This is a genomic window from Agrobacterium sp. CCNWLW32, assembly GCF_037083425.1.
Lineage (GTDB): Bacteria > Pseudomonadota > Alphaproteobacteria > Rhizobiales > Rhizobiaceae > Agrobacterium > Agrobacterium radiobacter.
This window is the reverse complement of the sequence record NZ_JBAOJM010000005.1, coordinates 228,351-284,267: the sequence shown is the minus strand read 5'-3', so window position 1 is coordinate 284,267 and position 55,917 is coordinate 228,351. Positions and strand designations below refer to the sequence as shown.

Annotated in this window: 55 protein-coding genes (1 of these 55 cut by a window edge); 18 read left to right on the top strand and 37 right to left on the bottom strand. The window is 59.4% G+C overall.

Annotation, left to right across the window (positions count from 1 at the left end; genetic code table 11):
* The 14 genes from lpdA to sdhC all read right to left on the bottom strand — a co-directional run.
* Positions 1–1,026, bottom strand: partial view of a dihydrolipoyl dehydrogenase gene (lpdA, locus tag V6R85_RS14100; protein ID WP_060727375.1) — the 5' portion only. It extends 381 nt beyond the left edge of the window; 1,026 of the gene's 1,407 nt are visible here — the first part of the coding sequence; it begins with the start codon at positions 1,024–1,026; its stop codon lies beyond the left edge, outside the window.
* 66 nt (positions 1,027–1,092) lie between these two features.
* On the bottom strand, positions 1,093–1,734 hold the full coding sequence (locus tag V6R85_RS14095) for a LysE family translocator (RefSeq protein WP_111834659.1): 642 nt from the start codon (positions 1,732–1,734) through the stop codon (positions 1,093–1,095).
* A 10-nt stretch (positions 1,735–1,744) separates the two neighbouring features.
* Entirely contained in the window at positions 1,745–2,155 is a 411-nt protein-coding gene (locus V6R85_RS14090) for an MAPEG family protein (protein WP_111792867.1), read from the bottom strand.
* 22 nt (positions 2,156–2,177) lie between these two features.
* Complete coding sequence (gene odhB, locus V6R85_RS14085; RefSeq protein WP_060725403.1) at positions 2,178–3,401, bottom strand: 2-oxoglutarate dehydrogenase complex dihydrolipoyllysine-residue succinyltransferase; 1,224 nt, start codon at positions 3,399–3,401, stop codon at positions 2,178–2,180.
* Between the two features lie 53 nt (positions 3,402–3,454).
* Positions 3,455–6,451 carry a 2-oxoglutarate dehydrogenase E1 component gene (locus V6R85_RS14080; RefSeq protein ID WP_003504981.1) on the bottom strand — a complete coding sequence of 999 codons (2,997 nt, stop codon included), beginning with the start codon at positions 6,449–6,451 and terminating at the stop codon, positions 3,455–3,457.
* Between the two features lie 174 nt (positions 6,452–6,625).
* The gene (gene sucD, locus V6R85_RS14075; RefSeq protein WP_003504982.1) at positions 6,626–7,528 is read right to left on the bottom strand and encodes a succinate--CoA ligase subunit alpha; all 903 of its coding nucleotides are present in this window, start codon (positions 7,526–7,528) and stop codon (positions 6,626–6,628) included.
* A gap of 18 nt (positions 7,529–7,546) precedes the next feature.
* Positions 7,547–8,740: an ADP-forming succinate--CoA ligase subunit beta gene (gene sucC / locus V6R85_RS14070; protein WP_060727373.1), complete on the bottom strand. Its 1,194-nt coding sequence runs from the start codon at positions 8,738–8,740 to the stop codon at positions 7,547–7,549.
* A 31-nt stretch (positions 8,741–8,771) separates the two neighbouring features.
* Positions 8,772–9,734, bottom strand: a complete 963-nt coding sequence (gene mdh, locus V6R85_RS14065) for a malate dehydrogenase (protein WP_003504984.1) — start codon at positions 9,732–9,734, stop codon at positions 8,772–8,774.
* 178 nt (positions 9,735–9,912) lie between these two features.
* Positions 9,913–11,076, bottom strand: a complete 1,164-nt coding sequence (zapE, locus tag V6R85_RS14060) for a cell division protein ZapE (RefSeq protein ID WP_111834658.1) — start codon at positions 11,074–11,076, stop codon at positions 9,913–9,915.
* A 92-nt stretch (positions 11,077–11,168) separates the two neighbouring features.
* Positions 11,169–11,711 (bottom strand): protease inhibitor Inh/omp19 family protein, encoded by a 543-nt coding sequence (locus V6R85_RS14055; protein WP_003504986.1) that lies wholly within the window; start codon positions 11,709–11,711, stop codon positions 11,169–11,171.
* Positions 11,712–11,916: 205 nt separating this feature from the next.
* A complete protein-coding gene (locus tag V6R85_RS14050; RefSeq protein ID WP_003504987.1) occupies positions 11,917–12,696 on the bottom strand; it encodes a succinate dehydrogenase iron-sulfur subunit in 780 nt (259 codons plus the stop codon).
* Positions 12,697–12,711: 15 nt separating this feature from the next.
* Positions 12,712–14,553: a succinate dehydrogenase flavoprotein subunit gene (sdhA, locus tag V6R85_RS14045; protein WP_111834657.1), complete on the bottom strand. Its 1,842-nt coding sequence runs from the start codon at positions 14,551–14,553 to the stop codon at positions 12,712–12,714.
* A 7-nt stretch (positions 14,554–14,560) separates the two neighbouring features.
* Positions 14,561–14,941 (bottom strand): succinate dehydrogenase, hydrophobic membrane anchor protein, encoded by a 381-nt coding sequence (gene sdhD / locus V6R85_RS14040; RefSeq protein ID WP_003504989.1) that lies wholly within the window; start codon positions 14,939–14,941, stop codon positions 14,561–14,563.
* Between the two features lie 11 nt (positions 14,942–14,952).
* Positions 14,953–15,345, bottom strand: a complete 393-nt coding sequence (gene sdhC, locus V6R85_RS14035) for a succinate dehydrogenase, cytochrome b556 subunit (protein ID WP_003504990.1) — start codon at positions 15,343–15,345, stop codon at positions 14,953–14,955.
* A gap of 306 nt (positions 15,346–15,651) precedes the next feature.
* Here sdhC and V6R85_RS14030 point away from each other — a divergent pair, with 306 nt between their 5' ends.
* Positions 15,652–16,032, top strand: coding sequence for a hypothetical protein (locus tag V6R85_RS14030; protein ID WP_060725400.1), 381 nt, complete (start codon positions 15,652–15,654; stop codon positions 16,030–16,032).
* Between the two features lie 54 nt (positions 16,033–16,086).
* On the opposite strand, the gene V6R85_RS14025 is transcribed toward V6R85_RS14030, so the two are convergent.
* From V6R85_RS14025 to tsaD, 5 genes are all read right to left on the bottom strand, one after another.
* Complete coding sequence (locus V6R85_RS14025; RefSeq protein WP_111834656.1) at positions 16,087–16,731, bottom strand: class I SAM-dependent methyltransferase; 645 nt, start codon at positions 16,729–16,731, stop codon at positions 16,087–16,089.
* Positions 16,732–16,738: 7 nt separating this feature from the next.
* Complete coding sequence (locus V6R85_RS14020) at positions 16,739–17,182, bottom strand: EVE domain-containing protein (RefSeq protein WP_003504993.1); 444 nt, start codon at positions 17,180–17,182, stop codon at positions 16,739–16,741.
* Positions 17,183–17,188: 6 nt separating this feature from the next.
* Positions 17,189–17,482 (bottom strand): YciI-like protein, encoded by a 294-nt coding sequence (locus tag V6R85_RS14015; RefSeq protein WP_003504994.1) that lies wholly within the window; start codon positions 17,480–17,482, stop codon positions 17,189–17,191.
* Between the two features lie 89 nt (positions 17,483–17,571).
* Complete coding sequence (locus V6R85_RS14010; protein ID WP_003504996.1) at positions 17,572–18,555, bottom strand: NAD(P)H-dependent glycerol-3-phosphate dehydrogenase; 984 nt, start codon at positions 18,553–18,555, stop codon at positions 17,572–17,574.
* On the bottom strand, positions 18,555–19,652 hold the full coding sequence (gene tsaD, locus V6R85_RS14005; RefSeq protein ID WP_087745112.1) for a tRNA (adenosine(37)-N6)-threonylcarbamoyltransferase complex transferase subunit TsaD: 1,098 nt from the start codon (positions 19,650–19,652) through the stop codon (positions 18,555–18,557). The genes V6R85_RS14010 and tsaD overlap by 1 nt, the downstream gene beginning before the upstream one ends.
* Positions 19,653–19,725: 73 nt before the next feature.
* Between tsaD and hemC the strand changes: the two genes are divergently transcribed.
* From hemC to V6R85_RS13975, 6 genes are all read left to right on the top strand, one after another.
* Complete coding sequence (gene hemC, locus V6R85_RS14000; RefSeq protein ID WP_060727369.1) at positions 19,726–20,655, top strand: hydroxymethylbilane synthase; 930 nt, start codon at positions 19,726–19,728, stop codon at positions 20,653–20,655.
* Positions 20,656–20,659: 4 nt separating this feature from the next.
* Complete coding sequence (locus V6R85_RS13995; protein ID WP_111834655.1) at positions 20,660–21,400, top strand: uroporphyrinogen-III synthase; 741 nt, start codon at positions 20,660–20,662, stop codon at positions 21,398–21,400.
* A 73-nt stretch (positions 21,401–21,473) separates the two neighbouring features.
* The gene (locus V6R85_RS13990) at positions 21,474–22,940 is read left to right on the top strand and encodes a COG4223 family protein (RefSeq protein WP_111834654.1); all 1,467 of its coding nucleotides are present in this window, start codon (positions 21,474–21,476) and stop codon (positions 22,938–22,940) included.
* Positions 22,941–22,944: 4 nt separating this feature from the next.
* On the top strand, positions 22,945–24,564 hold the full coding sequence (locus V6R85_RS13985) for a heme biosynthesis protein HemY (protein WP_080866474.1): 1,620 nt from the start codon (positions 22,945–22,947) through the stop codon (positions 24,562–24,564).
* Between the two features lie 14 nt (positions 24,565–24,578).
* The gene (locus V6R85_RS13980; RefSeq protein WP_020813315.1) at positions 24,579–25,067 is read left to right on the top strand and encodes a tellurite resistance TerB family protein; all 489 of its coding nucleotides are present in this window, start codon (positions 24,579–24,581) and stop codon (positions 25,065–25,067) included.
* Complete coding sequence (locus V6R85_RS13975; RefSeq protein WP_020813316.1) at positions 25,057–25,788, top strand: glutamine amidotransferase; 732 nt, start codon at positions 25,057–25,059, stop codon at positions 25,786–25,788. The genes V6R85_RS13980 and V6R85_RS13975 overlap by 11 nt, the downstream gene beginning before the upstream one ends.
* A gap of 12 nt (positions 25,789–25,800) precedes the next feature.
* Here V6R85_RS13975 and V6R85_RS13970 read toward each other — a convergent pair whose 3' ends face one another.
* Positions 25,801–27,033, bottom strand: coding sequence for an MFS transporter (locus V6R85_RS13970; RefSeq protein ID WP_003505017.1), 1,233 nt, complete (start codon positions 27,031–27,033; stop codon positions 25,801–25,803).
* A 249-nt stretch (positions 27,034–27,282) separates the two neighbouring features.
* Between V6R85_RS13970 and V6R85_RS13965 the strand changes: the two genes are divergently transcribed.
* Together V6R85_RS13965 and V6R85_RS13960 are read left to right on the top strand one after the other, a co-directional pair.
* Positions 27,283–27,573, top strand: coding sequence for a YggT family protein (locus V6R85_RS13965; RefSeq protein ID WP_003492418.1), 291 nt, complete (start codon positions 27,283–27,285; stop codon positions 27,571–27,573).
* On the top strand, positions 27,570–27,881 hold the full coding sequence (locus V6R85_RS13960; protein WP_060725390.1) for a DUF167 domain-containing protein: 312 nt from the start codon (positions 27,570–27,572) through the stop codon (positions 27,879–27,881). Before V6R85_RS13965 ends, V6R85_RS13960 begins: the two co-directional genes overlap by 4 nt.
* A gap of 5 nt (positions 27,882–27,886) precedes the next feature.
* On the opposite strand, the gene ppa is transcribed toward V6R85_RS13960, so the two are convergent.
* The 4 genes from ppa to V6R85_RS13940 all read right to left on the bottom strand — a co-directional run bounded on the left by ppa (position 27,887) and on the right by V6R85_RS13940 (position 33,343).
* A complete protein-coding gene (gene ppa / locus V6R85_RS13955; RefSeq protein ID WP_003505020.1) occupies positions 27,887–28,420 on the bottom strand; it encodes an inorganic diphosphatase in 534 nt (177 codons plus the stop codon).
* A 158-nt stretch (positions 28,421–28,578) separates the two neighbouring features.
* A complete protein-coding gene (locus V6R85_RS13950) occupies positions 28,579–29,085 on the bottom strand; it encodes a GNAT family N-acetyltransferase (protein WP_020813320.1) in 507 nt (168 codons plus the stop codon).
* Between the two features lie 213 nt (positions 29,086–29,298).
* A complete protein-coding gene (gene typA, locus V6R85_RS13945) occupies positions 29,299–31,119 on the bottom strand; it encodes a translational GTPase TypA (protein ID WP_003492424.1) in 1,821 nt (606 codons plus the stop codon).
* 163 nt (positions 31,120–31,282) lie between these two features.
* Positions 31,283–33,343 (bottom strand): M3 family metallopeptidase, encoded by a 2,061-nt coding sequence (locus V6R85_RS13940; protein ID WP_111834653.1) that lies wholly within the window; start codon positions 33,341–33,343, stop codon positions 31,283–31,285.
* 266 nt (positions 33,344–33,609) lie between these two features.
* Between V6R85_RS13940 and V6R85_RS13935 the strand changes: the two genes are divergently transcribed.
* Both V6R85_RS13935 and V6R85_RS13930 read left to right on the top strand, forming a co-directional pair.
* Complete coding sequence (locus tag V6R85_RS13935; RefSeq protein WP_020010854.1) at positions 33,610–34,068, top strand: MarR family winged helix-turn-helix transcriptional regulator; 459 nt, start codon at positions 33,610–33,612, stop codon at positions 34,066–34,068.
* Positions 34,069–34,073: 5 nt separating this feature from the next.
* Positions 34,074–35,270 carry a multidrug effflux MFS transporter gene (locus V6R85_RS13930; protein ID WP_174054412.1) on the top strand — a complete coding sequence of 399 codons (1,197 nt, stop codon included), beginning with the start codon at positions 34,074–34,076 and terminating at the stop codon, positions 35,268–35,270.
* A 53-nt stretch (positions 35,271–35,323) separates the two neighbouring features.
* Here V6R85_RS13930 and V6R85_RS13925 read toward each other — a convergent pair whose 3' ends face one another.
* A complete protein-coding gene (locus V6R85_RS13925) occupies positions 35,324–36,547 on the bottom strand; it encodes an argininosuccinate synthase (protein ID WP_003505030.1) in 1,224 nt (407 codons plus the stop codon).
* A gap of 315 nt (positions 36,548–36,862) precedes the next feature.
* Between V6R85_RS13925 and V6R85_RS13920 the strand changes: the two genes are divergently transcribed.
* Both V6R85_RS13920 and V6R85_RS13915 read left to right on the top strand, forming a co-directional pair.
* The gene (locus tag V6R85_RS13920; protein ID WP_060725388.1) at positions 36,863–37,717 is read left to right on the top strand and encodes an SDR family NAD(P)-dependent oxidoreductase; all 855 of its coding nucleotides are present in this window, start codon (positions 36,863–36,865) and stop codon (positions 37,715–37,717) included.
* A gap of 130 nt (positions 37,718–37,847) precedes the next feature.
* Complete coding sequence (locus tag V6R85_RS13915) at positions 37,848–38,495, top strand: LysE family translocator (RefSeq protein ID WP_003505033.1); 648 nt, start codon at positions 37,848–37,850, stop codon at positions 38,493–38,495.
* A gap of 39 nt (positions 38,496–38,534) precedes the next feature.
* On the opposite strand, the gene V6R85_RS13910 is transcribed toward V6R85_RS13915, so the two are convergent.
* The 7 genes from V6R85_RS13910 to V6R85_RS13880 form a co-directional block, all read right to left on the bottom strand.
* Complete coding sequence (locus V6R85_RS13910; RefSeq protein ID WP_003505035.1) at positions 38,535–39,329, bottom strand: ABC transporter ATP-binding protein; 795 nt, start codon at positions 39,327–39,329, stop codon at positions 38,535–38,537.
* Positions 39,326–40,207, bottom strand: coding sequence for an ABC transporter permease (locus V6R85_RS13905; RefSeq protein ID WP_003505036.1), 882 nt, complete (start codon positions 40,205–40,207; stop codon positions 39,326–39,328). The genes V6R85_RS13910 and V6R85_RS13905 overlap by 4 nt, the downstream gene beginning before the upstream one ends.
* A 106-nt stretch (positions 40,208–40,313) precedes the next feature.
* Positions 40,314–41,267: an ABC transporter substrate-binding protein gene (locus V6R85_RS13900; protein WP_111834652.1), complete on the bottom strand. Its 954-nt coding sequence runs from the start codon at positions 41,265–41,267 to the stop codon at positions 40,314–40,316.
* A 108-nt stretch (positions 41,268–41,375) separates the two neighbouring features.
* Complete coding sequence (gene rlmN / locus V6R85_RS13895; RefSeq protein ID WP_077998729.1) at positions 41,376–42,548, bottom strand: 23S rRNA (adenine(2503)-C(2))-methyltransferase RlmN; 1,173 nt, start codon at positions 42,546–42,548, stop codon at positions 41,376–41,378.
* Positions 42,549–42,814: 266 nt separating this feature from the next.
* Complete coding sequence (locus tag V6R85_RS13890) at positions 42,815–43,318, bottom strand: invasion associated locus B family protein (RefSeq protein ID WP_003523183.1); 504 nt, start codon at positions 43,316–43,318, stop codon at positions 42,815–42,817.
* Positions 43,319–43,615: 297 nt separating this feature from the next.
* The gene (locus V6R85_RS13885; RefSeq protein WP_111834651.1) at positions 43,616–43,996 is read right to left on the bottom strand and encodes a YkvA family protein; all 381 of its coding nucleotides are present in this window, start codon (positions 43,994–43,996) and stop codon (positions 43,616–43,618) included.
* Between the two features lie 51 nt (positions 43,997–44,047).
* Positions 44,048–44,353 (bottom strand): 4a-hydroxytetrahydrobiopterin dehydratase, encoded by a 306-nt coding sequence (locus V6R85_RS13880; RefSeq protein WP_111834650.1) that lies wholly within the window; start codon positions 44,351–44,353, stop codon positions 44,048–44,050.
* 58 nt (positions 44,354–44,411) lie between these two features.
* Here V6R85_RS13880 and V6R85_RS13875 point away from each other — a divergent pair, with 58 nt between their 5' ends.
* The gene (locus V6R85_RS13875) at positions 44,412–44,891 is read left to right on the top strand and encodes a low molecular weight protein-tyrosine-phosphatase (protein ID WP_111834649.1); all 480 of its coding nucleotides are present in this window, start codon (positions 44,412–44,414) and stop codon (positions 44,889–44,891) included.
* On the opposite strand, the gene thpR is transcribed toward V6R85_RS13875, so the two are convergent.
* Both thpR and V6R85_RS13865 read right to left on the bottom strand, forming a co-directional pair.
* Entirely contained in the window at positions 44,825–45,418 is a 594-nt protein-coding gene (gene thpR / locus V6R85_RS13870; protein WP_003505049.1) for an RNA 2',3'-cyclic phosphodiesterase, read from the bottom strand. The genes V6R85_RS13875 and thpR overlap by 67 nt on opposite strands.
* 68 nt (positions 45,419–45,486) lie before the next feature.
* On the bottom strand, positions 45,487–46,137 hold the full coding sequence (locus V6R85_RS13865; RefSeq protein WP_020812115.1) for an arylesterase: 651 nt from the start codon (positions 46,135–46,137) through the stop codon (positions 45,487–45,489).
* Positions 46,138–46,228: 91 nt separating this feature from the next.
* Between V6R85_RS13865 and V6R85_RS13860 the strand changes: the two genes are divergently transcribed.
* From V6R85_RS13860 to V6R85_RS13850, 3 genes are all read left to right on the top strand, one after another.
* Entirely contained in the window at positions 46,229–46,939 is a 711-nt protein-coding gene (locus V6R85_RS13860) for an ABC transporter ATP-binding protein (protein ID WP_060725382.1), read from the top strand.
* Positions 46,936–49,497, top strand: a complete 2,562-nt coding sequence (locus tag V6R85_RS13855) for an ABC transporter permease (protein WP_111834648.1) — start codon at positions 46,936–46,938, stop codon at positions 49,495–49,497. The genes V6R85_RS13860 and V6R85_RS13855 overlap by 4 nt, the downstream gene beginning before the upstream one ends.
* A gap of 218 nt (positions 49,498–49,715) precedes the next feature.
* Positions 49,716–50,453: a Bax inhibitor-1/YccA family protein gene (locus tag V6R85_RS13850; RefSeq protein WP_003505056.1), complete on the top strand. Its 738-nt coding sequence runs from the start codon at positions 49,716–49,718 to the stop codon at positions 50,451–50,453.
* 126 nt (positions 50,454–50,579) lie between these two features.
* Here the strand turns inward: V6R85_RS13850 and V6R85_RS13845 are convergent, their stop codons facing one another.
* From V6R85_RS13845 to acnA, 3 genes are all read right to left on the bottom strand, one after another.
* Positions 50,580–50,972: a DUF2794 domain-containing protein gene (locus V6R85_RS13845; protein ID WP_003505057.1), complete on the bottom strand. Its 393-nt coding sequence runs from the start codon at positions 50,970–50,972 to the stop codon at positions 50,580–50,582.
* Positions 50,973–51,371: 399 nt separating this feature from the next.
* Complete coding sequence (locus V6R85_RS13840; protein WP_003505058.1) at positions 51,372–52,112, bottom strand: DUF1223 domain-containing protein; 741 nt, start codon at positions 52,110–52,112, stop codon at positions 51,372–51,374.
* 189 nt (positions 52,113–52,301) lie between these two features.
* A complete protein-coding gene (gene acnA, locus V6R85_RS13835; RefSeq protein ID WP_020810179.1) occupies positions 52,302–54,995 on the bottom strand; it encodes an aconitate hydratase AcnA in 2,694 nt (897 codons plus the stop codon).
* A 268-nt stretch (positions 54,996–55,263) separates the two neighbouring features.
* Here acnA and ccmA point away from each other — a divergent pair, with 268 nt between their 5' ends.
* Positions 55,264–55,905: a heme ABC exporter ATP-binding protein CcmA gene (gene ccmA, locus V6R85_RS13830; protein WP_111793370.1), complete on the top strand. Its 642-nt coding sequence runs from the start codon at positions 55,264–55,266 to the stop codon at positions 55,903–55,905.
* The last annotated feature ends 12 nt before the right edge of the window (positions 55,906–55,917 follow it).

Below are 55,917 nucleotides of genomic sequence, written 5' to 3'. Positions count from 1 at the left end.
GCCACGCTGACCAGCGAGAATTTCCGCGAGCGCAACGCCCTCGTCTTCCGCCTTGTGCGCCAGCATCGGGCCCTTCACCACGTCGCCGATCGCGTAGATGCCGTCGACATTGGTCTTGTAATGGCCGTCGATTTCAACGCGACCGCGGCTGTCCAGCACGACACCGGCTTCGGCAAGGCCGAGACCTTCGGTGTAGGGCTTGCGGCCGGTGGAGATCAGCACGACGTTTGCTTCCAGCGTTTCGGCAGCGCCGCCCTTGACCGGCTCGAACACCACCTTCGCACCGGCGCCCGTCTTTTCAACGGCCGTCACCTTGGCGCCGAGCTTGAAATCGAGACCCTGCTTGGCGAGCAGACGCTGCGCCTGCTTGGAAACTTCGCCATCCATGCCGCCGAGAATATTGTCGAGGTATTCAACAACGGTGACCTTCGCGCCGAGGCGCGACCAGACCGAACCGAGCTCGAGGCCGATCACGCCGCCGCCGACAACGATCAGCTTTTCCGGAACCTTGGAAAGGGCGATCGCGCCGGTGGAGGAAACGATGACGTTTTCATCGATATCGACCTGAACGCCCGGAATGCCGGCAACATCAGAACCCGTGGCGATGACGATGTTCTTGGCTTCGATTTCCTGTGTCTCACCCTTGTCATTGGTGACGGCGACCTTGCCGGCGGAAACCACCTTGCCGGTGCCTTGGAAGGCATCGATCTTGTTCTTCTTGAACAGGAAGGAAACGCCATCGACATTGGCCTTCACCACGCCGTCCTTGTGGCCCATCATCTTTTCAAGGTTCAGCTTCGGAGCAGCAACTTCGATACCGAGCGTATCGACGCCATGGGCAACATGCGCAAAGGTTTCGGACGCGTGCAGCAGCGCCTTCGACGGGATGCAGCCGACATTGAGGCAGGTGCCGCCATAGGTCGCGCGCTTTTCGATGACGGCGACCTTGAGGCCGAGCTGTGCCGCCTTGACCGCGCAAACATAACCGCCGGGGCCCGTGCCGATTACAACTACATCATATGCCATGTTCGTTTTCCTGATTGATGTCGGGCAAGATGCGGATCATTGCCCTGCTTGCGTTTGACCTGAAACTCAGGCCGCTTTTTCCGTTGCGAGTTTTATACCGAGAGCGATGAACACCACACCACTGGTGCGGTCGATCCATTGGCTGGCGCGCTGAAATGCCGCGCGCATGCGTGGCGTCGTCATGAACAGGCTGACGCCGACGAACCACAGGATGAGGCAGCTTGCCATGACGACCCCGTATCCGAATTTGATGGCGACCGGCGTATGCGCGTGAACCACCGTCGAAAAGATCGACAGGAAGAAAAACACCGGTTTGGGATTGAGCGCATTGGCGGCGAAGCCGAGCGTGAAGGCCTTGAGCCCTGTCTGGCCGCTTTTGGCCCGAACCTCGCCTTCAGCAGCGGTCGGCAGTTCGGTCTTGCCAGCGCGCAGCGCCTTGATGCCGATATAGATCAGATAGGCGACGCCGAGCCATTTGACGATGTTGAAGAGATAGATCGACTGGGAAATGATGAGGCCAAGTCCGAGGATCGTATAGGTGACATGGAACATCAGCGACGTTCCCACACCGAAACTGGTGATGATGGCCTGCTTGCGCCCGTGCACCATGGCCTGACGCATGACCATCGCCAGATCGGCCCCGGGAGAAACGATCGCGAAAAAGAAGATCGCCATCAGGGATGCAAGTTCGATGAGATATTGATGCATGAGCTCGACCTCAGATCAGCGCGACAAGCATGAGGACCAGACCGACGAGGGAAACGACCCACGCGATCGACCGCATATAGGGAACGCCTGCAAGATAAAGCGGGATGTAGACGACGCGCGCCACGGTCCATATCCAGCCGCCCGTCAGCCCCCAGCCGGAGGCGTCGCCGACGATCGCAAGAGCGAGAACCAGACCGACGAAAGCCGGATAGGTTTCCCGAAAATTATCCGAGGCGCGCTGCGCGCGTCCCGCAAAGACCCCTTTGAGGTCCGGACGCGCATCACGCGCACCCGCATTCCAGGCAAGACCAACTTCCCGCGTGACGGACATGGCCTGAATGCAGATATGCAGGAGAAGAAGAATGACGCTGAGCGCCAGCAGGAACACAAAAGGTCCATTCCCGCCGGCCAGGTTTTCCATCCCTCTTCTCCCCTATCTGGTCTTAGAGATCGAGAACCAGACGTTCCGGATCTTCCAGGCTTTCCTTGACGCGAACGAGGAAGGTCACTGCTTCCTTGCCGTCAACGATACGGTGATCGTAAGAGAGCGCAAGATACATCATCGGACGGATGACGACCTGACCGCCGATGGCGACCGGACGCTCCTGGATCTTGTGCATGCCGAGGATACCCGACTGCGGTGCATTGAGGATCGGCGAGGACATCAGCGAACCGTAAACACCGCCATTGGTGATGGTGAAGGTGCCGCCCTGCATGTCGGCCATGCCGAGCGAACCGTCACGCGCTGCCTTGGCGAGGCGGCCGAGTTCCTTTTCAACGCCTGCGATGGAGAGCTGGTCGGCATCGCGAATGACAGGAACGACGAGGCCCTTGTCGGTGCCGACAGCCATGCCGACGTGACAATAGTTCTTGTAGATGATGTCCGTGCCGTCGATTTCAGCGTTGACGGCGGGCAGTTCCTTCAGCGCGTGGGTCACGGCCTTGGTGAAGAAGCCCATGAAGCCGAGCTTGACGCCGTGCTTCTTCTCGAACACGTCCTTGTAGCGGTTACGCAGGTCCATGACGGCGCTCATGTCCACCTCGTTATAGGTGGTCAGCATGGCGGCCGTGTTCTGCGCATCCTTCAGGCGACGGGCAATCGTCTGGCGCAGGCGGGTCATCTTCACGCGCTCTTCGCGAACCTGATCCTGTTCGGCCGAAACCGGACGGGGGGCAGCAGCGGCAACCGGAGCAGCGGCGGGTGCAGAAACACCCTTGGCGACGGCAGCGAGAACGTCGCCCTTCAGAACCTGGCCACGCTTGCCCGAACCGTCAACCTGATCGGCAGACAGGTTGTTTTCAGCAAGCAGCTTGCCGGCGGCAGGTGCCGGCGGCATGGAGCCGGTTGCCGGAGCGGCAACGGCGGCAGGTGCCGGTGTGGCAGCCGCAGCAGGCTTTGCGGCAGGTGCAGCGGTTGCAGCGCCGGCGGCACCTTCGGCGATCTGGCCGAGAAGCGCGTCGAGACCGACGGTCTCGCCGTTCTGCGCAACGATTTCGGTGAGAACGCCGGACGCAGGCGCCGGGACTTCAACGGTAACCTTGTCGGTTTCCAGTTCAACGAGAGGTTCGTCGGCCTTGACGGTATCGCCGACCTTCTTGAACCAGGTGCCTACGGTCGCTTCGCTGACGGATTCGCCGAGGGTTGGTACGCGGATTTCAGTGGCCATGATCTAGTTCCGTTATTCAGGTGTCTTTTTTGCGGGGCGATGCGGGAGAGTTCTCACTCTCCCAGCGCGTCTTCCAGGAACGCAGCAAGCTGCGCCAGGTGCTTGGACATCAGGCCGGTCGCCGGAGAGGCGGCAGCCGGACGGCCCGTGTAACGGACCTTCTGGTACTTGGCGTCGATATGCGCCAGAACCCATTCCAGGTAAGGATCGATGAACGACCACGCACCCATGTTCTTCGGTTCTTCCTGGCACCAGACCATCTCCGCATTGCGGAAACGGGAAAGCTCGTTGATGAGCGCCTTCGCCGGGAAGGGATAGAGCTGTTCGACACGCAGCAGATAGATGTCGTCGATACCACGCTTTTCGCGTTCCTCGAGCAGATCGTAATAGACCTTGCCCGTGCACATGACGACGCGGCGGATCTTCGAATCCTTCTGCAGCTTGATCGGGCCGTCCTTGATGACTTCAGCATCGTCCCACAGGAGACGGTGGAAGGAGGACTCGCCTGCAAGCTCGGCCAGCGAAGAGGTGGCGCGCTTGTGACGCAGCAGCGACTTCGGCGTCATCAGGATCAGCGGCTTGCGGAAGTCGCGCTTCACCTGACGGCGCAGGATGTGGAAGTAGTTGGCCGGCGTCGTGCAGTTGGCTACCTGCATGTTGTCTTCGGCGCACATCTGCAGCCAGCGCTCCAGACGGGCGGAAGAGTGCTCCGGCCCCTGACCTTCGTAACCATGCGGCAGAAGGCAGACGAGACCGGACATGCGCAGCCACTTGCGTTCACCCGAAGAGATGAACTGGTCGAACACTACCTGCGCGCCGTTGGCGAAGTCGCCGAACTGGGCTTCCCAGAGCGTCAGCGCATTCGGGCGGGCAAGCGAATAGCCATATTCGAAACCGAGGACAGCTTCTTCCGAGAGCATCGAGTTGATGACTTCGTAACGGGCCTGCGTCGGCGAAAGGTTGGCGAGCGGAATATAACGCTCTTCGGTCTCCTGATCGTAGAGAACCGAGTGACGCTGCGAGAAGGTGCCGCGTTCGCAATCCTGACCGGAAAGACGAATCTTGTGGCCATCGGCAACGAGCGAACCGAAAGCAAGCGCTTCCGCCATCGCCCAGTCGATGCCTTCGCCCGTCTCGACCATCTGCGAGCGGTTTTCCATGAAGCGCTGGATCGTGCGGTGGGCGCTGAAGCCTTCCGGAATGGTCGACAGTTTCTTGCCGATTTCCTTCAGCTGCTTCATCGGCACGCCGGTCTTGCCGCGACGCTGCTCATCGGCATTGTCGGCGGCGCGCAGGCCGGACCACTGGCCATCCAGCCAGTCGGCCTTGTTGGGCTTGTAGGACTGGCCCGCCTCGAATTCCTGTTCCAGATGAGCGCGCCAGTCGGCCTTCATCTTCTCGAATTCGCCTTCGTTCATCAGGCCTTCCGCGATCAGGCGGTCGGCATAGATGCGCGCGACCGTCTTGTGGCCACGGATGACCTTGTACATCTTCGGCTGCGTGAACGCCGGCTCATCGCCTTCGTTATGGCCGAAGCGGCGGTAGCAGAACATGTCGATGACGACAGGCTTGTGGAACTTCATCCGGTATTCGGTCGCGACCTTGGCCGCATAGGTAACCGCTTCCGGATCATCACCGTTGACGTGGAAGATCGGCGCTTCGATCATCTTGGCGACGTCGGACGGATAGGGCGACGAACGCGAGAAGGCCGGGTTGGTCGTAAAGCCGATCTGGTTGTTGATGATGAAGTGCATGGTGCCGGCAACGCGGTGGCCGCGCAGACCGGAAAGGCCGAGAATTTCGGCAACCACGCCCTGACCCGCAAAGGCGGCATCGCCGTGCAGCAGCAGCGGCAGCACCTTGGCGCGTTCGGAAAGCGGAATGATGTCGCCGTCCCATGTCTTGGCCAGCTGGTCCTGCTTGGCGCGGGCCTTGCCCATGACAACGGGGTTGACGATTTCAAGGTGCGACGGGTTGGCCGTCAGCGACAGGTGAACCTTGTTGCCGTCGAATTCGCGGTCGGAGGAGGCACCGAGATGGTACTTCACGTCACCGGAACCTTCGACGTCGTCAGGCTTGAACGAACCGCCCTTGAACTCGTGGAACACGGCGCGGTGCGGCTTGCCCATGACGTTGGTGAGAACGTTCAGACGGCCACGATGGGCCATGCCGAGCACGACTTCTTCCAGACCGTCCTGGCCACCGCGCTTGATGATCTGCTCCAGCGCCGGGATCAGCGATTCGCCGCCATCGAGGCCGAAACGCTTGGTGCCCTTGAAGCGCACGTCGAGGAACTGCTCGTAACCTTCGGCTTCAACCAGCTTGGACAGAATGGCCTTCTTGCCTTCGGCCGTGAAAGCAACGCCCTTGTCCGGACCTTCGATGCGTTCCTGAATCCAGCCTTTTTCTTCCGGGCTGGACATGTGCATGAATTCAACGCCGATGGTGGAGCAGTAGGTGCGCTCCAGAATATCGATCATCTCGCGCACGGTCGCATATTCGAGGCCGAGAACGTTATCGATGAAAATCTTGCGGTCGTAGTCGCTTTCCTCGAAGCCGTAGGACTTCGGTGACAGCTCGTTGTAATCTTCAACCGCAACGGCGATACCGAGCGGATCGAGCTTGGCGTGCAGGTGGCCGCGCATGCGATAGGCGCGGATCATCATGATGGCGCGAACGCTGTCACGGGTCGCCTGCAGCACTTCGGCTTCGCTGACCGGCTTGCCGGTGTCTGCGCTCTTGGCTTCAGCCTTCGCCTGAACCTTTTTCTCGATGGCCTTTTCGACCGTGGCCCAGTTACCGTCCAGTGCGGATACCAGTTCGCCATTGGCCGGGATCGGCCAGTTGGCGCGCTTCCAGGAGGCGCCCTTGGCCGCCTTCTTCACGTCTTCCGGATTATCGGACAACGCCTTGAAGAAGCTCTGCCACTCCGGCGACACGGAAGAGGGATCCTCTTCGTACCGGGCATAGAGCTGCTCGATATAGGCTGCATTCGCGCCGTCCAGAAACGACGTGATCTGAAACTGCTCGTTCGCTTCTTGCCTTGCCATTGTGTTCTTGCGGACTTATCCGTCCGCCTCCTCGATGCCGTTAGGGCCGTTCGCCGGCCTGCCGCTTTGATTACTGCTGTCTGCCGCCGGGGCGGTATGCCGTCTGTCTGTCTTCTTGCGGCATCGGGCAGCGAGGCATTAAAGCCGCGCCGCCCGTACCGATGTCATGTGGTCTCAGCCCTTGAGGACTTCAACCAGCGTCTTGCCGAGGCGCGCCGGGGAAGGCGAAACCTTGATGCCAGCCGCTTCCATGGCTGCGATCTTGGATTCTGCGTCACCCTTGCCGCCGGAAACGACAGCGCCGGCGTGGCCCATGGTGCGACCCTTCGGAGCCGTACGGCCTGCGATGAAGCCGGCCATCGGCTTCTTGCGGCCCTTCTTGGCTTCGTCGATCAGGAACTGTGCTGCATCTTCTTCAGCCGAGCCGCCGATTTCGCCGATCATGATGATCGACTGCGTGGCTTCGTCAGCGAGGAACATTTCCAGCACGTCGATGAACTCGGTGCCCTTGACCGGGTCGCCGCCGATGCCGACAGCCGTGGTCTGGCCGAGGCCTTCGTTGGAGGTCTGGAACACGGCTTCATAGGTCAGCGTGCCGGAGCGCGAAACGATACCAACCGAACCCTTGCGGAAGATGGAGCCCGGCATGATGCCGATCTTGCATTCTTCCGGCGTCAGGATACCCGGGCAGTTCGGGCCGAGCAGGCGCGACTTGGAGCGGTCGAGGCGAGCCTTGACGCGAACCATGTCCATGACCGGGATACCTTCGGTGATGCAGGTGATGAAGGGGATCTCAGCTTCGATCGCTTCGATGATGGCGTCCGCAGCACCTGCCGGCGGAACGTAGATCACGGATGCGTCTGCACCGGTCTTTTCCTTGGCTTCAGCAACCGTTGCAAAGATCGGCAGGCTTTCGCCCTTCGATCCGGTCCAGGTTTCGCCACCCTTCTTCGGGTGAATACCGCCGACCATCTGCGTGCCGTAATAGGCAAGCGCCTGTTCGGTGTGGAAGGTGCCGGTCTTGCCGGTCAGGCCCTGTACGAGGACCTTGGTGTCTTTATTGACGAGAATCGACATTATATCCGGTCCTTCAAATTAGCCGTTCACCGCTGCGACGATCTTCTTCGCCGCATCGTCGAGATCGTCAGCCGCGGTGATCGCAAGGCCGGACTCGTTGAGGATCTTCTTGCCAAGCTCGACATTCGTGCCTTCGAGGCGCACGACGAGCGGAACCTTGAGACCGACTTCCTTGACGGCTGCGATCACGCCTTCGGCGATGACGTCGCACTTCATGATGCCGCCGAAGATGTTGACGAGGATGCCCTCGACCTTCGGGTCAGCCGTGATGATCTTGAAGGCTGCAGCAACCTTCTCCTTGCCGGCGCCGCCGCCGACGTCGCAGAAGTTAGCCGGCTCTTTGCCGTAAAGCTTGATGATGTCCATCGTCGCCATGGCGAGACCGGCACCGTTGACCATGCAGCCGATGTTGCCGTCGAGAGCCACGTAAGCGAGGTCCCACTTGGAGGCTTCGATTTCCTTGGCGTCTTCTTCGGTCTCGTCGCGCAGCGCCTTGACGTCGTCATGGCGGAACAGCGCATTGCCATCGAAAGACATCTTGGCGTCGAGAACGCGCAGATGGCCATTTTCCATGACGATCAGCGGGTTAACCTCGAGGAGAGCCATGTCCTTCTCGTTGAAGGCCTTGTAGAGGATCGGGAACAGCGCCTTGGCGTCTTCCGCAGCAACACCATCAAGCTCGAGAGCCTTGGAGATCGCGGCAACGTCAGCGTCGCTCACACCCTTTTCCGGGTTGATGGCGATGGTGTGAATCTTCTCGGGCGTGTCGTGGGCGACAGCTTCGATATCCATGCCGCCTTCGGTGGAAACCACGAAAGCGACCTGGCCGACGGAACGGTCAACCAGCAGCGAGCAGTAGAGTTCGCGGGCAATGTCTGCGCCGTCTTCGATGTAGAGACGGTTGACCTGCTTGCCGGCGTCGCCCGTCTGCGCCGTTACCAGCGTGTTGCCGAGCATGTCCTTGGCGTGGGAAACGACTTCGTCGATCGACTTTGCCAGGCGAACGCCGCCCTTGGCGTCAGGGCCGAGTTCCCTAAACTTGCCCTTGCCGCGGCCGCCCGCGTGGATCTGGCTCTTGACGACGTAGAGTGGGCCGGGAAGCTGCTTTGCGGCAGCTTCGGCTTCTTCGACCTTGAGAATGGCGACGCCTTCAGCAACCGGCGCGCCGTAGCCCTTCAGAAGAGCCTTGGCCTGATATTCGTGAATATTCATGGAATAATCCCTGTTTGGAGCCGCTAGGCTATTACTTCAGCGACGGAGCGATGTTGACGCAGGCTTCGCAAAGACCAGCGACGGCGCCGACGGATTTCTGGAAGGCGGCTTCTTCTTCCTTGTTGAGTTCGATCTCGATGATGCGCTCGATACCGCCGGCACCGATGATGGTGGGAACGCCGACATACATATCATCAACGCCGTACTGGCCCGAGAGGTGGGCGGCGGCGGGCAGAACGCGCTTCTTGTCCTTGAGGTAGGATTCAGCCATTTCGATCGCCGAAGCGGCCGGCGCGTAATAGGCCGAACCGGTCTTCAGCAGGCCGACGATTTCCGCACCGCCATCACGCGTGCGCTGGATGATCTGCTCGAGGCGCTCGGCGGTCAGCCAGCCCATCTTGACGAGATCCGTCAGCGGAATGCCGCCAACCGTGGAATAACGGGCGAGCGGCACCATCGTATCGCCATGACCGCCGAGAACGAAGGCGGTGACGTCCTGGACCGAAACATTGAATTCTTCAGCGAGGAACAGGCGGAAACGGGCGCTGTCGAGAACGCCGGCCATGCCGACGACCTTGTTCTTCGGCAGGCCAGAGAACTTCTGCAGCGCCCAGACCATGGCGTCGAGCGGGTTGGTGATGCAGATGACGAAAGCGTTCGGGGCATATTTCTTGATGCCGGCGCCGACCTGTTCCATCACCTTGAGGTTGATGCCGAGAAGATCGTCGCGGCTCATGCCTGGCTTGCGGGCAACGCCAGCGGTGACGATGCAGACGTCAGCACCTTCGATGGCTGCGTAATCGGAAGCGCCGGTGAGCTTTGCATTGAAGCCTTCGACCGGGCCGGACTGGGCAATATCCAGACCCTTGCCCTGCGGGATGCCGTCAGCAATATCGAAGAGGACGATATCGCCCAGTTCCTTCAGGCTGGCGAGATGCGCCAGCGTGCCGCCGATCATGCCAGAACCAATAAGTGCAATCTTTTTGCGAGCCATCGAATGCTTCCTCTTGAGCTTCAATTCAATTTCACCGCGCCAAACCGGCAGCCAAATTGTCGCACTCCGATTAGCCCCATTGGCTAAAATAGGCAACAGATTCTTTTGTGGTGAATATTTTCAATCGTTTAGATCATTATTTTCTTACGTAAACGTAAGAAAATGCGTCACGAAAGTGTCAAACTTTCTGCCGTTTTTCGTGATGAAGCGCCAGGTAATCTGCACTGCGCATCTCGAACAGGCGCGAGGCAGTACGATCGAACTCGAAACCTTCGGTTCCCTTGCGTTTCCCGAGCAGGTCTTCCGGCATGGCTGCGGCTGATGCGAAAAGCCTGACGCTATGGTCGTAAAGCGCGTCAATGAGGATAATGAAACGCTTGGTCTCGTTCCGCTTGTCCGCGTTGAGCAGCGGGATATGGTCGATGAAGACCGTATCGAAACGATTGGCGATGGCCAGGAAGTCGGAAGCCCCGAGCGGCTTTTCGCAGAGATCTGAAAACGAGAAGCGCGCCACCCGGCCGCTGGCGCGTGGCACCAGAATGGAGCGACCCTTCATGGGTATTTCCGTTGGGACAACGAGATGACCGCCGGTCATGTGCCGCCAGGCCATGTCCATCGCCTGATCCGCCGAACCGTCGAGCGGCGTGACGTAGACCGGAAGGCTTTCCAGCTTCTCCATCCGGTAGTCGGTGGGGCTGTCCAGCGTCACCACGTCAACATATTTCTTCAGCAGATCGATGAAGGGCAGGAAAAGGCCGCGATTGAGACCATCCTTGTAGAGATTGTCGGGTACGACGTTAGAGGTCGTCACCAAGGTGCACCCATTGGCGAAGAGTTCGCTGAACAGCCGGGCGAGGATCATCGCATCGGCAATATCCGTGACCGTAAATTCGTCGAAGCATAAAAGCTCCGCTTCCGCCAGAAGCTCCGCCGCGACGGGGGGAATGGGATCGGCCTGTTTGGTTTCGCCATTCTTCAGCTTCTGCCGATGCGCATGCACACGATTATGCACATCCGCCATGAATTCATGAAAATGGCACCGCCGTTTGGAAGAGACGGGAGCCATCTCGTAGAACATGTCCATCAGCATCGTCTTGCCGCGGCCGACGCTGCCATAGACATACAATCCCTTGACGGGGGCGGCAGGCCCGGACTTGCGCGCGAACATCCAGCCGAGCGCGCTCTTCTTCTTGGCGGGCTTGCGCGCCTTCAGATCCGCAAGGATACGGTCAAGATGCGCCGCCACGCCAAGCTGGGCGGCATCGGCCTGCAAGGTGCCAGCTGCCGTCAATGCGTTGAGCTGTTCAACGACACTATGATTGTAATCAGGCAAAGGCTTCATGGATAAACGCCTCGGGCGCGGGCGCACAAAGGCACCCGCGACGAATGAACAGGCTTAGAGCGAAAAGAGCGTTCCGGCTGCACCGGAAAGACTCATCGGCTGAGGCTGAGCGGCTGGCCGCTATTGGTCGTGCCGTCAAAGCGCGCATCGGCGCTCTTGTAGACGCGGCCGATCGTGTCACCCGAACGGTTCTTGAAGAGAACCATCTTGCCGGACACTTCCCAGGACCCCATCGCCGTCAGCTCGCCCGCGCAACCGCGCGTGCCGCCACGCGAGCCGCTGCCGAGATTGGTGAGCGTCAGGAACATGTCGCAATTGGCGCCGCCATTGGAAACGCGCCAGTTGCCGACCATGGATTCCTTGGTAACGTCAAGTGCGGCTGCCGGCGGAGCGGCGGAAGCAACATTGGTTCCGCCTGGGGCCGCCGAGGCAGGTGCCGACGGGAACTGGCTGCCGGTGGCGCCACCGGGCGGCGGCAGAGCGCCGGACTGGACGGAAGGCACCGGCTGCGCCTGCAAAGGCGGCGTATAACCGGGATTGTTGCTGGTGTTGTTGTTGTAATCGTAGGAGGTACGTTGGCAACCGGCGAGAGTCATCACAACCGCAAGGCCCGTCACCACATATCTGAATTGCATATCAAGCTCCCGATTCTCTCGCTTCCGGAAAGATCATGATCAAACAAGAAGGCTGAATTATTACCAAAGCCTTATCTTGCGCAAGCGATGGCCGGGATAATTACCATTTCGGTCGATTTTTACCGAATTTTCCCACGCCGGGTTGTAAAAAGGGCCACGGTCGAGACCGCGGCCCGATAGATTTTTCGTTGTCAGCGAATCGCCTTTAAACGCGGCGCTCGACCATCATCTTCTTGATTTCCGCGATCGCCTTGGCCGGGTTCAAGCCCTTCGGGCAAGCCTGCGCGCAGTTCATGATGGTGTGGCAGCGATAAAGGCGGAACGGATCCTCGAGATTGTCGAGACGCTCGCCGGTTGCCTCATCACGGCTGTCGATGAGCCAGCGATAGGCCTGCAGCAGAACAGCGGGACCAAGGTAACGGTCGCCATTCCACCAGTAGCTGGGACAGGAGGTGGAGCAGCAGGCGCAGAGAATGCACTCGTAGAGACCGTCCAGCTTCAGGCGGTCCTCGTGGCTCTGTTTCCATTCCTTGGCGGGCGTCGGCGAAACCGTCTTCAACCAGGGTTCGATGGAGCGATGCTGGGCGTAGAAGTTCGACAGATCGGGAACGAGGTCCTTCACCACAGGCATGTGCGGCAGCGGATAGACCTTAACCGTACCCTTGATCTCTTCCATACCCTTGGTGCAGGCGAGCGTATTGGTGCCGTCGATGTTCATCGCGCAGGAACCGCAGATGCCTTCACGGCAGGAGCGGCGCAGAGTCAGCGTCGGGTCGATATTGTTCTTGATGTAGAGAAGCGCATCGAGAACCATCGGTCCGCAATCGTCGACATCGATATAATAGGTATCGATGCGCGGGTTCTGGCCATCATCCGGGTTCCAGCGATAGATCCGGTACTCGCGAACGTTCCTGGCGCCGTCTGGCTTCGGCCAGACTTTGCCTTCGCTGATCTGGGAATTCTTGGGGAGAGCTAGTTCAACCATATCCAGTTCCTCAAATCAGTAGACGCGAGCCTTCGGCTCGATCTTTTTCGGATCGATGCCGTCGGCGATCAGGTCGGTGTGAACAGGGCGGTAGTCGAGCTTGACATCACCTTCGGGGCTGACCCAGGCAAGCGTGTGCTTGCGCCAGTTCACATCATCGCGACCGGCGAACGGACCGTCGACGAAATCCTCACGGGCGTGCGAACCGCGGCTTTCCTTGCGCGCTTCCGCGCCATAGACCGTGGTGATCGCATTGGCCATCAGGTTGTGCAGCTCGAGCGTTTCGACCAGATCGGAGTTCCAGACCATCGAACGGTCCGTGACCTTGACGTCAGGCAGTTCCTTCCAGATGGCGGAAAGACGCTTGCAGCCGCTCTCGAGCGATTCCTGCGTACGGAACACCGCCGCATCGTCCTGCATGGCGCGCTGCATCTTGTCGCGCAGCACCGCCGTCGGCGTGGAGCCGTTGGCATAACGCAGGCTGTCGAAGCGTTCCATGATCTTGTCGCAGGCAGCAATGTCGAGCTCCGGAACCGGCGCATCGCGGTCGATGACCTGGGCAGCGCGGATTGCAGCGGCACGGCCGAAGACCACGAGGTCGATCAGCGAGTTGGAACCGAGGCGGTTCGCACCATGAACCGAGGCGCAACCGGCTTCGCCAACAGCCATCAGGCCGGGCGCGATGCGTTCCGGGTTGTTGGCATCGGCGTTCAGCACTTCACCCCAATAGTTGGTCGGAATGCCGCCCATATTGTAGTGAACCGTCGGCAGGACCGGGATCGGCTCGCGCGTTACGTCGACGCCGGCGAAAATCTTCGCGCTTTCGGAAATGCCTGGAAGACGCTCATGCAGGATCGCCGGATCAAGGTGGTCGAGATGCAGGAAGATGTGATCCTTGTTCTTGCCGACGCCGCGGCCTTCACGGATTTCCATCGTCATGCAGCGCGACACCACGTCACGCGAGGCAAGGTCTTTTGCCGAAGGCGCATAACGCTCCATGAAGCGCTCGCCTTCGGAGTTGACGAGATAACCGCCTTCGCCGCGCGCGCCTTCGGTAATGAGGCAGCCTGCGCCATAAATGCCGGTCGGGTGGAACTGCACGAATTCCATGTCCTGAAGCGGCAAGCCGGCACGGGCAATCATGCCGCCGCCGTCGCCGGTGCAGGTGTGGGCAGAGGTCGCCGAGAAATAGGCGCGGCCGTAACCGCCGGTCGCGAGAACCACCATCTTGGCGGAGAAGCGATGGATCGTGCCGTCATCGAGGTTCCACGCCACGACGCCCGTGCAACGGCCGTCTGCCGACATGATGAGGTCGAGCGCGAAATATTCGATAAAGAATTCCGCGTTGTTGCGCAGCGACTGGCCATAAAGCGTGTGCAGGATGGCGTGGCCGGTACGGTCAGCAGCGGCGCAGGTGCGCTGCACCGGCGGGCCTTCACCGTAATTCTGCATATGGCCACCGAAGGGGCGCTGGTAGATCTTGCCTTCTTCGTTACGCGAGAAAGGCACGCCGTAATGCTCAAGCTCATAGACCGCCTTCGGCGCTTCCATGGCGAGATATTGCATCGCATCAACGTCACCCAGCCAGTCGGAGCCCTTTACGGTGTCGTAAAGGTGCCACTGCCAACAGTCGGGCGTCATGTTGGTGAGCGAGGCCGCGATTCCGCCCTGCGCCGCAACCGTGTGGGAGCGCGTCGGGAAAACCTTGGTGATGCAGGCCGTGCGGAAACCCTGTTCCGCCATGCCGAGCGTTGCGCGCAGACCCGCGCCACCGGCGCCCACCACGATCACGTCATAGGAGTGATCGACATAGGTGTAGGCCTTGCCATTCTGGGAAGGTGAACTGATCGATGCCATGGCGGACTTATCCTGCGAATGCGATTTTCAGAATGGCGAAGATGGAAAGGCCGCCAATCAGAATCGCGAAAAACGTATTGAGCATCAGAAGAACGAGCTTCGAAACCTCGGCGTGAACGTAATCTTCGATGATGACCTGCATGCCGAGCTTCATGTGAATGAGGCCGGACACCAGCACCAGAGCCATGATAACCGCAACAAGCGGGTTCGACAGCGCGGCGACGACTTCCGGATAGGGCGCGCCGGCATATTTGATGAGGAAGATCACGAAGAAGATCAGCAGCGGAACGTTGGCAACCGCGGTGACGCGCTGGCGCAAGAAATGGTCGGTGCCTTCCTTGGCGGAGCCGAGACCGCGAACCTTTCCGAGAGGTGTACGCATATCCATGAAAAATCTCCTCAGCGCACGATCAGGGCGATGACCCAGATCAGCGCGGTCAGACAGATCGACACCACCCACGAGGCCTTTGCCAGCTTGGTGGTAAAGTGCTTTTCGAAGCCGTAGCCCAGATCCCACATGAAGTGGCGAAGCCCGCCTAGCATGTGGTGCACGAGAGCCCAGGTATATCCGATCAGGATGAGTCTGCCGATGATCGTACCCATCGCCCAGTTGACCCAGTCGTAATAGGCAGGACCCGAGGCGATTGCGATCAGCCACCAGGCAACCAGAAGCGTTCCGAAATAAAGCGCGCCGCCTGTGATGCGGTGCACGATGGAAGCAACCATCGTCGGAATCGGCTTGTAAATTTGAAGATGCGGCGACAGAGGCCGGTTATTAGTCGCATTCGCCATCAGAACCTCGCGGCGTTTTCCCGTGCGCCCATCAGACAGGACGCCCCCAAGCAACAGCACATGACGAAAGAATGTGCATTGCACCAACCGCGACGTTTAATCACATGGGAGCATCACCACAAGCACATTTCATGGCCGATTCCAATTTAATCGATTGGTTCACGAATTTTTTTTGGAATTTTTTTGCGTCAAAATAAAAAATCGAGCGTTTCCAAGATTTACGCCCTCAAAATATTTACCTTTACGTAATTCATGAATCGTGTAATTTACCTTTTGTTAATGAGGAAAATCCGGAGAATGAGGCTCATGTTACAGCGCCGAATCGCTGCTTTAACCATGATGGTTGCAGGCGTCATTTTCACAGTAATGCCTCCGGCGGCGGCAGATGATTATTATGGTCGCCGTGATTATCAGCATCATTATCAACATCGTCAATCGCAGGTGAGCTTCTCAACGGACGGGCTGCCATCCACCCTCTCCGGTGGCACTTATGTGGGCGCGATATCGGCGCTGCGCGTTCGTGGCAATGGCAATTATTTCGCAATTGGCGGCGGGCTTTCACGGAAAGGCGCAACGCTCACAAGAGGCTCGCAGCTTGCGCCAAAGGCGAAGATCATCAATGTCCGTGCCGAAACCGCTGACGACGCCTGCGCCTATGAACATGGCGTCTGCATTATCCGGCCCTAAAGTATTTCCGGCGAAAGCATGACGCGGTTTTACTGCAAATGTGCGATGCACTGATCAGATAAAACGCCAGACGGTGGTCTTCTTCACTTCGCTGTCTTCCAGCGCCCGCGTCACCGGCACCTGATAGGTCGCCTCCGCCCGGAGCCGCTCTTTGGGCAAATAGGCCCGCCCCGGATCGCCGACGAGCACGCTCACGCCCTTTTCCGTCAGTTCCAGAAACCACGGCACGAGAAGATCTGCAAAGGCGCGATCGTAAAACACGTCGCCCGCTAGCAGAACATTCGCTTCGACCGGCTTCCCGACCAGATCAAGTCCGGTGAAGGCAATGTCCACCTCATTGAGAGCCGCATTCAGCCGAATGGCGGTCTCTGTCCACGGATCGATATCGGCCGCCAGAACCGCGTTGGCGCCCGCCTTTGCCGCAGCGATGGCGACCAGGCCGGAACCGCTGGCGAAATCCAGCACGCGCCTACCGGAGACGCTGTCGGGATGATCGAGAACATAGCGGGCAAGCCCCTGCCCGCCGGCCCAGGCGAAGGCCCAGAAGGGCGGCGGCAGGCCGATCGCTTCCAGCTCCTCCTCCGTCTTCAGCCACAGCTCATGAGCCTCCGTGGCAAGATGAAGACGCAATTCCGGCACATGCGGCGGGCGCATGATGCCGGTGTTGTCGAGAATGAAGCGTTCGGGATCGGTCCTCACCGAGGGGTCAGTCCGGTGATTTCGGTGGATTGGCGAGGTTACCCATGCGGCAAACCTCAAGATATTCCTCCTCCGTCACCGGCTGCACGGAAAGCCGCATGGAGGTGACGAGAGACATCTTTTCCAACTTGGGATTGGCCTTCACATCCTTCAGCGAAACCGGCTGCGGCATATCGCAAACGGCGCGGATATCCACGCAATCCCACTTCAGATCGCCTTCAGCGGTCGAGTCCGGATGCGAAAGGGCGCAGACTTCGACGATGCCGACGACATCCAGCCCTTCATTGGAGTGGTAGAAGAAACCCTTGTCGCCGATCTTCATGGCCCGCATGTTGTTGCGGGCCTGATAGTTGCGCACGCCGGTCCATTCTTCGCCGGCCTCGCCCTTGGCCTTCTGCATTTCCCAGGACCATTTGAACGGCTCGGACTTATAAAGCCAGTAATTCGCCATGTCCGGTCACGCTCCCGGATTGTTGAAGACCCAATTATAGGGCTTCACATCGACGCTTTCGAACAGGCCGGCCTTTGCATAGGGATCGGCATCGGCAAGGGCCTTGGCCGCATCGATATCGGCAGCTTCCACGATGACGAGGCTGCCATTCGGCTTGCCTTCGGCATCGAGAAACGGACCGGCGATCTTCAGCGTGCCCTCGGCATTCAGCCTGTTCAGATGTTCCAGATGCGCCGGGCGCGTTTCCATGCGCACGTTCAGATGGCCGGGCTTGTCCTTGCAGATAAAGGCAAACAGCATTTTCGTCTCCTCGCTGGAGCATGTCTCCCAAAAGTATCAGCGGCTTTGGGACCAAGACATGCGTAAAATATTGTTCGACCGCCCCACCCTCATTCGGTGGTGATCGGCCGTGTCATCAATTGTTGCATGGCGCTCGCCACATCCAGATTGCCATCGATGATGGCGGCCACCGCTTCGGTAACCGGCATGTCGACAGCGTGACTTTCTCCGAGTCGGGCGGCGACGGCAGCCGCAAAAGCGCCCTCCACCAGCCCGCCGGACATGTCCTTGCCCTCCCCGCGGCCGAGCGCGATGCCGAACCGCAGGTTTCGCGACTGATGGCTTGTGGCAGTCAGCACCAGATCGCCGAGGCCCGAGAGGCCGCGCACCGTATCCGCCTTGCCGCCCATGGCGACAATGAGACGCGACATTTCGGCAAGCCCGCGCGAGATCAGCGCCGCCCGGGCGGAATCGCCAAGGCCCGCGCCTTCGACGATGCCGGCGGCAATGGCGAGAACATTCTTCAGCGCCCCCCCGAGCTGCACGCCGATGCGGTCGGTCGAGGCATAAAGCCTGAAGGTCCTGCCGGAAATCGTGGTTGCCAGCCGTTCGGCGATGGCAGCGTCTTCCGCCGCAATCGCCATGGCCGTCGGCAAGCCACGGGCAATATCGGCCGCGAAGCCCGGACCGGACAGAACCGCAATCGGGTGATGTGGCAGTTCCGCTTCCAGAAGTTCCGTCAGCAGACGGCCGGAACTGCGGTCGATGCCCTTGGCGCAGGTGACAATGATAGAGTCATTAGCCAGATAAGGACCATAGTGACGGGCCGCATCGGCATGGGCCTGAGACGGCATGGCGAAGAGCACAATGCTGGCACCGGCAAGCACGTCGGGCTCGGCGGAAAATTCAAGCGCATCCGGAAGGTCAACACCCGGCAGGGCCGCCTCGTGCACGCGATCACTCCTGAGGTCAGCCATCAGGGACGGATCGCGGCCGAGCAGGGTCACATCATGCCGGTTTTCCAGCGCAATGACGACGGCTAGCGCGGTTCCGAAGGCGCCGGCGCCGATGACGACGATTTTTTCCCGCTGCATCAGGCCTTTGCTCCCCTCTTACCGAAACCGATCAATGTTTCCGCGCTGCCATCCAGCGGCCAGCGCGAGCGCGGCGGAATTTCCAGCGGATCGGATGCTCGGCCGTCCGCCATTCGCTCCAGTCCGGCCCAGGCGATCATCGCAGCATTGTCAGTGCAGAGCCGGTGCGGCGGCGCGACAAAGCGAAAGCCATTGATATCGCAAAGCGACTGCAGGGTCTGGCGGATTTCCTTGTTGGCGGCGACACCGCCAGCCACGACCAGCGCAGGCTGGGTCTCCAGCTGCGGAAACTCCTGGCGGAAACGCGCAAGGCCACGGCCGATGCGATCCTTGAGAGTGCGCGACACCGCATTCTGGAAGGAGGCGCAGATATCGGCAATATCCTGCTCCGAAAGCGGCGCGATGGCGGTCGCCGCCTGCCGCACCGCTGTCTTCAGGCCGGAAAAGGAAAAATCGAGCCGTGCTTCGCCGACCATCGGACGCGGCAGCGGAAAGCGGTTGGGATCCCCCTTCGCCGCCGCCTTCTCGACCGCAGGACCGCCTGGATAGGGCAGGCCCAGAAGTTTCGCGGTCTTGTCGAAGGCTTCACCCAGCGCGTCATCGATGGTGGTGCCCCAGCGCTCATATTCACCAACGCCACGCACCAGCACCAGCTGGGTATGGCCGCCGGAAACCAGCAGCATCAGATAGGGAAAAGACAAACCGTCGGTCAGCCGCGCCGTCAGCGCGTGGCCCTCCAGATGGTTGATGGCGTAAAGCGGCTTGCCGGCCGCCTTGGCGATGGCCTTGCCCGTCATCAGCCCCACCAGCAGACCACCGATGAGGCCGGGACCGGAGGTGGCGGCAATGGCGTCGACATCGGCAAGAGTCACGCCTGCCTGCTCCAGCGCTTCTTCCACCAGCGTGTCCAGCGCCTCGACATGGGCGCGCGCGGCAATTTCCGGCACCACGCCGCCATATGCGCTGTGTTCCTCCAGCTGCGACAAAACGACGTCGGAGACGATCTCGCCACGCCCGTCCGCATGCCGAACCACAATGGATGCAGCGGTTTCGTCACAGCTTGTCTCTATGCCGAGGATACGAAGAAAGGGGGTCATCAAATCTGTTCGTTCATTGCGATCATGCGCTGAGTTGGTCTAAGACAACTCCGGTAACAATGGATAGACGCGGATGCAAACAAAACCTTTCCGAATCGGCACGCGCGGCAGCCCGCTGGCGCTCGCGCAGGCTTACGAGACGCGCAACCGGCTGATGGCGGCGCATGGCCTGCCGGAAGAAATGTTCGAAATCGTCGTGCTATCCACCAAGGGCGACCGGATAACCGACCGCGCCTTGTCGGAAATCGGCGGTAAAGGCCTGTTTACCGAGGAGCTGGAAAGCCAGCTTCTGTCTGGCGAACTCGATATGGCCGTGCATTCCTCCAAGGACATGCCGACCGTTTTACCCGAAGGCCTTTATCTGTCCGCCTTCCTGCCGCGGGAAGATGTGCGCGACGCCTTCATCGGCCGCACCGCGCCGAAGCTGCTGGAGCTGCCGCAGGGCGCCGTGGTCGGCTCCGCATCCCTGCGCCGCCAGGCGCTGATCCGCCGCCTGCGGCCGGATCTGAGCGTCATCATCTTTCGCGGTCAGGTCGATACGCGGCTGCGCAAGCTCGAAGAAGGCCAGGCGGATGCGACGCTGCTTGCCTTTGCCGGCCTGAAGAGGCTCGGCAAGGACAATGTTCCGACGGAAATTCTCGACCCAAAGGAATTCCCCCCTGCTCCGGCGCAGGGCGCAATCGGTGTGGAGAGCCGCATCGGTGACACCCGCATGGACGAGCTGCTTGCCCCCATAAACGACAGGCCCACTTATGATGCGGTGACCTGCGAGCGCGCCTTCCTGGCCGCACTCGACGGTTCCTGTCGCACCCCGATTGCCGGTTACGCCACCTGCGAGGGCGAGGAACTCTATTTTTCCGGCTTGATCCTCACCCCTGATGGCCAGACGAGCCACAACATCGAAATCTCCGGCAACCGCAAAGATGCGGCAAAGCTCGGCCGACAGGCCGGCGAAGAGGTGCGTGCCAAGGCGGGCAGCAATTTCTTCGAAGGCTGGAACTGAGCCTATGCGGATCGTCGTCACCCGGCCGCAACGTTCGGGCGAAAGGACGGCCGCAAAACTTGAAGCGCTCGGCCACGAGCCGGTGCTTTTGCCGCTGTTTCATCCAGCCCATCATGGCGAACGCGCCATCTCGGCGCTATCCGGCCCGCTGGCGGCGATTGCGGTGACCAGTGCCGAGGCATTGCGGGCACTGGAAACATCATGGGACCGGCTGGCCCCGCATCTGTCAAAACCGCTCTTCGCCGTCGGCGCAACAACGGCGGAAGCGGCGAAAAAAGCCGGCTTCACGCAAATATTCATCGCCTCCGGAGACGCCCTGGGTCTGATTGCTCTCGTAACGCAGCGCCGCGCACTTCTTTCCGAAGGACAGCCCCTGCTCTATCTCGCCGGCAAGCCCCGTGGCTCCGTCTTCGAGGAGGGCCTTGCCGCTGCGGGCATTTCCTTTAGAGTGATCGACTGTTACGTGATGCTGCCCTCGGATATCTCCGAAAGCATGCTCCAGACGGCGCTTGTCGAAAACGCTGCCGATGTGGTCCTGCTCTATTCCTCGGAAGCGGCGCGGGCCTTTTTCAACCATGCATCAACGGACAGATACGCGGCAGCACTGGCTGGGACACAATTCATCTGTATCAGCCACAACGTGCTTTCTCTGGTTCCGGAAATCTTTCGCGCAAACGCCATCGCCGCCAGAGAACCGAGCGAGGCAGCGATGTTCGAACTTCTGCACCATAACTCTGGAACCTAATTCGAGCTCGCCTCTTTCCTTTGCCGCCGCCACTGACTAGGTTTACATTACTGCAGGCAAAAATGAGGTTGTCATGGTATCGGGAAAGCCGCCACGCCACTCCAAGTCCAAAGCCGAACCGGTCACCATCGACCTGGACGCCAAAGACGTGAAAGCAATTTCCGCCGACGTGGACGCTGCCAAGACGGACGAAAAGCCCGGTGACAAAACACCTGCGGACACCGCAACGCCGGGTGTTTCGGAAACAAAGCCGGAAGCAGCCACAACGGGCAACCCCGCCCCCGTCTGGGACCAGCCCAAGAAAACCCCTATCGAGCCCGAACCCAATGTCGGCAAAACGGAATCCGTAGCCGCCGCGTCGAAGACCGAGAGCCCTGAAGACAAACAGAAAGAGCCCGTCTCGACGGCCCCTGTTCCGCCCAAGGTCGACGCAACACCGATGGCGGGCACCGACGGGACGAGCGCCACTGCGGCTGCAGCAGCGGGTGCGAAGCCGGCCTTTGGCTCCACAGCTTCCTCCAGCGCATCTGGCGGGGCCACCGCTGCAAAACCATCGACCACGACCTCATCTTCAGGACCGGCCAATTCAGGACCGGCGAAGCCATCCACATCACAGCAGGCGGAACGCAAACAAGCGGCGACCTCCGGCCTGATCGCGGCGGGTATCGTCGGCGGCCTTGTGGCGCTCGCCGCCGCCGGCAGCATGCAATATGCCGGTATCCTGCCCTCCGTTAATGCAGGCAGGGCCGGAGGCGAGGAGATCGCCGCACTAAAAACCGATCTGGGCAATCTTCGGCAGCAGCTTGCCAATGCTCCCGCGGCGGACACCTCGGCACTGGAACAGCGCATCGCAACCCTCGAAGGCGCAAAGGGTGAAGCCCCGCAGGTGGATGGGCTTTCTGAAAAAATTACCGTGCTGGAATCTGCCCTGCAGTCGGAGCGATCCGCGCAGGCCACGGCGACCGCCGAACTGACACGCCGTCTTGCGGATGCGGAAGCCAAGATCAACGAGCCACGCGACGATATCGAAGTCGCCCGCGCCATTGCCTCGGCCGCGCTGAAGGCCGCGATCGATCGCGGCGGGCCGTTCCTCACCGAACTCGATACGCTCTCCAGGGTCACATCAGATGATCCGGCGATTGCATCGTTGCAATCCTTCGCCGCCACCGGCGTACCGTCGCGTTCGGAGCTGATGCAGAAATTCCCCGATGTCGCCAATGCGATGCTGTCAGCCATCAACCAGCCTGACCCCAATCAGGGCATCATGGAGCGCTTGACCGAAAGCGCCTTTTCGCTGGTGAAGGTGCGCCCGGTCGGCAACATCGAGGGCGAGACCCCCGAGGCCATGATCGCGCGTATGGAAAACAAGCTGCGCAACGGCGACCTGCAGGGCGCAGCACTTGAGTGGAATGGTCTTCCCGATGCCGCCAGGACGGTATCCGCCGATTATAAAAAATCTCTGGATGCGCGCATCGAGGTCGAGAATCTGGTGGGCGGCACGTTGAACCGCGCCATCACCAGCACTGGCAGGCAGGGGTGAGCGCATGACCAGAATTCTGACTTTCGCCATTATCGTTCTGGCTCTCGGTTTCGGTTTCTCCTGGCTGGCCGACAGGCCGGGCGTGCTCTCCATCGTCTGGCAGGGCCAGTTGATCGAAATGAGCCTGATGGTCGCCGCCTCCATCATCGCCGCGCTGGTTGCCGCCATCATGCTGGTCTGGTGGGTCGTCAACGCCATCTGGACCTCGCCCAATGCCGCACGCCGGTATTTCCGCGCCCGGAAGCGCGACCGCGGCTATCAGGCTCTGTCCACCGGCCTCATTGCCGCCGGCGCTGGTAATGCCATCCTCGCCCGCAAGATGACGGCCCGCACGCAGGGGCTGCTCAGCGCCGATCAGGAACCGCTGATCCATCTGCTCGATGCGCAGGCCGACCTCATCGAAGGCAAATATGACGAGGCGCGCCGCAAGTTCGAGGCGATGGCCCGTGACCCTGAAACGCGCGAACTCGGCCTTCGCGGCCTTTATATCGAGGCGCGTCGGCAGGGCGCCTATGAAGCCGCCCAGCAATATGCCGAGGATGCAGCGGAAAAAGCCCCCTACCTGCCATGGGCGGCACAGGCGACGCTGGAAAACCGCTGCCGCAACGGACAATGGGACGATGCCATCCGCCTGCTCGACCAGCAGAAAGCGGCAAGCGTCATCGAACGCGGCGAGGCGGAGCGGCTGAAAGCCGTGCTTCTCACCGCCAAGGCCGGTGAAAAGCTGGAAAGCGACCCGGTGGGCGCGCGCGAGGATGCCAAGCACGCTCTCAAGCTCGCAAAAGGCCTCGTTCCGGCGGCACTGATTGCAGCGAAGTCCTATCTGCGCGAAGACAATCTGCGCAAGGCCGCCACGGTTCTGGAACCCGTCTGGAAGAACGATCCGCATCCGCAGATCGCCGAGCTTTATGTCCGCGCCCGCAGCGGCGATACCGCCATCGACCGGCTGAAACGGGCGGAGCGGCTTGAGAGCCTGAAGCCCAACAACATCGAATCCCTGTTTGCCGTGGCGCAGGCAGCGCTCGACGCCAAGGAATTCGCCAAGGCACGGGCCAAGGCCGAAGCCGCCGCCCGCATTGAGCCACGCGAAAGCATCTTCCTGCTGATGGCCGATATCGAAGAAGCGGAAACCGGCGATCAGGGCCGTGTGCGCTACTGGATGGCACAGGCGCTGCGCGCGCCGCGTGACCCGGCATGGGTGGCGGATGGTATCGTCTCGGAAAAATGGCTTCCGGTCTCCCCCATCACCGGCCGTCTCGACGCCTTCGAATGGAAAGCGCCCTTCGGTCAGCTCGAAGGCCCTGTTGAAGATCTGGCGATCGAAAATGCGATTGCCGCGGCACCCGCAAGAGCCGAACCGGTTGCGAAGACGATCGTTGTCGAAGCCGCGCCCGAGACCCTTGCGGAGCCAAAACCCGCCCCGGCCGCGCCGATCGAGGTAAAGCCGACTGTTTCAATCCCGAAGGAGAAAAAGCCGGTCACAATCGAAGCGCCGGTGGAAACCGAAGTGGCGGATGACAAGGCGGCGGAAGCCGTGCCCTTTTTTGGCGGCGCACCGGATGATCCGGGCGTCAAGAAGCCAGGCGCGGAAGCCGAACCCAAGACCCGGCTCAAACTCTTCTGACCAGCAGGCTATCGATGTTCCAGCAAATACAGTCGTTTATTCAGAACCTCGTTGGCCCGCAGGCGGGTGATTTCAGCCCTGATGATCTGAGGGTGGCGGTAGCCGCCCTCTGTTTCCAGGTGATGGAAGCGGATGGCACCGTCTCGAAAAGCGAGCGTGATCGCCTGCGCCAGATTCTTCACGAATATTACCATCTCGACGGTGGCAAGCTTGATGCCCTTCTTGCCGCCGGCCAGGAGGCCGGCAAGGAAGCCGTCGATTATTACCGCTTCACCACCGATATCCGTCGCCACCTCGATGAGGATCAGCGCGTGGAGCTTATTGGCATATTATGGGATATTGTTTACGCTGACGGCGAACGAAGCGAAATGGAAGACCATGTGATCTGGCGAGTCGCCGATCTACTCGGTGTTTCCGTGCGCGACAGGGTTCTGCAACGTCAGCAGGCCGCCACGAGGTCCGGGCCCGCTGAAGAAAGCGAAAACGAAGACGATGCTGTTTGACCCTTCCAGGCAACAGGAACAACAACCTTCGCTGCTCATCGTCCTGCATCAGGAACGTTCCACGCCCGGCCGCGTCGGCCAGATCCTGGTGGAAAAGGGTTATCGCCTCGATATAAGGCGGCCCGCGCTCGGCGACGACCTGCCGCAAACGCTGGAAAAACATGCGGGCGCCATCATCTTCGGCGGCCCGATGAGCGCCAATGATCCGCATGATTATGTCAAAGCCGAAATCGACTGGCTGAAGGTGCCGCTGAAGGAAAACAAGCCCTTTCTCGGCATCTGTCTCGGCGCGCAGATGCTGTCCAAACATCTGGGCGGCAAGGTCGAGGCAGACAGGGACGGCAAGGTGGAGATCGGCTGGTATCCGCTTCACGCCACCGAACACGGTCGGCTTCTGATGCCGCATTGGCCGAAGATGGTCTATCATTTCCACCGCGAAGGCTTCGAACTGCCGCGGGGAGCCGAGCTTCTGGCGGCAGGCGAGACCTATCCCAATCAGGCCTATCGTTATGGAAAAAATGCCTGGGGCCTGCAGTTTCACGCCGAACTGACCCGCGCCATGATGCATAGCTGGGTGGTGCGCGGCGCGCAGCGTTTCGGCATGCCGAATGCGCAGGTCGGCAGTCAGCATCTGGAAGGCCGCATGTTGTTCGACACGCCGCTCAGGGCATGGCTCAGCAATTTTCTCGATCTGGTTTTTGAGGGCAAGGCACAGCGCTGAGGCCCATCGCAGTTAGTGCGGCGCGTCGAGACTATCGATCTTGCGCAGCTTGGAAAAACCAAGCGCCCAGATGACCGCGACAGCAAGCGTGCCCGCCCCGCCGATGACAACGGCTGGCACGGCACCCACAACATGGGCCATGGTGCCGGCGCGGAATTCACCCAATTCGTTGGAGGCTCCAACGAAAACCATATTCACCGCATTCACACGCCCGCGCACCTCATCTGGTGTCCAGAGCGCGATCAGGGTCTCGCGCACATAAACCGACACCATGTCCGATGCTCCCATGACCACCAGCGCGGCAATGGACAGCCACGCGGTTTGCGAAAGCCCGAAGACCACGGTGGAAACGCCGAAGAGGCCGACGCCGACGAACATCAGCAGGCCCGCATGGTGGCGAATGGGCTTGAATGCCAGAATGACCGCAACGGTGATGGCCCCGATGCCGGGTGCGGCGCGCAGAAGCCCGAGACCCCATGGGCCGAGCGTCAGCACTTCCTTGGCAAAAATCGGCATCAACGCGACGGCACCGCCCAGCAGCACCGCGAAAAGATCGAGCGAAATGGCGCCAAGAACGATCTTCTCCTGCGAGATGAATTTGAAGCCGGCCAGCATTGTTTCGAGGGTGACGGCTTTTGCCGGACCACGCTGTTCCGGCTTGCGGATCGTCACCGCCAGCGTTGCGGAGAGGATGAAAAGCACAAGCGCCACGCTATAGGCGATGGAAGCGCCGAGACCATAAAGCAGACCGCCGGCAACAGGCCCCAGAATGGACGCCATCTGCCAGGAAGAGGAATTCCAGGCGATAGCGTTCGGCAAATCCTCGACGGGCACGAGATTGGGCGCCAGCGACTGGACAGCCGGTCCCATGAAGGCCCGCTCTATGCCGAAGACAACGAGAATGGCGAAGACCGGCCAGGGAGAAAAGCTGTGTGTCAGCGTAAGACCCAGAAGAGCCACAGCACACAGCGCCGCGACCAGAAGACATATGGCCATGATACGCCGGCGATTGTGCCGGTCGGCGACCGTTCCGGTAACAAGGATCAAAAGCAGAGACGGCAGAAACTGGAAGAGACCGATCAGGCCGAGATAAAAGGCGTTGCCGGTAACCTCATACATCTGCCAGCCGACAGAGACGCTGACGATCTGAATGGCAAAGGCCGAGAAAAACCGAGCGCTGAAAAAACGGCGATAGGAACTATGCCGGAATGCACCGAAGCGGTTTTCGGCAGAAGGCAGGGACATCGGCTGGGTGTTCGCGAGACAATATGAGATGTCTGCAATAGAGCGATATGACAGGAATCGCCAGCCCTCCTCTTCAGCGGGACGACGAAAAGTGTGAGCGGTTTTCGTCTGAAATCCCGCTGCAAAGCCATGAACCAGCTCGCGATGACCGCAGACCGGTCAGACCAAAGATCATTACGATCCGGCGCAACACTTGCCGGTTCACGCGTCAATGTCTAAATGTCTTGCAACCAAGATACGGAGATATTGATGCTTGCCCTGTTTCAGACCATCGATCTGGCCTTGAACCTCTATACGTGGGTGCTGATCGCCAGCGCCATTTTTTCCTGGCTTTACGCCTTCAACGTCATCAATTCCCGCAACCAGTTCGTGAACGCCATCGGGAGTTTCCTGGTCAATGTCACGGAACCGGCCCTGCGCCCCATCCGCCGCATTCTGCCCAATCTCGGCGGGATCGACATTTCGCCGATCATCCTGCTGCTGATCATCTTCTTCATCCGCTCCTTCATGTGGAACACGCTTTATCCGATGACCGTTTGAGCAGTCTCTGGAAAAAGCACGATGATCATGTCCGCCTGTCCGTTCGCCTCACACCGAATGGCGGGCGGGATGCGATTGACGGCGTGGAGCAGGATGCGGACGGAAACGCGCATCTGAAGGCCCGCGTCAGCGCCGTGCCGGAAGGCGGCAGGGCGAACAAGGCCCTGATTGTTTTGCTGGCGAAAAAACTCGGCCTGCCCAAATCCTCCATCACCTTCATTTCAGGCGAAACAGCGCGCAAAAAAATCCTCCGGATCGATACCGACCCGGAGGATTTCGAAAAGCTCTTTAAAAAGCTGGCGGGTTAGGCCTATCAGCCCTGCGCCTTGTAGCGCTCAATGGCTTCGACGATCAGCTTCTTGGCGACATCGACATCCTGCCAGCCGCCCATCTTCACCCACTTGCCGGGCTCCAGATCCTTGTAGTGCTCGAAGAAGTGCTCGATCTGCTTCAGCGTGATTTCCGGCAGGTCCGTGTAGTTGTGGACCTTGTCGTAACGGCGCGTCAGCTTCGGAACCGGCACGGCGAGGATCTTCTCGTCCTTGCCGCCATCATCTTCCATGATCATCACGCCGATGGGGCGAACGTTGATCACGCAGCCGGGAACCAGCGGGCGGGTGTTGCAGATGAGAACGTCGATCGGGTCGCCATCGTCGGACAGCGTGTGCGGCACGAAGCCATAGTTACCCGGATAGGTCATTGGCGTGTAGAGGAAGCGATCGACGATCAGCGCACCGGCGTCCTTGTCCATCTCGTACTTGATCGGCTGGCCGCCAACCGGCACTTCAACGATAACATTTACGTCTTCCGGCGGATTCTTGCCTATGGAAATTGCATCAATACGCATTCGCTTCCCTCATTCGGCGGGTTGGATTTGGTTTTCGATACTGGGAAAGTCGCCGCATTGCAACATGGCTTTGGCTGGATAAGGCAGAATGGGCGATTTGATGTCATCGCGACGAAGCATCGCCCTCTACAAAATGAAAACGGCGCGAACTCCCTCTATCAGTTCCAGACGAAACCGACCTTGCGAAGCGACTTGCCATCGAAATCTTCCATGCCTTCGGCAATATCCCGGCCGCCATGCGAGCGGAAAAAGCGATTGGCGACGTCGCTATCCTCGAGGCACCAGACAACGATGCCGTTGCAGCCGAGTGAAGTCAGCAATCTGCGCGCTTCCGTGAAAAGCAGCGAGCCGAGGCCAATACCCTGATATTCAGGCCGGAGATAAAGTTCGTAAATCTCGCCGTCCTGCGGCAGCCCACGCGCCCGGCTTAAGCCCAGCGTCGCATATCCGGCAACCACACCGGCCACTTCCACCACCAGCATGGTTGCGGAGCCCTTGGTCGCCTTTTTCCACCAGACTTCGCCACGGCGCTCCAGCATCTGCGTCAACGGCTTGTGCGGGATAAGCCCCGCATAGGCCTGTTGCCACGACAGACGGTGCGCCTCTGAGATGGCGCGCGCATCATGCGGTTCAGCACGGCGAACATCGATGGATAACGTTTTCATAACGCGATTCTGGCCCCGGCCACGGAAACTTACCAGTCATAAAGGTTAACGCCGGCAAGCTTACCCACAGCCTATTCATGTGGACGACCAGAAAAAATTAACGCATCCTTAACCTTTGGCAAAGCGCCTTTCGACTCATGCACACATAAAAAAGAATGCATAAAAAAACCCGGCGCGAGGCCGGGTTCTTTGAAATTCGTGGCGTAGAGCCAATCAAACAGCGAGCTTTGCCTTTTCGAAACGCTTGCGGTCGTTCGCGTCCAGGAACATCTTGCGCAGGCGGATGGACTTCGGCGTCACTTCCATCAGCTCGTCTTCCTGGATCCAGGAAAGGGCGCGGTCGAGCGTCATGCGGATCGGCGGCGTCAGCTTCACGGCTTCGTCCTTACCGGCGGCGCGGATGTTGGTCAGCTGCTTGCCCTTCAGCACGTTCACTTCGAGATCGTTGTCGCGCGTGTGAATGCCGATGATCATGCCTGCATAGACCTTTTCACCCGGCTCGATGATCATCGGGCCGCGATCTTCAAGGTTGAACATGGCGTAAGCGACTGCCTCGCCCGAACCGTTCGACAGCAGAACGCCGTTGACGCGACCGGCGATCTGGCCCTTGAAGGGCTGATAATCATGGAACAGACGGTTCATGATCGCCGTACCGCGCGTGTCGGTCAAAAGTTCCGACTGGTAGCCGATGAGGCCACGGGTCGGGGCATAGAACTTCAGACGAACGCGATTGCCGCCGGAAGGACGAAGCTCGGCCATTTCAGCCTTGCGCTCGGACATCTTCTGGACGACGACGCCGGAATGCTCTTCATCGACGTCGATCACGACTTCTTCGATCGGCTCCAGCAGGGTGCCGTTCTCATCCTTGTGCATGACGACGCGCGGACGCGAAACGGCAAGCTCGAAGCCTTCGCGACGCATGGTTTCGATCAGAACTGCCAGCTGCAATTCGCCACGGCCGGAAACGAAGAACGAATCCTTGCCTTCAGCCTCTTCGATCTTCAGCGCGACGTTGCCTTCGGCTTCCTTGAACAGACGGTCGCGGATGACGCGCGACGTTACCTTGTCGCCTTCGGTGCCGGCGAGCGGGCTGTCGTTGACGATGAAGGACATGGTGACGGTCGGCGGATCGATCGGCTGCGCGGTCATCGCCTCGGTGACCGAGGGGTCACAGAAGGTGTCGGCAACCGTACCCTTGGAAAGACCGGCGATGGCGACGATGTCACCCGCATGAGCTTCATCGATCGCGGTGCGCTCGATGCCGCGGAAGGCGAGGATCTTGGAAATACGACCGGTTTCGATCGTCTTGCCATCCTGGCCAAGCACCTTCACGGCCTGGTTCGGCTTGATCGAACCGGAGGCGATGCGGCCGGTGATGATACGGCCGAGGAAGGGGTTGGCTTCGAGGATCGTGCCGATCAGACGGAACGGACCTTCTTCGACTGTGGGCTCCGGAACATGTTCGAGAACCAGATCGAGCAACGGTGCAAGACCCTGATCCTTCGGACCTTCCGGGTTGACGTTCATCCAGCCGTCACGGCCAGAACCGTAAAGGATCGGGAAGTCGAGCTGCTCGTCGGTAGCATCGAGGTTTGCAAAGAGGTCGAAGACTTCGTTGATGACTTCTTCATGGCGGCCATCCGGACGGTCGATCTTGTTGATCGCGACGATCGGACGAAGACCAACCTTCAGCGCCTTGCTGACGACGAACTTCGTCTGCGGCATCGGGCCTTCGGAACTATCGACCAGAACGATCGCGCCATCCACCATCGACAGGATACGCTCGACTTCACCGCCGAAGTCGGCGTGGCCGGGGGTGTCGACGATGTTGATGCGAACACCCTTCCACTCCACCGAGGTCGCCTTGGCGAGAATGGTGATGCCACGTTCCTTTTCGAGGTCGTTGCTGTCCATTACGCGCTCGGCGACACGCTGGTTGTCGCGGAACGAGCCGGACTGCTTCAGAAGCTCGTCCACGAGCGTCGTTTTTCCATGGTCAACGTGCGCGATGATCGCGATGTTGCGAAGTGCCATTGTTCAAAATCTCTGAGGTTGGGCGCCACTATCGTGAGATGCGCCAATTTAGTTTGGCGCGCTCATAACCTTTTTTTTGCAAATGCGAAAGGGGGGGCCTTGTCATAAGCCCCCTGCGCTCCGGTTCTAGCTCAGAAATATGACAGTCTTTTATAACGTGCTCTTACACCAGGCCGCGCTTCAACAGCATGGCGTCCGGGCTCGGCATCTTGCCGCGAAACGCGAGATAGGCCTCCTCCGGATCGATGGAACCGCCGACAGAATAGATATTGTCCTTCAGCCTGCGCGCCATCTCGCCATCGAAGGGATTGCCGGTTTCCTCGAAGGCCGAAAACGCATCGGCATCCAGCACTTCCGACCACATGTAGGAATAATAGCCGGCGGAATAGCCATCGCCCGAGAAGACGTGCTGGAAATGCGGCGTCGCATGCCGCATGACGATGGACTTCGGCATGTTGAGGGCGGAGAGCACCTCGCCTTGTACGACCATGGGATCGCTCACGCTGTCCCGGGTGTGGAACGCCATGTCGACGATAGCCGAAGACGTGAACTCCACCGTGCTGAAACCGGCATTGAAAGTTTGAGCGGCCAGAACCTTGTCCAGTAGCGCTTTCGGCATCGGCGCGCCGGTCTCGTAGTGGAGCGCGTATTTTTCTAGAATTTCCGGCACCGTCAGCCAATGTTCGTAAAGCTGCGACGGCAATTCGACGAAATCGCGCGAGACCCCCGTCCCGGAAACGGAAGGATAGGTCACATCAGATAACATGCCATGCAGCGCGTGGCCAAATTCATGGAACAGCGTGCGCGCATCATCAAGCGAAAGCAGCGCGGGCTTACCCTCAGCCGGTTTCGCGAAATTGCAGACATTGTAGATGATCGGAATTTCACCGACCGTTCCGCTCTTCAGCGGCAGCTTGTGCTGCGACTGGAACGAACTCATCCATGCGCCGGATCGCTTGGAGGGGCGGGCAAAATAATCGCCGAGGAACATGGCCTTCAGATCGCCCCTGTCGTCGCGAATTTCGAAAACCCGCACATCCGGGTGATAGGCGGCAACGCCCTTCACTTCAACGGCACGAATTCCAAACAGCCGCGCGGCGACATCGAAGCAGGCCTCAATGATCTTTTCGAGCTGCAGATAGGGCTTCAATTCCGTCTCGGAGAAGCTGAATTTCCGCGCGCGCAACTTTTCGGCATAGTGCCGCCAGTCCCAGGGCAGCACCTCGTGATTCCGGCCCTCCTCGGCGATGATGGCGGCAAGTTCGGTCTCTTCCTCGCCCGCGCGGCGCACGGCCTTTTCCCAGACCTGACCCAGAAGGCCGTTCACGGCATCCGGCGTCTTCGCCATCGTGTCATCAAGCTTGTAAGCGGCAAAATTCGCGTAACCGAGAAGCTTGGCCTTCTCCTCGCGCAGTTCGAGCGTGCGGTGAACGGTCTCTCGATTGTCGGTCTCGCCACCGTTTTCGCCGCGCGCCACCCATGCCTTGAAGGCCTGCTCGCGCAGATCACGACGTTCGGAAAAGGTGAGGAAAGGCTCGATGATGGAACGGGAAAGGGTAACGGCAAATTTGCCGTCCTCGCCATGCTCACGGGCCGCACCCGCCATGGCGTCGCGCAGAAAGCCGGGAATGCCGGCAAGTTCCTCTTCGGTGGAAAGCAGGAGCTTCCAGTTCTTTTCATCCGCCAGCACATTCTGCCCGAACTTTGCACCGAGACCGGCAAGCTCCTCATTGATCGCCGCCAGCCGTTCCTGCCGGTCTTTCGGCAACTTCGCGCCGGAACGTACGAAACCCTTCCAGTGCCGCTCGAGAACACGGCTTTCCTCGCCCGTCAGCCCCAGCGTCTCGCGCTTTTCCCACAATGTGTCGATGCGCTTGAACAGCGCTTCGTTCATGCCGATCTTCGAATAGTGCCGCGACATTTTCGGCGCAATCTCCCGCTCCAGCGCCTGGATCACGCCATTGGTATTGGCGCCTGCCCTGTTCCAGAACAGCGCCGAAATGCGCGAAAGCTCATCGCCGGCGATTTCAAGCGCGGTTACGGTGTTTTCGAAACTCGGCGCCTGCGAATTGCCGGCAATTGCATCGATTTCCTGTTCATGGGAGAGAAGCGCTGCCTCGAAAGCCGGAGCGAAATCCTCATCCTTGACCGCATCAAATTTGGGCAAACCGTTGTGACCGTCCCAGGTCACGAGGGCGGGATAAAGCGTCGTCTTGGATGGCATTTCGTCTTCCTTGTGTACAATTCCGGTTTAAGCCCATATGGGCACGCCTCCACCGCCAATTCAATATGCCCGGCGGAGATGACAGGCCGCGTGAAAAAAACGGGGAAGTCCGATCTTTTTTGCTTCAGCGTAACAATCGGCGACTATATTGCGGGCCGTCCGACAACCGAACTGACGCATACTTTACTCGATTTTCGACAATATGATTTGTGTACCATTGATTATCGCCCGGAATTTAGTAAGGCTGACTTACGAAAAGGCGAGACATGGGCACGAAACGCGAAAAAGATTCATTGGCATTCTTGCTGAACAGCAGCGCACGCCTGCTGAACAGTGCGTTTGAGCGCCGAATTTCTGAAGCTGGACTGGGTCTTACCCCCGGCGAAGCCCGCGCATTGCTGACGGTTGCCGTCGTTGATGGCAGCAAGCAGTCGGATATCGCCGCCCGGCTAGGCATCGAGCCGATGACGATCTGCGCCTATCTCGACAAGCTGCAGTCCCTCGATCTCATTGAGCGCCAGCAGGACCCGCAGGACAGGCGTTCCAAGCGCATCGTACTGACGAAGAACTCCACCGAGATGCTGGAAGCCGTGCGACAGGAAATCGATGAACTCGTCCGTCACGCCACGCAGGGCCTGAACGAGGAAGAGGTCGCGCTTTTCCGCAGCTTCCTGCAGACGCTTCGCAACAATCTCCAACCGGAACAGCCCGGCCCGAGCTGCTGACCGCAATGTCACCAGAAACGATCATGTCCAGAAAGCGCACGGCCATGCTCGGTGCGCTGCTGACGGCGCTGGCGCCAATTTCCATGGCCATCTATACACCGGCCATGCCGGAGCTGACGCGGGTTTTCGCCACGACAGAGTCCGCCATAAAACTCAGTCTCTCGCTTTATTTTGCGGGTTTCGCGATCGCGCAACTGCTCGCCGGCCCAGCCTCCGACGCCTTCGGGCGGCGCAAGGCAAGCCTCGTTTTCCTGTCCATCTTTCTGGGCGGAGGATTGCTTGCCATTTTCGCACCGACAATCGAAGTGCTGCTCCTTGCCCGGCTTATCCAGGGTATCGGGGCCTCCGTCGGCATGACGGTGGCGCGCGCCGTGGTGCGCGACCAGTTCACCGGCGCCGATGCTTCCAGCATCATGAACCTCATCGGTATCATGCTGGCCGTTGGCCCCGCCATGGGCCCGACAATCGGCGGGCTTTCACTTGCGGCTTTTGGCTGGCAATCGGTATTTTTCCTCATGGCCGGCCTCGGAGCTCTGGCCATCTTCTCCGTCGTGGTTTTTCTGCGCGAGACGACGATCCCGGACAAGAGCCTGATCCGCCCGCGCCGCCTCCTGTCGGCCTATGGGACCTTGCTGAGCACGCCGCGTTTTCTTCTGGCCGCACTGGTGCTCGGCGGGTCGATCGGCGCGCTTTATGCGCAGGCCACCATGCTGACCTTCATCCTCATCAACGAGGTCGGCATGACACCCACCGCTTTCGGTGTTGGCATGCTGATGCAGACTGGTGCTTATTTCTTCGGCTCCATTGCCCTGCGTTATATCGCACCGCGACTGGGTGACCGTCGTTCGGTCGTCCTCGGTCTCTGTTTTTCGGCGGCAGGCGGTCTTCTCATTCTGCTGTCAGTGTTCCTGATACCCCCATCCTTTCTCTCGATCATGGGACCCGTGGCCGTCGCGACGATCGGCATTGCCTTGCTGACGCCTTCGATGGTAACGGCAGCCCTTGCCCCTTTTCCGCATATTGCCGGCTCGGCCTCGGCAATGATGGGCTTCATCCAGATGGGCTCTGGTTTTGCGGGCGGCGCTGCCGCCTCGGTCATCGGCTCGCCACTCACCGGCTTCGGCATCATCATTCCGGTGATGGAATTCACGGCCGTTGCCAGCTATATCGGCTTCCGCATCGTTTCCAGAAGAGAGACATAAAAAACCCGCCGGCGTCACCGCCCGCGGGTTTCATTATTTCCATTCCAGCAGAATTATTTGCTGAGGTTACGCTTGGCCAGTGTGCGCAGGCGCAGCGCATTGAGCTTGATGAAGCCCGCTGCATCCTTCTGATCGTAAGCCCCGTGGTCGTCCTCGAAGGTCACCAGCGCGTCGGAATAAAGCGACTTGGCGCTCTCGCGGCCGGTTACCATGACATTGCCCTTGTAGAGCTTCAGCGTCACTTCACCTTCGACATGTTCCTGGCTCTTGTCGATCAGTGCCTGCAGCATTTCACGCTCGGGCGAGAACCAGAAGCCGTAATAGATGAGCTCGGCATAACGCGGCATCAGCTCGTCCTTGAGGTGGGCCGCGCCCCGGTCGAGCGTGATGGATTCGATGGCGCGATGTGCAGCCAGCAGGATGGTGCCGCCGGGTGTCTCGTAAACGCCGCGCGACTTCATGCCGACAAAGCGGTTCTCGACCAGATCGAGACGACCGATGCCGTTTTCACGGCCATAATTGTTGAGCGTGGCGAGAAGCGTCGCGGGCGACATTTCAACACCGTTGATGGAGCAGGCATCGCCCTTGCGGAAACCGATCTTGATGACGGTTGCCTTGTCAGGAGCGGCTTCCGGAGAAATGGTGCGCATATGCACGTACTCAGGCGCTTCCTGTGCCGGGTCTTCCAGAACCTTGCCCTCGGAAGAGGAATGCAGGAGGTTGGCGTCGACGGAGAAAGGCGCTTCGCCCTTCTTGTCCTTGGCGACCGGGATCTGGTGCTGTTCGGCGAAGTTCAGGAGGTCGGTACGGCTCTTGAACGTCCAGTCACGCCAGGGCGCGATGATCTTGATGTCAGGGTTCAGCGCATAGGCCGAAAGCTCGAAACGAACCTGGTCGTTGCCCTTGCCGGTGGCGCCATGGGCAATGGCGTCCGCGCCGGTCTTCTTGGCGATTTCAATCAGATGCTTGGAAATCAGCGGACGGGCAATCGAAGTGCCGAGCAGATAGACGCCTTCGTAGACGGCGTTGGCGCGGAACATCGGGAACACGAAATCACGCACGAACTCTTCGCGGACGTCCTCAACGAATATTTCCTTGATGCCCAGCATCTCGGCCTTCTTGCGCGCCGGCTCAAGCTCCTCGCCCTGACCGAGATCGGCAGTGAAGGTCACGACTTCAGCGCCGAGTTCCGTCTGAAGCCATTTCAGGATGATCGAGGTGTCGAGACCGCCGGAATAGGCGAGAACGACTTTCTTAACGTCTTTCGGGAGTGCCATAGTGATGTCCATCTGCATGATGACGGCATCAGGACACCGCCATTTCCTCGGGATTTCGGCACTTTTACAGTGCAACCCGAAATGTGTGAAGCGCTTTTCCGTGAGATAAGCGACAAAACAATTGATGGGCGCGTATGACGATGGGCGATGACCGGCCGCGCCGACGGGAACGAAGCAATTGTCACATGCATTTAGAAAATTCGCGCTTTATCATAAAGCGGCGCGATCGACTTGAAGACCGTGAATGAAGCCACTCAGGTTCAGGCAACGTTGCAAACCGCTGGAAACAGCAGAAACGACGCGAAGGAGAAACCTATGACGACCATCCACCCCGCATTCAAGGAAGATAATGTCGCTGTCATAACAGGTGCGGCATCCGGCATCGGACTTGCCGCCGCCCGCAAATTCGCCACCTTTGGCATGAGCGTCGTGCTCGTCGATCTCGATGGCGAAAAGCTCGCCGCAGCCCATGCGGATATTCTGACCGTCGCCAAGGACGGTGAAGCGCAGATCGTCGCCATCCCGACCGACGTATCGAAACTCGATGAGCTGGAGGCGCTCGAACGCGCGGTTATCCAGCGTTTCGGGCGTGTCCACGTCCTCATGAACAATGCCGGCATCCAGCCGGGCAGCGCCATCTTCGGACCGCAGTCCAACTGGGAAAAAATTATCGGCGTCAATCTGATGGGCGTCGTGAACGGTAGCCGCGTTTTTGGCCAGGGCATGATCGCCCACGGCGAGCCGGCGCTCATCATCAATACCGGCTCGAAACAGGGCATCACCACGCCTCCCGGTGATCCCGCCTATAATGTCTCGAAGTCCGGCGTCAAAACCTTCACGGAGGCGCTTCAGCACGAATTGCGCAATGTTCCGAACGGCGCGGTTTCCGCCCATCTCCTGATTCCCGGTTTCGTCTTCACCGGCCTCACCGCCCATGGCAGGACGGAAAAGCCTGAAGGAGCATGGACCGGTGAACAGACCGTCGATTTCATGGTCGAAAGCATTGGCAGGGGCGATTTCTACATTCTCTGCCCGGATGGCGAGGTAGACCGCCCGACGGATGAAAAGCGCATTCTCTGGGCGGCCTATGACATCGTCCAGAACCGCCCCCCGCTGTCGCGCTGGCACACGGAATATTCCGCCGCCTTCACCAGCTTTTTGAAAAACTGAACTTTCAGCCGCCGTGCCTGAAAGGTGCGGCGGCTATTCTCTCCCGCAGGCGCGTCGCCGTTCAAAAACATTGGCAGAAGCACGAAACCGCGTTAAGCAACGGCAATCTCCAGAATTTACGGGTGCCGCGATGGATTTCGTTCCAAGCCTGCCAACACTGATCGCCTTCACCATCGCCATTCTGCTTCTGGCGGTGACGCCGGGTCCTGATATGACGCTCTGGATCAGCCGCTCCCTGCGCGAAGGCCGGGCGGCGGGCTTCATGACGCTGGTGGGAACAAACATCGGCATCACCGTGCATACGATGCTGGTCGCTTTTGGCGTCGCCGCCCTCATCGTCGCCTCACCGACCGCCTTCATGATCCTGAAAACAGGCGGCGCCGCCTATCTGGTGTGGCTCGCCATCCAGGCGATCCGCAAGGGCTCGGATTTCGTGATGGTGAAAAGCACCGGCGAAAGGGCGCAGGCCTCCCTGAAATCGGCCTTGCTGAACGGCATCTGGGTCAATCTGCTCAACCCCAAGGTCATCATCTTTTTCATGACCTTCCTGCCGCAATTCGTCAGCGCCTCCGATCCGCATGTGACCGGCAAGCTGATCTTCCTCGGCATCTGGTCGATCATCGTCGCACTGCCGATCGGCATCGGCATTGTTGTCGCCGCCGATGTTCTCTCCGCCTGGCTGCAACGCAACCGGAAGGTTCTGCGTGGATTGGATTACACGATCGCCGGCGTCTTCTCGATTTTCGCGGTCAAGATTTTCTTCACGCAAACGCGCTGAGGGCAAACAAAAAAGGCGCCGGAAGGCGCCTTTTTGCGATCAACCGATGAGCAACTCGTCATCATCAAGCTTCTGGCCGCGTATCTTGCGGAACATGTCGATCAGGTCTTCGACCTCGAGATCCTTGCGGCTGTCGCCGGAGACGTCGAGCACGATTTCACCGGCATGCAGCATGATCGTGCGGGTGCCGTAATCCAGCGCCTGACGCATGGAATGGGTGACCATCAGCGTCGTCAGCTTGCGCTCCGACACCACCTTGCGGGTCAGCTCCATCACGAATTCCGCCATGCCGGGATCAAGTGCGGCCGTGTGTTCATCGAGCAGCAACACGTCCGAGCCGGATAGCGTCGCCATGACAAGCGACACAGCCTGCCTCTGGCCGCCCGACAGAAGATCCATGCGGTCCTTCAGGCGGTTTTCCAGACCGAGGTTGAGCGAGGCGATACGCTCCTTGAAGAAATCCCGCCGCCCGCGCCCAAGCGCCGGCAGAAGGCCGCGGCGTTCACCACGCGATGCCGCGAGCGCCAGATTTTCCTCGATGGTGAGCGCGCCACAGCTGCCCGCCAGCGGGTCCTGAAACACGCGCGCCACCCGTCCCGCCCGGCTGGCGGTCGACTTGCGGGTAACATCGGCGCCACCGATCATCACCTTGCCCGCCGTCGGCAGGACATCGCCCGCCAATACGCCGAGCAGCGTTGATTTACCGGCACCGTTAGAGCCGATGACGGTGACGAAGGAACCATCCTCGATGGTAAGGTCAATCTTGGACAGCGCCTGCTTTTGCAGCGGCGTGCCGCGCCCGAAAACGACCTGAATATCGGAAAGGGAAATCACGATGTTGCTCCCCCGCGGCGCAGTCGGGGCAGGATCAATGCGATGGCCACCAATACCGCTGTTACGAAATTGAGATCGGATGCCTTGAGACCCAGCACATCGCTCGACAAAGCGAGCTGGATGGCGAGACGATAGGCGATGGAGCCGAAGACACAGCCGATAAGGGCAATCAGAATGCCGCGCGCACCGAACAGCGTCTCACCGATGATGACGGCGGCAAGCCCGACGACGATGGTGCCGACACCGGAGGTCACATCGGCAAAACCATTGGTCTGTGCGAAGAGTGCGCCGCCAAGGGCGACCAGAGCGTTTGAAAGCGCCATGCCGAGATAGATCTGGTTACCGGTCTTCACGCCCTGCGCCCGCGCCATCCGCGCATTGGCACCGGTGGCCCGCATGGCGAGGCCGGCATCGCTTTCAAGAAAACGCCAGACAAGAATGACCGCGATCAGCACCAGCGCGCCGACGAAGAGCGGCCGCACCAGATATTCCGACAGGCCGAGGCCGTAAAACGGTGAGATCATCGTGTCCTGATTGAGCAGCGCCACATTCGGTTTCCCCATCACCCGCAGATTGACGGAAAAAAGCGCGATCATCGTCAGGATCGAGGCAAGCAGGTTGAGAATCTTGAAACGGACGTTGAGCGTTGCGGTCACGATCCCGGCGGCGGCACCGGCAACCATTGCAATCGCCGTCGCGACCCAGGCATTCAGACCGGCGATGATCAGCACGGCAGCCACAGCGGCGCCAAGCGGAAAAGAACCGTCCACGGTCAGGTCAGGAAAATCAAGCACGCGGAAAGCGAGGTAGACGCCGATCGCCACGAAAGCGAAGACCAGTCCCAGCTCCACGGCACCCCAGAAGGCGATTTGGCTCACGGTAATGTCCTTGTTATTGCCGCCATCAGGCGGATACGGGCACCGTCTCGTGCCACGTAAAACGGGCGGCGAAATGCCGCCGCCCGCAATTCAGTCTGGTTTCGGTTCAGTCGATGACCTTGGTGGCGCGCTTCGTGACGCTTTCGGGGAAGGTAACGCCAGCCTTTTCAGCGGCCTTCTTGTTGATCACCAGATCGGTACCGACAGCAACGGTTGCCGGAATGTCGCCCGGCTTTTCACCCTTGAGGATGCGGACAACGACCGCGCCGGTCTGTTTGCCAACGTCGAAATAGTTGAAGCCGAGGGCCGCAACCGCACCGCGGGCAACGGAATCCGTATCGGCGGCGTAGAGCGGGATCTTGGCTTCGGAAGCAACGCCGGCTGCCGCCTCGAAAGCGGAAACGATGGTGTTGTCGGTCGGAACGTAGATCACGTCAGCCTTGCCGACCAGCGCGCGGGTTGCGCCCTGCACTTCGGCGGACTTGGTGGCGACGGATTCGACGATCTTGAGGCCAGCCTTTTCAGCTTCAGCCTTCAGCAAAACGAGCGTCGAGGCGGAGTTGGCTTCGGCCGAGTTGTAGATGAAGCCGATGGACTTGGCGTTCGGCGAGATTTCCTTGATGAGCGCCAGATGTTCGCCAACCGGCAGCATGTCGGAAAGGCCGGTCACGTTGCCGCCGGGCTTTTCCATGCTCTTGACGAGCTGCGCGCCGACCGGATCGGAAACTGCCGTGAAGACGACCGGAATGTCGCGCGTGGCGGCAACGACGGCCTGGGCGGACGGCGTGGAGATCGGCACGATAACGTTCGGAGCGTCGCCCACGAACTGACGCGCGATCTGCGCTGCGGTGCCGGGATTGCCCTGCGCGGACTCGTACAGGAACTTGAGGTTCTCGCCTTCCTTGTAACCGGCTTCGGCAAGGGCGGCCTTCACGCCATCGCGAGCGGCATCGAGCGCCGGATGTTCAACAATGGCGGTGACGGCGACGGTGACGTTTTCGGCCTTGGCGGGCAGAACGAGGGCGCTCGCGGCAGCGAGAGCCAGAATGAATGCGCGCATGGATATCCTCCTGTTGGTTCCCTGTTTTCGTCTTCTTAGGAACAAGACAGTCTGAAATCAATCAGAGAACCGCAGCAAATCAAGCTTTATGGCGCAATTGCGGCTGATTCAGTCATCCGCACCGTGGTTTGCGATCATCATCGCCTCGAAAGCCAGCCTTTCGGTCTTGCGCATGCGCTCGGATTCCGACTTCAGCTGACCGCAGGCGGCGAGGATATCGCGGCCGCGCGGCGTGCGGATCGGCGAGGCATAACCCGCCTGATTGATGAAATCGGCGAACTTCTCGATCTGCGCCCATTCGGAGCACTGGTAGTTCGTGCCCGGCCATGGATTGAACGGAATGAGGTTGATCTTGGCCGGAACGCCCTTCAGAAGCTGCACCAGCATCTTGGCATCTTCCAGGCTGTCGTTGACATCCTTCAGCATCACATATTCGAAGGTAATGCGGCGAGCGTTGGAGAGACCCGGATAATTGCGGCAGGCCTCGATCAACTCCTTCAGCGGATATTTCTTGTTGATCGGCACCAGCATGTCACGCAGGTCGTCGCGCACCGCATGCAGCGAAATCGCCAGCATGACGCCGATCTCATCGCCGGTGCGGAAGATTTCCGGCACGACGCCGGAGGTGGAGAGCGTGACGCGGCGCTTGGAGAGCGACAGGCCATCGCCATCGGTCGCAATCAGGAGCGCGGTCTTCACATGCTCGAAATTATAGAGCGGCTCACCCATGCCCATCATCACGATGTTGGAAACCTTGCGGCCTTCGCTCGGCACATAGGCGCCTACCGGGGTCGAACCATCGGGAAAATCGCCGAGCCGGTCACGAGCCAGCAGCAGCTGGGCCAGAATTTCCTCAGCCGTCAGGTTGCGCACCAGGCGCTGCGTACCGGTGTGACAGAAGGAACAGGTCAGCGAACAGCCGACCTGGCTCGATATGCACAGCGTGCCGCGCCCTTCTTCGGGAATATAGACCGTCTCGATCTCGACAGGACGTCCCGCACCACGCGGCGGAAAGCGCATCAGCCATTTGCGGGTGCCGTCATTGGAGATCTGCTCCTCGACGATTTCCGGGCGGGCAATGGTGAAGGCCGCCTTCAGCTTCTCGCGAAGCTCCTTGGCGACATTGGTCATATTGTCGAAATCGGAGACGCCGCGCACATAAAGCCAGTTCCACAACTGGCTGACGCGCATCTTCACCTGCTTCTGCGGCACGCCGATCTCGGCCAGCGCCTCGCCCATTTCCTCACGCGTCAGGCCAATCAGTGACGGCTTGCCGGACATCAGATCGCTATTGGCGATCAGCGGGGTTTTGACTGCCAGGCCGGCAGGGGCTTGCATTACGGACATCACGCTATCCCATCATTCCATGCATCGCACGACCGACCTGTCGGATAGGCGGAAAATCGTCTGCATGTCGAGAAAATCAAAGGCGGAGCACTTTTCGCGCATCCGCCTGTCAATGTTGCCGCGCCTTTAGCATCAAACTGGCAAAAACGCAAATGGCCGGTCAATGACCGGCCATTTTCAGATGCGATGAAGCGCCAGGATTACTTGCAGCTCTCGATCTGCTTGAGAGCTGCCGAAATACCCGACAGCGAATAGGAATAGGATGTCGCGGTGCCGCGGCCTGAGACTGCCTTGACGGTCATGGACTTGCCGCCCTTCATGGCAGCAACGAGAGCCGGTTCTTCAGCGGCGTTCTCAACCCAGGCAGCCTTGTCCTTGGTGAACATGACGAAGTTCTTATTGTCGATCGTCACATTGACCTTGGAGCCCTGCTTCAGCGGATAACCCACCATGGCCTGCGGCTCGTAGGAGATGTTCTGGCCGGGGCGCTGCGACACGATGAAGAAAATATCGCCGTGATCGACGCTCGCCGGTTCCTTGGCGGTCGGAATGGAAAGAACGTAGCAGACGGTGCTGTTGCCCGATTTGTACGAATAGGCACCCCATGCATTGAACTGCTGGATGCGCGTGGGCGACTGTGCAGATGCTACGCCGACGCTGGTCAGCAAAATGGCCGCTGCGGTTGCTACACTTCTTACAAACATAGAATTTCCTGCCGGGTTATTGTCTTCCATTGGCCCGAAGCAGCGGCGAGCCCAGTTTCTGGATCGGCCACGTTCAGGTGCGGATCGTCTTTTCTCATTGTGGTCGGAAAGCGGTTACCAAACCGTCAACAACACGCATAAAATGCCGGAAACGTCTTGCGGTGTTACAGATTGGCGACTTCCCGACGCCCTGAGGAGAACGGCGTGGCACGCCCTTCCCTCGTGTGTAAGACACATAAATTCAGGCAAGAATTTGTCACCCGCCGGGCTCTGCCGGACGGACACATCACAGAGACGTTACCCGGCTTCCCGCTGTCGCTTCAGCATGGCGTCAGCGGCCTCGTAGTGCTCCATCTTGATATGAGCGCGGATCATGGCAAGCGCTGCCGTGATGACGGCAATATCATCGGTAAAACCGATGACGGCCAGCACGTCAGGCACGGCATCCATCGGCATGATGAAATAGGCAAGCGCCGCCAGGATGATACCCTTTGCACGCAGCGGCGTGTCACGGTCGATCGCGCAATAATAGGCCGCCGCCGCATCGCGCGCGAAGGGCACTTTTGACATCACACGCTTCAGCTTGGGCCAGAATTTCGCCCGCACCGCATTTTCACGCTCCTGCTGCCTGTCGGTTTCACCCGGCAGAAGAATTTCACCGATTTTCACATCATCCATGATCGACGGTCCTCCGGTCACGGCTATTATATGGGATTTAAGGTCCGCCGTTCAATTGCTTCGGCCCGCAGCCGCCTTCTGCATGGCTTCGGCCAGAAGAAAATCCCGCTCCGTCACTCCCTGTGAATCATGCGTGGTGAGGCAAACCTTGACCCGCGAATAGACATTGGACCATTCGGGATGATGATTAAGCCTTTCCGCAACAAGTGCGGATTCGGCCATGAAACCGAAGGCTTCCGCAAAACTTGAAAACTTGAAGGAACGGATGATCGCCGCCCCGTCTTCTCGCAGGGACCAGCCCTCGAGTTTCGACAGGGCCTGCCGGATGGCGTCCGGCTCGAGTCTGGGATATTTCATGAACTTGCCTCCGCTTGAGACCCATTAACGCTTCAACGACCGGATCGACGCATATTCCATGAAACATACAGCTATTCTTTTTGTCTGCATGGGCAATATCTGCCGCTCACCGATTGCCGAAGGCGTTTTGAGACATCTTGCCGATGACGCGGCCGTGTCTGACCAGCTCGCTATCGATTCCGCCGGCACCGGCGGCTGGCACGCGGGTGAAGCGCCTGATCCCCGGTCCATCGCCATGGCGCGACGGCACGGCATCGATATTTCAAGTCAGCGGGCAAGACAGGTCACCCGGACAGATTTCGAGACTTTCGACCTGATACTCGCCATGGACGAAAACAATCTGGCGAACCTGCTTCAATCGAGCCCGGAAAAGCATCGGCACAAAATCCATCTCTTCATGGATTATGCCGTTGGCCGTCGTGAGAACGTCCCCGATCCCTATTACGGTGCCGAGGACGGGTTCCTTGGCGTCTACAACATGCTCTTGGCAGGATGCAGGTCGTTGCTCGAAAAGATGGAGCTGGACCGGGCCTCGTGAAGCGGGAACGCCTCTTCAACGATATAGGGCCCGCCGCCCACCGATTCCTTCGACGACATCAGCACAAAACGTCCGACCGTGAAGGGCGAGGTGCGGAAGTTGCCGCGTCCGGAAAGATAATGAACGACATCGTCCAGGCGCGATGAGCGCAGCCGCGCCAGCGTGACATGCGGCATGAACTTGCGCGGATCGGGCGGGAGACCGATCCTCTGGCAGATTCTCTCGACTTCCGCCTGCAGCGCATGCATTTCCGGAGAGGGAGAAACCCCGGCCCATATGGAATGCGGTTTCTTGGAGCCGAAGGACCCCATACCGGTGAGATTGAGCTGGAATTCCGGCCTTTCGATCCGATCCAGCCTGTCCACGACCTCATCGGCGGTCCGCCCGTCGATGTCACCGATAAAACGCAGGGTTATGTGATAATTCTCCACATCGATCCACCGGGCTCCCGGCAGACCACCGCGCAACAATGAGAGGCTCATAGCCGCATTGCGCGGAATTTCGAGGGCGGTAAACAGTCTCGGCATGGCGAGCTCCCCGAATCTCTTGGCAGAACAAGCATAGCGAATCACGCAATGCAGATGGGCGCAAGTGCTTATTTTTTTTGCGCACCGATTGTCTTGATGAAGCTTTCAACAGCCGGCAAAGATTTTTCAACCATCATCGCCACACCACTGGTATTGGGGTGCATCTTGTCATCCAACTTCAGCGCATCATCCGTCACCACGCCATCCAGAAAGAAGGGATAAAGCGGCAGGTTGTATTTTTCGGCAAGCTTCGGAAAGATCGGATTGAAGCGCTTGGCGTAATCTTCGCCCATATTCGGCGGCGCCATAATGCCGACCAGCAACACGGCTATGTTGCGCTTCTGGAAGCCGGAAATGATGGTATCGAGGTTCTTTTCGGTCTGTTCGGGGGGAATTCCGCGCAGAGCGTCATTGGCGCCGAGTTCCAGAATGACCCCATCAGTACCATCGGGAACCGACCATTCCGCCCGCGCCAGGCCGCCGGAAGAGGTATCGCCGGACACACCGGCATTGGCGATGGCGACATTGACGCCCTTGCCCTTTAATGCAGCCTCAAGCTGTGCGGTGTAGCTGTCGGTTGGGGGCAGCTGATAGCCAGCCATCAGGCTGTCGCCGAGGCCGACCAGTTGCCATGTCCGCTCCTGAGCCGTGACAACAGTGGCGGAAAAGGCGGTAGCGAAAATGACGATGAAGTGAAACAGGGCAGCTTTAAATCTCATCACGGCTTTCCTAACTTGGTTCCCATTGTCTGAAATACCGACCGCATCGACCGCCAGACCGTTTTCATCACCCTATATAGGAACGAGAATTGTGACGAAAAGCATCATAGAGCTGAAGAAAGCCGACCTCACGCTCGGCAATGCCGCCGCCTCCGTTCACGTTCTCAAGAACATCAATCTTTCAATCGGAGAGAGCGAGGCGGTTGGTATCGTCGGCCCCTCCGGCTCGGGAAAGTCGACGCTTCTGATGGTGCTTGCCGGTCTCGAGAGGCTCGATAGCGGTGAAATCATCATCGCGAATACGGAACTGCACAAGCTCGGCGAGGACGCGCTGGCGGATTTTCGCGGCCGGAATATCGGCATTGTTTTCCAGTCCTTCCATCTCATCGCCAACATGACGGCACTGGAAAATGTCGCCGTTCCGCTCGAACTGGCAAACACCCCGAACCCCTTCGAGATCGCCAGGCGCGAACTCGTCGCCGTCGGTCTCGGTGAACGCCTGAACCATTATCCCGGCCAGCTCTCCGGCGGCGAACAGCAACGTGTCGCCATCGCCCGCGCGCTTGCCCCCTCACCGGCCGTACTGATTGCTGATGAACCGACCGGCAATCTCGATACCGATACCGGCAGGCAGATCGCTGATCTTCTTTTTGCCAAACAGGCCGAGCGCGGCATGACGATGATCCTCGTCACCCATGATCCGTCGCTTGCCGCCCGCTGCTCACGGCAGATCAAGGTGCGCTCCGGCGAGATAGAGGGCGACAGCGCGAAGCCCCAGATTGCGCGGGCGGTATCGGCATGACTGGATCTGTTCTCCCGTCTTTTGCCAATGTCAGAAACGCCGCGAGGCTCGCACGGCGAGAAATTCGCGGCGGCCTTCGAGGCTTTTACATTTTCCTTGCCTGTATTGCGCTTGGAACCGGCGCCATCGCCGCCGTCAATTCCGTCTCACGCGCGGTCACCAGCGCCATTGCCACGGAAGGTCAGTCCATACTGGCAGGCGACGTGCGTTTCGAACTGCGCAACAGGGAAGCAACGCAGGAAGAACGGGCCTATCTCGATGGGCTAGGCACCGTCGCGGTTTCCACCGGGCTGCGCTCCATGGCGCGCCTTGCCGACGGTTCCGAACAGACGTTGACTGAGGTGAAAGCCATAGACGGCTCCTATCCGCTCTTTGGCACCTTCGTTGCCGAACCCAACCGGCCGTTAAGCGAGCTTCTGGCTGGCACCGGCGACACCTATGGCGCCATCGCCGCACCGCTTCTGCTGGAACGGCTCGGCATCAAGGTCGGCGATGAAATCCTGCTCGGCAATGTGAAGCTGAAACTGACCGGCACCGTGGTCGACGAACCGGATGCGCTGTCTGACGGCTTCGGTTTTGCTCCAAGGCTGATGGTCAGCCGCGATGCCCTTTTTGCTTCTGACCTCGTTCAGACCGGAAGCCTGGTCGAACACGCCTACAAGATCAGGCTGAACGATCCTTCGTCACGGCCAACGATGAACGACGCGGCCAACAAGGCCTTTCCCGATGCCGGTTGGTCCATCCGCACCAGCGACCGGGCGGCACCCTCGCTCACCGAAAACGTCAACCGCTTCTCGCAATTCCTGACGCTGGTAGGCCTCACCGCCCTCATCGTCGGCGGTGTCGGCGTCGCCAATGCCGTCCGCGCGTTTCTGGATTCCAAACGCACCACGATCGCCTCGCTGAAATGCCTGGGCGCACCGGCCTCCGTGGTCACCATGACCTATCTCTTCCAGATCGCCTTCATTGCCGCCGTCGGCATCGTCATCGGCCTTGTGGTCGGCGCCGTCGCGCCACTCATCGCCATGCGGTTTCTGGAAGGCGTATTGCCTGTACCGGAAGAGCTCGCCTTTTACCCCGGCGCTCTCGGTCTCGCCGCCCTGTTCGGCCTCCTGACCACGTTCGCCTTCGCCATCGTTCCCCTTGGCCAGGCGCGTGAGGTTCCGGCAACCGCGCTTTTCCGCGAGCAGGGTTTCGAAGAAGGAAGCTGGCCGTCCTGGCCCTATCTGGCCGCAACCGGTCTGCTGCTGGCGGCGCTTGCCGCCCTCGCCATCTTTTCGGCGGAAGACCGCTTCATCGCCTCGATCTTCCTTGCGGCCATCGCTTTTGCCTTCGTGGTGCTGCGACTGGTGGCTGCGGGCGTAAAGGCCATCGCCAAGCGCAGCCCGCGCGTTCATTCGGCTGCGCTGAGGCTGGCGATCGGTAATATTCACCGGCCGGGCGCACTCACCCCCTCGGTCGTTCTTTCGCTCGGCCTCGGGCTGACCCTCCTCGTAACGCTCACCCTGATCGACGGCAATCTGCGTCGCGAACTGACGGACAGCCTGCCGGAACAGGCACCGAATTTCTTCTTCGTGGATATTCAGGGCAGCGAAGTTCAGGGCTTCCGCGATCTTTTGAAGCAAGAAGCGCCGGAAGGAGCCCTGACCGAAGTACCGATGCTGCGCGGCCGCATTCTGGCGCTTAACGGCGAGGACGTGACAAAAATGGACGTGCCATCTTCCGGACGCTGGGTGCTGCGCGGTGACCGGGGCATCACCTATTCCCAGGAAATTCCTGAAAACGCGACGCTGACGGAGGGAACATGGTGGGGGCCGGACTATAGCGGCGAGCCGCTGGTCTCCTTCGCCGCGAAAGAGGCGGGGGATCTGGGCCTCAAGATCGGCGACACGGTCACCGTCAACGTGCTCGGACGCAGCATAACGGCCAAGATCGCCAATCTGCGCAACGTCGAATGGGAATCACTGTCGATCAATTTCGTCATGGTGTTTTCACCGAACACCTTCCGCGGCGCGCCGCATGCGTGGCTGGCAACGCTCGCCGACCCTTCCGCAACCGCCGCCGACGAAGGCCGCATATTGCGCGCTGTCACCAACGCCTATCCGACGATCACCAGCGTGCGCGTGAAGGATGCGCTCGACGTCGTCAACCGCCTTGTCGGCCAGCTTGCCACCGCCATTCGCGCCGCTGCCGCCGTCGCGCTGATAGCCTCCGTCCTCGTTCTCGCCGGCGCTCTCGCTGCCGGCAACCGCGCGCGAACCCACGACGCGGTCATCCTGAAAACGCTGGGCGGCACACGAAACCTGCTCATCCGCGCCTTCTCCTACGAATATATGATGCTCGGTCTCGCCACCGCCGTCTTCGCGCTTTTCGCCGGCGGCGTCTCCGCATGGTTCGTGATCGCCCGCATCATGAAGCTGCCCTCCAGCTTCCTGCCGGATGTGGCGATCGGAACCCTCGTCGTCGCCCTCGTCATGACTGTCGGCATCGGGCTCATCGGCACATGGCGCATTCTCGGCCAGAAGGCGGCGCCGGTTCTGCGGCAGGCGGGAGAATGATCATCGGTTGTGCCCCGCTTAACTTTAGCGATTAATTCTTTGTAATGATCGCCAAAACGTGAGCGCTTTTCGCGCATATGGTGTCTTTTCAACTGGAAAAGGCCTTGTATCGGACACGTTCTGCCATCATATTCTTTGGCAGGCTTGCTGAAGCTCCGCAGCGGCGCCCGGGAGGTATCCCGACACCGTAGCAATTACGGAGCTCAAAAGAGGACACAATGGCTGACTTCAATAACTACCAGAACCGCATGGCGCAGACCCGTGCACAGACTGGTGCGATGATCGATGAAGGTCTCCGCGCCTATATGCTGAAGGTTTACAACCTGATGGCGCTGGCTCTGGTCATCACCGGCGTTGCGGCTTTCGCAACCTATTCATTCGCTGCGTCCAACCCTGCCTTCCAGCAGCTGCTTTATGCATCTCCGCTGCGCTGGGTCATCATGCTCGCACCGCTGGCACTGGTTTTCTTCCTTAGCTTCCGTATTCAGAATATGAGCGTTTCCGCCGCGCAGACGACATTCTGGGTCTATGCCGCGCTGATGGGCGTGTCGCTGTCGTCGATCTTCATTGTCTTCACCGGCCAGAGCATCGTCCAGACGTTCTTCGTGACCGCCGCTTCGTTCGGTGCGCTCTCGCTTTACGGTTACACGACAAAAAAGAACCTTTCCGGTCTCGGTTCGTTCCTGATCATGGGTCTGTTCGGCCTGATCATCGCTTCCATCGTCAATATCTTCCTTGCATCCTCCGCACTGCAGTTTGCGATTTCCGCAATCGGCGTACTGATCTTCGCAGGCCTGACCGCCTACGACACCCAGAAGATCAAGGAAATGTACTTTGACGGCGACGATGTTGCCGTGGCTGGCCGCAAGGCCATCATGGGCGCGCTGACGCTCTATCTCGACTTCATCAACCTCTTCACCTTCCTCCTGCAGTTCCTCGGAAACCGCGACGACTAAGGTTAAGAGTTCTACTGACAGACATGCGAAAGGCGGCCCTTCGGCCGCCTTTTTATTTGCGAAGATTTCCTCACCCCTATCCGCGAGAGCAGGCTGTTCCTGCGAATAGTCCGCTCCTGTTAAAGCTCATTCAATGAGCTTCAGAACCTTGTCGAAAACTTTCAGAACCTGCGGCAATTCATGGCCACGTTTGAGAATGCGGCCATCCGTATTCACCACGCAATAGGCACCCTGTTTTGCCCCCAGCTTGGGGTTTTTCTCGATCCTGAAAAGCGGCATTTCACCTGATCGCTTGAAGACGGAAAACACCGCCTTTTCCTTCAGGTGATCGATGGCGTAGTCACGCCACTCGCCCTCTCCCACCATGCGGCCATAGATGCGCAGAATCGCATCCAGCTCGCGCCGGTGAAAGGTGACCGGCAAAGGGTCCTTGTTCTTTTTATATTCCCGGAGATCGATAACGGTGGAATTGTCACGTGAAGCGGTCTGCACCTGCTGCACATCCGGTTGATCGGTCATCCAATACCTCCGATTCCACCCAAATCATCCATGCAGTGTGAGCCTGAGGGGGCGAAATTGCAAGTCTTTGCACTACCATGGCGCACAGGACCGGCAATTCCAGGAAAGGTTTGACAGGCCTCGAATTGCAGCCGATCCAGAAGGCGCCAGCACGGAATGGCGCCCCATCCATCCCTCTGGAGGGACTGCCGACAGCAAAGGCAGAGGTTAAAAATGGTAACCATTTAGGCAGCCATTTTCACATGGCCTGCCGTATTTCGGTCAAACCATGGCCCGAATTGGGTGGAATAGTCCTATTGTCAATTGATGCCTAGGCACCAAGATGACCCGGTCCGGTGCATTGACCCTTTACCCCCAGCCCCCAATGCCCGGACCGGATCTTCCATCGCCCACAGGCGATCAGGGGGTTTCATTTCCAAGCAGGATACTTGCGCCGACAATTGCCGCGGGATCGCCGCCGGCATTTGCCGTCTGCAAAAGCACCGCGCAGCCGCCCTTTTTCACCTTTGCCACCACGCTCGCCGGAAGCTTCACTGTCATCGGTGAACCATCCCACATGCCGACGGTTTGCACGTCATAGACGCTGTGCCAGTAGGACATTTTTTTCCCCTGGTTATCCCCCTTCTGCACATCAACCGTCTGTTCGCGCGTGAAATAGGCGACTACGACATCGGCCCTGCCGCTGCCGGCACCGATATCGATCTCCACCTCGTTTCCGGAAAACTTCGACGAGACCGGGACATTCAGTCCCTTGCCTTCGCGCTTGAAAGCATCGAGCCTGTCGTAAATTCCACGGACATCCGCGCCCTTGACGTGGTCGCGACCATTCAGAATGGCCTGCGGCGTATAGACCCCGTTACGGCCGAGTGCGCGCATATAGCCATATTGCCGATCGGTATTTTCCTTCGATGCCAGCGAATCCGTCCAGCCCAGATAGTTCCAGTAATCGACATGGTAGGAAAGACCGACGACATCGCCCTTCTGGATCATCTTGCGCAAGGCTTCATCCGCCGGCGGGCACGAGGCACATCCCTGCGATGTGAACAATTCGACGACGCCCTTCACAGCTTCCTGCGCCTGCGCGGAGGTGACGAGAAACGTGCCGAGAAGACATATCGACAGGGGGAATTTCAGCGGCATTACAAAAACCTTTGTCCGGAAGAGATCCAGACGAATTGATGCGATCAATCCTGCCGGGATGCAAACCGGAAAATAACGTCTATTGCCCTTCAATAGAAAGTCACGAAGGGGTGAGCGACAATCACAAAAAAAGAGACTTGAAACGGAAAGACGCCGGGATTCCGCCCGGCGCCTTAGATTTTCAAAGCTTTACGCGACCAGATCGCGAAGAACGGTTTGCAGAATGCCGCCATTGTTCATGTAGATCACTTCATCAAGCGTATCGATGCGGCAGAGAAGCGGAACTTCCTTCACCGTACCGTCGCTGTAGGTGATCTTGGCGATCTTCTTTTCACGCGGCTTGATTTCACCTTCGAGACCATCGATCTCGACGATTTCGTCGCCCTTGAGGTCGAGGCTCGCCCAGGTCGTGCCTTCCTCGAAAACGAAGGGAACGACACCCATGCCGACGAGGTTCGAACGGTGGATGCGTTCGAAGGACTGCGCGATGACGGCCTTGACGCCGAGCAGGTTGGTGCCCTTCGCCGCCCAGTCGCGGGACGAGCCGTTACCATATTCGACACCGGCGAAGATGACGAGCGGAACGCCTTCCGCCTTGTATTTCATCGCGGCGTCATAGATCGACATCTCTTCCTTCGACGGATAGTGGATGGTGTAGCCACCTTCCTTGCCGTTCGGGCCGAGCATGTGGTTGCGGATGCGGATATTGGCGAAGGTGCCGCGCATCATCACTTCATGGTTGCCACGGCGCGTGCCGTACTGGTTGAAGTCGGCCACGGCAACGCCGTGCTCCGTCAGATAGGCACCAGCAGGCGAAGCAGCCTTGATCGAACCGGCCGGAGAAATATGGTCGGTGGTGATCTTGTCGCCGAAGAGACCGAGGACGCGCGCGCCCTTGATGTTCTTGAGGCCGGTGCCCTTTTTGCCCATGCCGACGAAATAGGGCGGGTTTTGAACATAGGTGGACTGGTCGTCCCAGGCATAGGTCTGGCCCGGCGGAACCTGAACGGCCTGCCAGTTCGCGTCACCCTTGAACACGTCAGCATACTTGGTTTCGTAGAGCTCACGGGTGACGTATTTCAGGATGAATTCCTGGATTTCCTTGGAGGTCGGCCAGATATCCTTGAGATAGACCGGGTTGCCGTTCTGGTCGTCGCCGATCGGCTCCTTGGTCAGATCCTTCTGGACGGTGCCGGCAAGCGCATAGGCCACGACGAGCGGCGGCGAGGCCAGATAGTTCGCCTGCACGTCAGGCGAGATGCGGCCTTCGAAGTTGCGGTTACCAGAGAGAACACCTGATGTGATCAGGCCCTTGTCGTTGATCGTCTTGGAGATCGCAGGCGGCAGCGGACCGGAGTTACCGATGCAGGTCGTGCAGCCGAAGCCGACGAGGTTGAAGCCGATCGCATCGAGATCCTTCTGCAGACCGGACTTGTCGAGATATTCGGCAACAACCTGCGATCCCGGTGCCAGCGAAGTCTTCACCCACGGCTTGGACTTCAGCCCCTTGGCGACAGCGTTGCGGGCGAGAAGGCCGGCAGCGATGAGAACCGAGGGGTTGGAGGTGTTCGTGCAGGAGGTGATGGCGGCAATCGCCACATCGCCGTGACCGAGATCAAAAGCTTCGCCTTCGACAGCATAGCGGCTGTTGATCTGGCCGGGCTTCTTGTAGTCGTTCTCGAGAGCCGTTGCGAAATTCGGCGCAATGGTTTCGAGCGGCAGACGGCCTTCCGGGCGCTTCGGACCGGCCATGGAGGGCACGACGTCACCAAGATCGAGTTCCAGCGTGTCGGTGAAGACGAGGTCGGAACCATCGCCGGTGCGCCACATGTCCTGCGCCTTGGAATAGGCTTCGACGAGCGCGATACGATCCTTGGCACGGCCGGACATGGTCAGGTAGTTGATGGTTTCGCCGTCAACCGGGAAGAAGCCGCAGGTCGCGCCATATTCCGGGCCCATATTGCCGATGGTCGCACGGTCGGCCAGAGACATCGAATCAAGGCCGGGGCCGAAGAATTCGACGAACTTCGATACCACGCCCTTCTTACGCAGCATCTGCACGACCGTCAGAACGAGGTCGGTCGCGGTGACGCCTTCCTTCACCTTGCCGGTCAGCTTGAAGCCGATGACCTCGGGCAGAAGCATGGAGACCGGCTGGCCGAGCATGGCAGCTTCAGCCTCGATACCGCCGACACCCCAGCCGAGAACGCCGAGACCGTTGATCATGGTCGTATGCGAATCCGTGCCGACGCAGGTATCCGGATAAGCGATCGTCTCGCCGTCCTCCTCCTTCGTCCAGACGGTCTGGCCGAGATATTCGAGGTTGACCTGGTGACAGATGCCTGTGCCGGGCGGAACCACGCGGAAATTCTTGAACGCCTGCTGGCCCCACTTCAGGAAGCGGTAACGCTCGCCGTTGCGCTCATATTCCAGTTCAACGTTGCGGGCAAAGGCGCTCGGCGTGCCGAATTCATCGACGATAACAGAGTGGTCAATGACGAGATCGACGGGAACCAGCGGATTGATCTTTTCCGGATCGCCGCCAAGAGCCTTGATACCGTCACGCATGGCGGCAAGATCAACCACGGCGGGAACACCGGTGAAGTCCTGCATGAGAACGCGGGCGGGGCGGTAGGCGATTTCGGTTTCGGTCAGGCCCTTGTTACCAAGCCATTCGGACACCGCAAGGATATGTTCCTTGGTGACGGACTGGCCGTCCTCGAAACGCAGCAGGTTTTCCAGAAGAACCTTCATGGAATAGGGCAGCTTGGAAACGCCCTTCAGGCCATTGGCTTCAGCCTTGGGAAGGCTGAAATAGACGTAATCCTTACCGCCAACGGTAAGGACGGAACGACATTTGAAACTGTCGAGTGATTTGGGCATGGATAAAAACCCCGCTTACACTGATAGCCAACACGTTCGTGCGGACACCTATGCACTCATGCACATCAGGATGCGGGTACGACCATTTCCGCTGTCCGCACGTGAAAATTGCTCCTCGCAATCGTCAAGTCCGGCGCAAGATGATGTTCACGCCGGCCGCTGGCGTGTTGACACCCATATAGATAATTTCAGACAAACGTGCCAGACCATTCAACCAAGCTAATCGATTTTTTTATCGAGACGACGAAATCTGAAACGGAACCGCAGCATGGATTTGACGGCGGAAAATCTTGGCGTGCGACGCGGCGAAGATTTCATATTCATGAATATTTCCTTCAAGTTAAGCGACGGAGAGGCGCTGGTGCTGACCGGGCGCAACGGCTCGGGAAAATCCACGCTGCTGCGCACGGTGGCGGGTCTGCTGCGTCCCGAGCAGGGACGGATTAAGATAGCCGGCGAAGGAATTGAGCCGGACATGCGCCCCTCGGAGGCCTGCCATTATCTCGGCCATCGCAATGCCATGAAAACCGAACTGACCGTTTCGGAAAACCTGCGCTTCTGGAAGGATTTCCTCGGTGACTTTCCCGGCGGCAGGGGCATGGCGATTGATGAGGCCGCGGAGATCGTCGGCCTTGCCGGTATTACCCACCTGCCCTTCGGTTATCTCTCCGCCGGCCAGCAGCGGCGGTTTGCCATGGCGAAGCTTTTGATTGCCTGGCGACCGGTGTGGATTCTCGATGAGCCGACCGCGGCGCTTGATAAGGCTGCGGACGGAATGTTTACCGATCTTGTGAAAAACCACCTTAGAAGGGGCGGGATTGTACTTGCTGCGACCCATCAGCCGCTGGGGTTGGAGAATACGCAGGAATTGCAGATGACGGGGTTTGCAGGGGTGGAGGCTTGGGCATGATGGTGATGTGCG

What these genes read in the sequence shown, in the direction of transcription:
- V6R85_RS13865 (WP_020812115.1), bottom strand. Translation starts at nt 46,137, where the DNA reads ATGAGATTTAAAGCTGCCCTGTTTCACTTCATCGTCATTTTCGCTACC.
- acnA (WP_020810179.1), bottom strand. Translation starts at nt 54,995, where the DNA reads ATGCCCAAATCACTCGACAGTTTCAAATGTCGTTCCGTCCTTACCGTT.
- V6R85_RS13995 (WP_111834655.1), top strand. Translation starts at nt 20,660, where the DNA reads ATGCGGATCGTCGTCACCCGGCCGCAACGTTCGGGCGAAAGGACGGCC.
- V6R85_RS14090 (WP_111792867.1), bottom strand. Translation starts at nt 2,155, where the DNA reads ATGGAAAACCTGGCCGGCGGGAATGGACCTTTTGTGTTCCTGCTGGCG.
- V6R85_RS13970 (WP_003505017.1), bottom strand. Translation starts at nt 27,033, where the DNA reads ATGTCCCTGCCTTCTGCCGAAAACCGCTTCGGTGCATTCCGGCATAGT.
- V6R85_RS14055 (WP_003504986.1), bottom strand. Translation starts at nt 11,711, where the DNA reads ATGCAATTCAGATATGTGGTGACGGGCCTTGCGGTTGTGATGACTCTC.
- hemC (WP_060727369.1), top strand. Translation starts at nt 19,726, where the DNA reads ATGCAAACAAAACCTTTCCGAATCGGCACGCGCGGCAGCCCGCTGGCG.
- mdh (WP_003504984.1), bottom strand. Translation starts at nt 9,734, where the DNA reads ATGGCTCGCAAAAAGATTGCACTTATTGGTTCTGGCATGATCGGCGGC.
- sdhD (WP_003504989.1), bottom strand. Translation starts at nt 14,941, where the DNA reads ATGGATATGCGTACACCTCTCGGAAAGGTTCGCGGTCTCGGCTCCGCC.
- typA (WP_003492424.1), bottom strand. Translation starts at nt 31,119, where the DNA reads ATGGCACTTCGCAACATCGCGATCATCGCGCACGTTGACCATGGAAAA.
- V6R85_RS13925 (WP_003505030.1), bottom strand. Translation starts at nt 36,547, where the DNA reads ATGGCACTCCCGAAAGACGTTAAGAAAGTCGTTCTCGCCTATTCCGGC.
- V6R85_RS13985 (WP_080866474.1), top strand. Translation starts at nt 22,945, where the DNA reads ATGACCAGAATTCTGACTTTCGCCATTATCGTTCTGGCTCTCGGTTTC.
- ppa (WP_003505020.1), bottom strand. Translation starts at nt 28,420, where the DNA reads ATGCGTATTGATGCAATTTCCATAGGCAAGAATCCGCCGGAAGACGTA.
- V6R85_RS13875 (WP_111834649.1), top strand. Translation starts at nt 44,412, where the DNA reads ATGAAACATACAGCTATTCTTTTTGTCTGCATGGGCAATATCTGCCGC.
- V6R85_RS13900 (WP_111834652.1), bottom strand. Translation starts at nt 41,267, where the DNA reads ATGCGCGCATTCATTCTGGCTCTCGCTGCCGCGAGCGCCCTCGTTCTG.
- V6R85_RS13965 (WP_003492418.1), top strand. Translation starts at nt 27,283, where the DNA reads ATGCTTGCCCTGTTTCAGACCATCGATCTGGCCTTGAACCTCTATACG.
- sucD (WP_003504982.1), bottom strand. Translation starts at nt 7,528, where the DNA reads ATGTCGATTCTCGTCAATAAAGACACCAAGGTCCTCGTACAGGGCCTG.
- V6R85_RS13840 (WP_003505058.1), bottom strand. Translation starts at nt 52,112, where the DNA reads ATGCCGCTGAAATTCCCCCTGTCGATATGTCTTCTCGGCACGTTTCTC.
- V6R85_RS13915 (WP_003505033.1), top strand. Translation starts at nt 37,848, where the DNA reads ATGGATTTCGTTCCAAGCCTGCCAACACTGATCGCCTTCACCATCGCC.
- rlmN (WP_077998729.1), bottom strand. Translation starts at nt 42,548, where the DNA reads ATGTCCGGCAAGCCGTCACTGATTGGCCTGACGCGTGAGGAAATGGGC.
- sdhA (WP_111834657.1), bottom strand. Translation starts at nt 14,553, where the DNA reads ATGGCATCGATCAGTTCACCTTCCCAGAATGGCAAGGCCTACACCTAT.
- V6R85_RS13855 (WP_111834648.1), top strand. Translation starts at nt 46,936, where the DNA reads ATGACTGGATCTGTTCTCCCGTCTTTTGCCAATGTCAGAAACGCCGCG.
- V6R85_RS14050 (WP_003504987.1), bottom strand. Translation starts at nt 12,696, where the DNA reads ATGGTTGAACTAGCTCTCCCCAAGAATTCCCAGATCAGCGAAGGCAAA.
- V6R85_RS13880 (WP_111834650.1), bottom strand. Translation starts at nt 44,353, where the DNA reads ATGAAATATCCCAGACTCGAGCCGGACGCCATCCGGCAGGCCCTGTCG.
- zapE (WP_111834658.1), bottom strand. Translation starts at nt 11,076, where the DNA reads ATGAAGCCTTTGCCTGATTACAATCATAGTGTCGTTGAACAGCTCAAC.
- odhB (WP_060725403.1), bottom strand. Translation starts at nt 3,401, where the DNA reads ATGGCCACTGAAATCCGCGTACCAACCCTCGGCGAATCCGTCAGCGAA.
- ccmA (WP_111793370.1), top strand. Translation starts at nt 55,264, where the DNA reads ATGGATTTGACGGCGGAAAATCTTGGCGTGCGACGCGGCGAAGATTTC.
- V6R85_RS13935 (WP_020010854.1), top strand. Translation starts at nt 33,610, where the DNA reads ATGGGCACGAAACGCGAAAAAGATTCATTGGCATTCTTGCTGAACAGC.
- V6R85_RS13885 (WP_111834651.1), bottom strand. Translation starts at nt 43,996, where the DNA reads ATGGATGATGTGAAAATCGGTGAAATTCTTCTGCCGGGTGAAACCGAC.
- V6R85_RS13920 (WP_060725388.1), top strand. Translation starts at nt 36,863, where the DNA reads ATGACGACCATCCACCCCGCATTCAAGGAAGATAATGTCGCTGTCATA.
- V6R85_RS13845 (WP_003505057.1), bottom strand. Translation starts at nt 50,972, where the DNA reads ATGACCGATCAACCGGATGTGCAGCAGGTGCAGACCGCTTCACGTGAC.
- V6R85_RS13980 (WP_020813315.1), top strand. Translation starts at nt 24,579, where the DNA reads ATGTTCCAGCAAATACAGTCGTTTATTCAGAACCTCGTTGGCCCGCAG.
- tsaD (WP_087745112.1), bottom strand. Translation starts at nt 19,652, where the DNA reads ATGACCCCCTTTCTTCGTATCCTCGGCATAGAGACAAGCTGTGACGAA.
- thpR (WP_003505049.1), bottom strand. Translation starts at nt 45,418, where the DNA reads ATGCCGAGACTGTTTACCGCCCTCGAAATTCCGCGCAATGCGGCTATG.
- V6R85_RS13975 (WP_020813316.1), top strand. Translation starts at nt 25,057, where the DNA reads ATGCTGTTTGACCCTTCCAGGCAACAGGAACAACAACCTTCGCTGCTC.
- V6R85_RS14030 (WP_060725400.1), top strand. Translation starts at nt 15,652, where the DNA reads ATGTTACAGCGCCGAATCGCTGCTTTAACCATGATGGTTGCAGGCGTC.
- V6R85_RS14015 (WP_003504994.1), bottom strand. Translation starts at nt 17,482, where the DNA reads ATGCTGTTTGCCTTTATCTGCAAGGACAAGCCCGGCCATCTGAACGTG.
- V6R85_RS13890 (WP_003523183.1), bottom strand. Translation starts at nt 43,318, where the DNA reads ATGTTTGTAAGAAGTGTAGCAACCGCAGCGGCCATTTTGCTGACCAGC.
- V6R85_RS14080 (WP_003504981.1), bottom strand. Translation starts at nt 6,451, where the DNA reads ATGGCAAGGCAAGAAGCGAACGAGCAGTTTCAGATCACGTCGTTTCTG.
- V6R85_RS13930 (WP_174054412.1), top strand. Translation starts at nt 34,074, where the DNA reads ATGTCACCAGAAACGATCATGTCCAGAAAGCGCACGGCCATGCTCGGT.
- V6R85_RS14020 (WP_003504993.1), bottom strand. Translation starts at nt 17,182, where the DNA reads ATGGCGAATTACTGGCTTTATAAGTCCGAGCCGTTCAAATGGTCCTGG.
- V6R85_RS13850 (WP_003505056.1), top strand. Translation starts at nt 49,716, where the DNA reads ATGGCTGACTTCAATAACTACCAGAACCGCATGGCGCAGACCCGTGCA.
- V6R85_RS14010 (WP_003504996.1), bottom strand. Translation starts at nt 18,555, where the DNA reads ATGCAGCGGGAAAAAATCGTCGTCATCGGCGCCGGCGCCTTCGGAACC.
- V6R85_RS14095 (WP_111834659.1), bottom strand. Translation starts at nt 1,734, where the DNA reads ATGCATCAATATCTCATCGAACTTGCATCCCTGATGGCGATCTTCTTT.
- V6R85_RS13950 (WP_020813320.1), bottom strand. Translation starts at nt 29,085, where the DNA reads ATGAAAACGTTATCCATCGATGTTCGCCGTGCTGAACCGCATGATGCG.
- sucC (WP_060727373.1), bottom strand. Translation starts at nt 8,740, where the DNA reads ATGAATATTCACGAATATCAGGCCAAGGCTCTTCTGAAGGGCTACGGC.
- V6R85_RS13940 (WP_111834653.1), bottom strand. Translation starts at nt 33,343, where the DNA reads ATGCCATCCAAGACGACGCTTTATCCCGCCCTCGTGACCTGGGACGGT.
- sdhC (WP_003504990.1), bottom strand. Translation starts at nt 15,345, where the DNA reads ATGGCGAATGCGACTAATAACCGGCCTCTGTCGCCGCATCTTCAAATT.
- V6R85_RS13990 (WP_111834654.1), top strand. Translation starts at nt 21,474, where the DNA reads ATGGTATCGGGAAAGCCGCCACGCCACTCCAAGTCCAAAGCCGAACCG.